The 56,816-nt window shown below is 70.4% G+C and carries 52 protein-coding genes, 2 tRNA genes and 1 riboswitch (2 of these 55 cut by a window edge); of the genes, 15 read left to right on the top strand and 39 right to left on the bottom strand.

Annotated features, from left to right (window positions below; translation table 11 throughout):
* On the bottom strand, positions 1-126 hold the beginning of the coding sequence (locus tag ASF21_RS14180; RefSeq protein ID WP_055772633.1) for a DUF485 domain-containing protein. It extends 258 nt beyond the left edge of the window; only the first 126 of its 384 coding nucleotides appear in the window; it begins with the start codon at positions 124-126; its stop codon lies off the left edge, out of view.
* Positions 127-344: 218 nt separating this feature from the next.
* On the opposite strand from ASF21_RS14180, the gene ASF21_RS14185 reads away from it, so the two are divergent.
* From ASF21_RS14185 to ASF21_RS14200, 4 genes are read left to right on the top strand one after another with little or no spacing between them, the layout of a single operon-like run.
* Positions 345-1,532: a sensor histidine kinase gene (locus tag ASF21_RS14185; protein ID WP_055772636.1), complete on the top strand. Its 1,188-nt coding sequence runs from the start codon at positions 345-347 to the stop codon at positions 1,530-1,532.
* Between the two features lie 19 nt (positions 1,533-1,551).
* Positions 1,552-2,271: a LytR/AlgR family response regulator transcription factor gene (locus ASF21_RS14190; RefSeq protein WP_055772638.1), complete on the top strand. Its 720-nt coding sequence runs from the start codon at positions 1,552-1,554 to the stop codon at positions 2,269-2,271.
* Positions 2,272-2,275: 4 nt separating this feature from the next.
* Positions 2,276-2,662 (top strand): hypothetical protein, encoded by a 387-nt coding sequence (locus tag ASF21_RS14195; protein ID WP_055772641.1) that lies wholly within the window; start codon positions 2,276-2,278, stop codon positions 2,660-2,662.
* On the top strand, positions 2,655-4,166 hold the full coding sequence (locus tag ASF21_RS14200) for a cation acetate symporter (RefSeq protein WP_055772644.1): 1,512 nt from the start codon (positions 2,655-2,657) through the stop codon (positions 4,164-4,166). Before ASF21_RS14195 ends, ASF21_RS14200 begins: the two co-directional genes overlap by 8 nt.
* 70 nt (positions 4,167-4,236) lie before the next feature.
* On the opposite strand, the gene ASF21_RS14205 is transcribed toward ASF21_RS14200, so the two are convergent.
* The 6 genes from ASF21_RS14205 to rpsB all read right to left on the bottom strand — a co-directional run bounded on the left by ASF21_RS14205 (position 4,237) and on the right by rpsB (position 9,380).
* Positions 4,237-4,815 (bottom strand): DivIVA domain-containing protein, encoded by a 579-nt coding sequence (locus tag ASF21_RS14205; RefSeq protein ID WP_055772647.1) that lies wholly within the window; start codon positions 4,813-4,815, stop codon positions 4,237-4,239.
* Between the two features lie 77 nt (positions 4,816-4,892).
* Positions 4,893-5,903: a phosphatidate cytidylyltransferase gene (locus tag ASF21_RS14210; RefSeq protein WP_082471597.1), complete on the bottom strand. Its 1,011-nt coding sequence runs from the start codon at positions 5,901-5,903 to the stop codon at positions 4,893-4,895.
* Positions 5,903-6,460 (bottom strand): ribosome recycling factor, encoded by a 558-nt coding sequence (frr, locus tag ASF21_RS14215; protein WP_055772650.1) that lies wholly within the window; start codon positions 6,458-6,460, stop codon positions 5,903-5,905. Before frr ends, ASF21_RS14210 begins: the two co-directional genes overlap by 1 nt.
* 120 nt (positions 6,461-6,580) lie before the next feature.
* Complete coding sequence (gene pyrH, locus ASF21_RS14220) at positions 6,581-7,321, bottom strand: UMP kinase (RefSeq protein ID WP_055772654.1); 741 nt, start codon at positions 7,319-7,321, stop codon at positions 6,581-6,583.
* A gap of 175 nt (positions 7,322-7,496) precedes the next feature.
* Complete coding sequence (gene tsf, locus ASF21_RS14225) at positions 7,497-8,333, bottom strand: translation elongation factor Ts (protein WP_055772657.1); 837 nt, start codon at positions 8,331-8,333, stop codon at positions 7,497-7,499.
* Between the two features lie 135 nt (positions 8,334-8,468).
* Complete coding sequence (rpsB, locus tag ASF21_RS14230) at positions 8,469-9,380, bottom strand: 30S ribosomal protein S2 (protein WP_055772660.1); 912 nt, start codon at positions 9,378-9,380, stop codon at positions 8,469-8,471.
* A 433-nt stretch (positions 9,381-9,813) separates the two neighbouring features.
* Between rpsB and ASF21_RS14235 the strand changes: the two genes are divergently transcribed.
* Positions 9,814-10,548, top strand: a complete 735-nt coding sequence (locus ASF21_RS14235; protein ID WP_082471598.1) for a murein hydrolase activator EnvC family protein — start codon at positions 9,814-9,816, stop codon at positions 10,546-10,548.
* A 12-nt stretch (positions 10,549-10,560) separates the two neighbouring features.
* Here ASF21_RS14235 and ASF21_RS14240 read toward each other — a convergent pair whose 3' ends face one another.
* From ASF21_RS14240 to ASF21_RS14270, 7 genes are all read right to left on the bottom strand, one after another.
* Positions 10,561-11,751, bottom strand: coding sequence for an acyl-CoA dehydrogenase family protein (locus ASF21_RS14240; RefSeq protein ID WP_055772839.1), 1,191 nt, complete (start codon positions 11,749-11,751; stop codon positions 10,561-10,563).
* 239 nt (positions 11,752-11,990) lie between these two features.
* Positions 11,991-12,064, bottom strand: a tRNA-Ile gene (locus tag ASF21_RS14245).
* A gap of 103 nt (positions 12,065-12,167) precedes the next feature.
* Complete coding sequence (locus ASF21_RS14250; protein ID WP_055772665.1) at positions 12,168-13,391, bottom strand: glycosyltransferase; 1,224 nt, start codon at positions 13,389-13,391, stop codon at positions 12,168-12,170.
* A 48-nt stretch (positions 13,392-13,439) separates the two neighbouring features.
* Positions 13,440-14,315 carry a DMT family transporter gene (locus tag ASF21_RS14255; protein ID WP_055772668.1) on the bottom strand — a complete coding sequence of 292 codons (876 nt, stop codon included), beginning with the start codon at positions 14,313-14,315 and terminating at the stop codon, positions 13,440-13,442.
* Positions 14,303-14,926 (bottom strand): CDP-alcohol phosphatidyltransferase family protein, encoded by a 624-nt coding sequence (locus tag ASF21_RS14260; protein ID WP_055772671.1) that lies wholly within the window; start codon positions 14,924-14,926, stop codon positions 14,303-14,305. Before ASF21_RS14260 ends, ASF21_RS14255 begins: the two co-directional genes overlap by 13 nt.
* A 124-nt stretch (positions 14,927-15,050) precedes the next feature.
* Positions 15,051-15,875 (bottom strand): phage holin family protein, encoded by an 825-nt coding sequence (locus ASF21_RS14265; protein ID WP_055772674.1) that lies wholly within the window; start codon positions 15,873-15,875, stop codon positions 15,051-15,053.
* Between the two features lie 133 nt (positions 15,876-16,008).
* The gene (locus ASF21_RS14270; protein ID WP_082471600.1) at positions 16,009-17,445 is read right to left on the bottom strand and encodes a sugar porter family MFS transporter; all 1,437 of its coding nucleotides are present in this window, start codon (positions 17,443-17,445) and stop codon (positions 16,009-16,011) included.
* Positions 17,446-17,753: 308 nt separating this feature from the next.
* Between ASF21_RS14270 and ASF21_RS14275 the strand changes: the two genes are divergently transcribed.
* On the top strand, positions 17,754-18,983 hold the full coding sequence (locus ASF21_RS14275; RefSeq protein WP_055772676.1) for a multidrug effflux MFS transporter: 1,230 nt from the start codon (positions 17,754-17,756) through the stop codon (positions 18,981-18,983).
* 171 nt (positions 18,984-19,154) lie between these two features.
* Here ASF21_RS14275 and ASF21_RS14280 read toward each other — a convergent pair whose 3' ends face one another.
* The 6 genes from ASF21_RS14280 to ASF21_RS14305 form a co-directional block, all read right to left on the bottom strand.
* Complete coding sequence (locus tag ASF21_RS14280; protein ID WP_055772679.1) at positions 19,155-20,684, bottom strand: SDR family oxidoreductase; 1,530 nt, start codon at positions 20,682-20,684, stop codon at positions 19,155-19,157.
* A gap of 140 nt (positions 20,685-20,824) precedes the next feature.
* Positions 20,825-20,897 (bottom strand) — tRNA-Asn (locus ASF21_RS14285).
* Positions 20,898-20,951: 54 nt separating this feature from the next.
* Complete coding sequence (gene dnaG, locus ASF21_RS14290) at positions 20,952-22,907, bottom strand: DNA primase (protein WP_055772682.1); 1,956 nt, start codon at positions 22,905-22,907, stop codon at positions 20,952-20,954.
* A gap of 43 nt (positions 22,908-22,950) precedes the next feature.
* Positions 22,951-24,234: a deoxyguanosinetriphosphate triphosphohydrolase gene (locus tag ASF21_RS14295; protein WP_055772685.1), complete on the bottom strand. Its 1,284-nt coding sequence runs from the start codon at positions 24,232-24,234 to the stop codon at positions 22,951-22,953.
* A gap of 62 nt (positions 24,235-24,296) precedes the next feature.
* Positions 24,297-25,538: a tRNA dihydrouridine synthase DusB gene (dusB, locus tag ASF21_RS14300; RefSeq protein ID WP_200914842.1), complete on the bottom strand. Its 1,242-nt coding sequence runs from the start codon at positions 25,536-25,538 to the stop codon at positions 24,297-24,299.
* Between the two features lie 104 nt (positions 25,539-25,642).
* Positions 25,643-27,148: a YibE/F family protein gene (locus ASF21_RS14305; RefSeq protein WP_235498997.1), complete on the bottom strand. Its 1,506-nt coding sequence runs from the start codon at positions 27,146-27,148 to the stop codon at positions 25,643-25,645.
* 213 nt (positions 27,149-27,361) lie between these two features.
* Here ASF21_RS14305 and ASF21_RS14310 point away from each other — a divergent pair, with 213 nt between their 5' ends.
* The 3 genes from ASF21_RS14310 (at position 27,362) to ASF21_RS14320 (ending at position 29,854) form a co-directional block, all read left to right on the top strand.
* Positions 27,362-28,096 carry an alpha/beta hydrolase gene (locus ASF21_RS14310; RefSeq protein WP_235498998.1) on the top strand — a complete coding sequence of 245 codons (735 nt, stop codon included), beginning with the start codon at positions 27,362-27,364 and terminating at the stop codon, positions 28,094-28,096.
* 130 nt (positions 28,097-28,226) lie between these two features.
* Positions 28,227-29,036, top strand: coding sequence for a DUF1295 domain-containing protein (locus ASF21_RS14315; protein WP_055772688.1), 810 nt, complete (start codon positions 28,227-28,229; stop codon positions 29,034-29,036).
* A 32-nt stretch (positions 29,037-29,068) separates the two neighbouring features.
* Complete coding sequence (locus ASF21_RS14320; RefSeq protein ID WP_235499000.1) at positions 29,069-29,854, top strand: lysophospholipid acyltransferase family protein; 786 nt, start codon at positions 29,069-29,071, stop codon at positions 29,852-29,854.
* Between the two features lie 8 nt (positions 29,855-29,862).
* Here ASF21_RS14320 and ASF21_RS14325 read toward each other — a convergent pair whose 3' ends face one another.
* A complete protein-coding gene (locus ASF21_RS14325; RefSeq protein WP_055772694.1) occupies positions 29,863-30,774 on the bottom strand; it encodes a GNAT family N-acetyltransferase in 912 nt (303 codons plus the stop codon).
* Positions 30,774-32,162 (bottom strand): glycine--tRNA ligase, encoded by a 1,389-nt coding sequence (locus tag ASF21_RS14330; protein WP_055772697.1) that lies wholly within the window; start codon positions 32,160-32,162, stop codon positions 30,774-30,776. The genes ASF21_RS14325 and ASF21_RS14330 overlap by 1 nt, the downstream gene beginning before the upstream one ends.
* A 289-nt stretch (positions 32,163-32,451) precedes the next feature.
* Between ASF21_RS14330 and ASF21_RS14335 the strand changes: the two genes are divergently transcribed.
* On the top strand, positions 32,452-34,077 hold the full coding sequence (locus ASF21_RS14335) for a M28 family peptidase (RefSeq protein ID WP_055772700.1): 1,626 nt from the start codon (positions 32,452-32,454) through the stop codon (positions 34,075-34,077).
* Positions 34,078-34,163: 86 nt separating this feature from the next.
* Here ASF21_RS14335 and ASF21_RS14340 read toward each other — a convergent pair whose 3' ends face one another.
* Positions 34,164-35,126: a DMT family transporter gene (locus tag ASF21_RS14340; protein ID WP_055772703.1), complete on the bottom strand. Its 963-nt coding sequence runs from the start codon at positions 35,124-35,126 to the stop codon at positions 34,164-34,166.
* 40 nt (positions 35,127-35,166) lie between these two features.
* On the opposite strand from ASF21_RS14340, the gene ASF21_RS14345 reads away from it, so the two are divergent.
* Entirely contained in the window at positions 35,167-35,394 is a 228-nt protein-coding gene (locus ASF21_RS14345) for an RNA-binding S4 domain-containing protein (RefSeq protein WP_055772707.1), read from the top strand.
* A gap of 98 nt (positions 35,395-35,492) precedes the next feature.
* Here ASF21_RS14345 and ASF21_RS14350 read toward each other — a convergent pair whose 3' ends face one another.
* Positions 35,493-36,173 carry an alpha/beta hydrolase gene (locus ASF21_RS14350; RefSeq protein ID WP_055772710.1) on the bottom strand — a complete coding sequence of 227 codons (681 nt, stop codon included), beginning with the start codon at positions 36,171-36,173 and terminating at the stop codon, positions 35,493-35,495.
* A 146-nt stretch (positions 36,174-36,319) separates the two neighbouring features.
* On the opposite strand from ASF21_RS14350, the gene ASF21_RS14355 reads away from it, so the two are divergent.
* Entirely contained in the window at positions 36,320-37,138 is an 819-nt protein-coding gene (locus ASF21_RS14355; protein ID WP_055772850.1) for an SGNH/GDSL hydrolase family protein, read from the top strand.
* A gap of 229 nt (positions 37,139-37,367) precedes the next feature.
* Here ASF21_RS14355 and ASF21_RS14360 read toward each other — a convergent pair whose 3' ends face one another.
* From ASF21_RS14360 to ASF21_RS14370, 3 genes are all read right to left on the bottom strand, one after another.
* Positions 37,368-37,610 carry a hypothetical protein gene (locus ASF21_RS14360; RefSeq protein WP_055772713.1) on the bottom strand — a complete coding sequence of 81 codons (243 nt, stop codon included), beginning with the start codon at positions 37,608-37,610 and terminating at the stop codon, positions 37,368-37,370.
* Positions 37,611-37,748: 138 nt separating this feature from the next.
* The gene (gene metX, locus ASF21_RS14365) at positions 37,749-38,888 is read right to left on the bottom strand and encodes a homoserine O-acetyltransferase MetX (protein ID WP_082471602.1); all 1,140 of its coding nucleotides are present in this window, start codon (positions 38,886-38,888) and stop codon (positions 37,749-37,751) included.
* A gap of 6 nt (positions 38,889-38,894) precedes the next feature.
* Positions 38,895-40,211, bottom strand: a complete 1,317-nt coding sequence (locus ASF21_RS14370; RefSeq protein WP_055772716.1) for a bifunctional o-acetylhomoserine/o-acetylserine sulfhydrylase — start codon at positions 40,209-40,211, stop codon at positions 38,895-38,897.
* A gap of 81 nt (positions 40,212-40,292) precedes the next feature.
* Positions 40,293-40,409, bottom strand: a riboswitch (SAM riboswitch).
* 241 nt (positions 40,410-40,650) lie between these two features.
* Between ASF21_RS14370 and ASF21_RS14375 the strand changes: the two genes are divergently transcribed.
* A complete protein-coding gene (locus ASF21_RS14375; protein ID WP_055772719.1) occupies positions 40,651-41,292 on the top strand; it encodes a VOC family protein in 642 nt (213 codons plus the stop codon).
* 88 nt (positions 41,293-41,380) lie between these two features.
* Here ASF21_RS14375 and ASF21_RS14380 read toward each other — a convergent pair whose 3' ends face one another.
* The 7 genes from ASF21_RS14380 to ASF21_RS14410 form a co-directional block, all read right to left on the bottom strand.
* The gene (locus ASF21_RS14380) at positions 41,381-41,686 is read right to left on the bottom strand and encodes a DUF1540 domain-containing protein (protein WP_055772722.1); all 306 of its coding nucleotides are present in this window, start codon (positions 41,684-41,686) and stop codon (positions 41,381-41,383) included.
* Positions 41,687-41,827: 141 nt separating this feature from the next.
* On the bottom strand, positions 41,828-42,691 hold the full coding sequence (locus ASF21_RS14385) for a CPBP family intramembrane glutamic endopeptidase (RefSeq protein WP_082471603.1): 864 nt from the start codon (positions 42,689-42,691) through the stop codon (positions 41,828-41,830).
* A 113-nt stretch (positions 42,692-42,804) separates the two neighbouring features.
* Complete coding sequence (locus tag ASF21_RS14390) at positions 42,805-44,031, bottom strand: amidohydrolase family protein (protein WP_055772724.1); 1,227 nt, start codon at positions 44,029-44,031, stop codon at positions 42,805-42,807.
* A complete protein-coding gene (locus tag ASF21_RS14395; protein WP_235499002.1) occupies positions 44,031-45,596 on the bottom strand; it encodes a formimidoylglutamate deiminase in 1,566 nt (521 codons plus the stop codon). Before ASF21_RS14395 ends, ASF21_RS14390 begins: the two co-directional genes overlap by 1 nt.
* A complete protein-coding gene (locus tag ASF21_RS14400; RefSeq protein ID WP_055772727.1) occupies positions 45,593-46,810 on the bottom strand; it encodes an allantoate amidohydrolase in 1,218 nt (405 codons plus the stop codon). Before ASF21_RS14400 ends, ASF21_RS14395 begins: the two co-directional genes overlap by 4 nt.
* A 38-nt stretch (positions 46,811-46,848) precedes the next feature.
* A complete protein-coding gene (hutU, locus tag ASF21_RS14405; protein WP_055772730.1) occupies positions 46,849-48,510 on the bottom strand; it encodes a urocanate hydratase in 1,662 nt (553 codons plus the stop codon).
* Positions 48,507-49,190 (bottom strand): IclR family transcriptional regulator, encoded by a 684-nt coding sequence (locus tag ASF21_RS14410; RefSeq protein WP_055772732.1) that lies wholly within the window; start codon positions 49,188-49,190, stop codon positions 48,507-48,509. Before ASF21_RS14410 ends, hutU begins: the two co-directional genes overlap by 4 nt.
* 98 nt (positions 49,191-49,288) lie before the next feature.
* On the opposite strand from ASF21_RS14410, the gene hutH reads away from it, so the two are divergent.
* Both hutH and ASF21_RS14420 read left to right on the top strand, forming a co-directional pair.
* Positions 49,289-50,908 (top strand): histidine ammonia-lyase, encoded by a 1,620-nt coding sequence (gene hutH / locus ASF21_RS14415; RefSeq protein WP_055772735.1) that lies wholly within the window; start codon positions 49,289-49,291, stop codon positions 50,906-50,908.
* 47 nt (positions 50,909-50,955) lie between these two features.
* Entirely contained in the window at positions 50,956-51,858 is a 903-nt protein-coding gene (locus ASF21_RS14420) for a siderophore-interacting protein (protein ID WP_082471604.1), read from the top strand.
* A gap of 76 nt (positions 51,859-51,934) precedes the next feature.
* Here the strand turns inward: ASF21_RS14420 and ASF21_RS14425 are convergent, their stop codons facing one another.
* The 5 genes from ASF21_RS14425 to ASF21_RS14445 form a co-directional block, all read right to left on the bottom strand.
* Positions 51,935-53,125, bottom strand: coding sequence for a cation:proton antiporter (locus ASF21_RS14425; protein WP_055772738.1), 1,191 nt, complete (start codon positions 53,123-53,125; stop codon positions 51,935-51,937).
* A 7-nt stretch (positions 53,126-53,132) separates the two neighbouring features.
* On the bottom strand, positions 53,133-53,615 hold the full coding sequence (locus ASF21_RS16990) for a cation:proton antiporter regulatory subunit (protein WP_055772741.1): 483 nt from the start codon (positions 53,613-53,615) through the stop codon (positions 53,133-53,135).
* Between the two features lie 9 nt (positions 53,616-53,624).
* On the bottom strand, positions 53,625-54,614 hold the full coding sequence (locus tag ASF21_RS16595; RefSeq protein ID WP_157365926.1) for a cation diffusion facilitator family transporter: 990 nt from the start codon (positions 54,612-54,614) through the stop codon (positions 53,625-53,627).
* Between the two features lie 155 nt (positions 54,615-54,769).
* The gene (locus ASF21_RS14440; RefSeq protein WP_055772744.1) at positions 54,770-55,867 is read right to left on the bottom strand and encodes an NAD(P)/FAD-dependent oxidoreductase; all 1,098 of its coding nucleotides are present in this window, start codon (positions 55,865-55,867) and stop codon (positions 54,770-54,772) included.
* Positions 55,868-55,930: 63 nt separating this feature from the next.
* Positions 55,931-56,816 carry the 3' portion of a glycine C-acetyltransferase gene (locus ASF21_RS14445; protein ID WP_055772747.1) on the bottom strand. It continues 365 nt past the right edge of the window, so only the last 886 of its 1,251 coding nucleotides appear in the window; its start codon lies off the right edge, out of view; the stop codon is at positions 55,931-55,933.

Consider the following 56,816-nt stretch of genomic DNA (forward strand, 5'->3'; position numbering starts at 1 on the left):
TGCCATGGGGAAGACGAAGCTGCGGTGGCGCTTGCGCAGTTCCTTGAACTGCTCGGTCTGCTGGACTTCGGTGAAGTCGACGGCAGCACCGGAACCGGCGTCCGGCTCTACTGGGTGCGAACCCATGGTTCCTCCTTCTCGGTCGCCCCACCGACCGCGACGGCGGCATCCTTGCCGCGCAGGGAGGCACGTCGGTGTGACACCCATCACTGTGGACGACGTCGTCGGGCCCCACCAGCGAACCGCGCGGACGCGTCGGTGAGTGAGCGGCGAGGTGCGGTGAACGGTTGCAGGGCGCGCCGAACGGTCGAGGCCGTCCGTGCCACGGACGCTACTGTGGTGCCATGTTCAGCGCCGCCGTCGACACCGCCCTGGTGTGCGCGGTCGCCGTCATCACCCTCGCCGTCGTCGCCTCGCTCGGTTTCCGCCTCTCCCGCTCCTCCCGTGACCTCGGTTCCGATGCCGACCGCGCCACGTACGCCACCCTCCACACCGCGGCACTCGCCTCCGAGCACCTGCGCGAGGGGCTGACGGCGTCCGGCGCCTCCAAGGCGAGCCGGCACCTGCGCGGCCTCCTGCGCTGCGACGTCCTGATGATGAGCGACGACGCCGGCGTGCTGGCGTGGGACGGCGGCCGCGGGCCGGCCCCGGACGTCATGCCCCTCGTCCGGCAGGTCCTCGAGAGCGGGCGGACCCAGATCTTCCGGCGGCAGCGGCTCGACGCCGCGGGACTGACCGACCTCGGGGAGCTCGTCCTGTCCCCCGTGCGGGTCGACGACCGCGTGGTCGGCACCGTCGGGGCCTTCGCCGGGGACGTCAACGCCGGACTCGTCCGGGCCACCAACGAGCTGGCCGGCTGGGTGTCCACGCAGGTGCAACTCGCCGAACTCGGCTCCTCCCGGCGCCTGCTCGCCGAGGCGGAGGTCCGTGCGCTGCGGGCGCAGATCAGCCCGCACTTCATCTACAACTCGCTCAACGCCATCGCGTCCTTCATCAACACCGACCCCCAGCGTGCCCGTGAGCTGGTGGTCGAGTTCGCCGACTTCACGCGCTACTCCTTCCGCCGCCACGGCGACTTCACCACCGTGGCCGAGGAACTGCGGAGCATCGACCGCTACCTGCTGCTGGAGCGTGCGCGGTTCGGCGACCGGCTCAAGGTGACCCTCGAGATCGGACCGGAGGTGCTGAGCACGGTCATCCCGTTCCTCAGCCTGCAGCCCCTCGTCGAGAACGCGGTGCGCCACGGGCTCGACTCCAAGGACGGCGTCGGGAACATCACCATCACGGCCCACGACGACGGGCCGTACGCGGAGGTCACCATCGAGGACGACGGTGTGGGGATCGATCCCGACCACCTGCGCTCCGTCCTCGCCGGCCACACCGAGGACGTCCACGTGGGGCTGCGGAACGTCGACTCACGGTTGCGCCAGGTGTACGGCGACGACCACGGACTGGTCATCGACACGGCACCCGGCGCGGGTACCCTCATCACCCTGCGCGTGCCGAAGTCGCAGCCGGATCACCGGGCCTGAGGCGCGTAACCTAGGACACATGGTCAATGTCATCGTCGCCGACGACGAACTCCCCGCCGTCGAGGAGCTGGCCTTCCTGCTCGGCAAGGACGCGCGGATCGGGACCATCCACCGTGCGTCGAGCGGCGCGGAGGCGCTGCGGGCGCTCGAGCAGCACAGCGTCGATGCCCTGTTCCTCGACATCCACATGCCCGCCCTCTCCGGGCTGGACATCGCCCGCGTCATCTCGCGCTTCAGCCGCCCGCCCGCCGTCGTGTTCGTCACGGCCGACGAGGACCGTGCGCTCGAGGCCTTCGAACTCCGCGCCGTCGACTATCTCCTGAAACCCGTGCGGACCGAGCGCCTCGCGGAATCCGTGCGTCGCGTCTGCGAACTGATGGAGGGTTCGACGGCCGCGCCCGAGGTCATCACCGTGGACCAGGGCGGGATCAGCCGGATGATCAGGCGCGACGACGTCCGGTACGTGCAGGCGCAGGGTGATTACGCCCGACTGCACACCTCGGAGGCGAGCTACCTGATCCGCATCCCCCTCAACGACCTCGAACGCCAGTGGGCGGACGCGGGGTTCCTCCGTACGCACCGCTCCTATCTCGTGGCGATGGACCAGGTGCGGAAGGTCAGGATCGGGGCGGGCCGGGCCAGCCTGTTCGTCGGGGATGCCGAGCTGCCCGTGAGCCGCCGCCACCTCCCCGACGTCCGGGAGAAGCTCGAGGCGACGCGTCTCCGCCCGAGCCACTGAGACGGTGACGGACGAGCAGCCGACGGTTCCCCGTCGGGTCCGCGTGACCGCCCCGCGCACCGCGGCCCGGGCCACCGGCGCCACCTTCCCCGTGGCGCGGGAGATGGCCGAGCAGTCGGAGGTGGGCCAGCTGTTCGTCGCCTCCCTCATCCGTTCGCAGCTGCGGCTCGCACTGGTGGTGGCGGGTGGGTTCCTGGTCATCCTGATCGGCATCCCCGTGCTGCTCGCCGTCTTCCCCGACATCACCGGGGCCACCATCCTGACCGTGCCGATCCCCTGGCTCCTGCTGGGCCTCGGGATCTATCCGCTCGTGATCGGGTGCGCCGTCCTCTACGTGCGCAGCGCATCCCGCAACGAGCGCCGCTTCCAGGACCTGGTGGACGATGACTGACGCGCTGGACAGCGGCAGTCTCGAGCTCAGCCCCGCCGTCGGGTACACGGCGCTCGTGCTCGTGGCCCTCAGCACGGTGCTGATCGGCATCTACGGCCTGCGGATCTCGCGCACCACGGGCGACTTCTACGTGGCCTCGCGCACCGTGCGGCCCTGGTGGAACGCCTCGGCGATCGGCGGCGAGTACCTCTCGGCGGCGAGCTTCCTCGGCGTCGCCGGCCTCATCCTCATCTCCGGCGTCGATGCGCTCTGGTTCCCCATCGGCTACACCGCCGGCTACCTGATGCTGCTCCTCTTCGTGGCCGCGCCGCTGCGACGGTCCGGCGCGTACACCATCCCCGACTTCGCCCAGGCGCGCCTGGACTCCCTCCTCGTCCGCCGGGTGACCAGCATGCTCGTGGTCGTCGTGGGGTGGCTGTACATCGTTCCGCAGCTGCACGGCGCCGCCCTGACCGTGCGCATCACCACCGGACTGCCGTCCTGGGTGGGTCCGCTCGCGGTCGTCGTCGTGGTGTGCCTGAGCGTGGTCACCGGGGGCATGCGCTCCATCACCTTCGTGCAGGCCTTCCAGTACTGGCTCAAGCTCACGGCCCTCGCCGTGCCGGTGGCCTTCATCCTCTTCCGCCTCGGCGCGGACGGCCGACCGATCACCGCGGGCGGCGGCGCCTTCACCGCGGATCTGAACACGACGGCGGACGCATCCCTCTACGGCACCATCTCGCTGGTCATCGCCCTGCTCTTCGGCACGCTCGGCCTGCCGCACGTCCTCGTCCGCTTCTACACGAACCCCGACGGTGCCTCCGCCCGCCGGACCACGGTGATCGTGCTCGGCCTGCTCTCGGTCTTCTACCTCTTCCCGACCGTCTACGGGATCCTCGGGCGCATCCACACGCCCGAGCTGGCGGCGGAGGGCGCCGCGGACGCGACGGTGCTCCTGCTCCCGGGCCGGATCTTCGACGGTGCCACCGGGGACCTCCTGTCCGCGCTGGTGACCGCCGGGGCGTTCGCCGCCTTCCTGTCGACGACCAGCGGACTCGTGGTCTCGCTCGCCGGCGTGGTGAGCCAGGAGTTCTTCCAGGGCAGCGTGCGGGGCTTCCGCAGGGCAGCCCTGCTCTCGGCGCTCATCCCGCTCGTGGTCGCACTGCTGACGGACAGCCTGGCACTGGCGGGCAGCGTGGGATCGGTGTTCGCCTTCACCGCCTCCACGATCTGCCCGCTGCTGCTGCTGGGCATCTGGTGGCGGGGCCTGACAGATGCCGGGGCGATCGCGGGGATGCTGGTCGGCGCCGTGCTCTGCGGCGGGGCGATCGCCGTCACGGCCGCCCTCGGGCCGGCAGCGGACGACCGCTGGGTCTGGCTGGGCCAGCCCGCCCTCTGGACGGTCCCGACCGCGTTCCTCACCATGGTGCTCGTCTCGAGGGCGACGGCCGGACGCAGGCCCGCGTCGGCGTCGCGCGTGCTGGCCCGCCTGCACACGCCCGAGCCACCGGCGCAGAGCGGCTGAGAACCGTCCTGGCCTCGTCGTCCCGCCGCTGCGGAGAGCTCCTGCCCACGGCGTGGGTGACCCGGAGGCGTCAGTCGATGCCCGCCATGAGCTCGACGACGCGGTCCAGGAACACGTCCACCTGGTTCTCCTCGTAGCCGTCCGCACCACGGGCCTCGCGGAACACGGCGCGGCGGACGACGTCGACGCTCAGGGGCAGATCCTGCTCGAGGTACCGCAGGAGCTCGTCGCAGAGGCGGTCGACGTCCTGGACGGCGTAGCTGGGGGCGTTCTTCCTCGCCGGGCGGCGGAAGCGTTCGCCGTGCGGACGGTGCAGCCGCCCGCGCAGGACCGCGGCGGTGCGTCCGATCTGCCGGAGCCACGCGTCCTCGCCCTGCGCGGCGATCAGCCGGTCGCGTTCCCGCCGGGCGAAGACGTCCTCGAGCCGGTCCAGCGCGGCGTCGACGGACTGGGGCTCGTAGCCGCCCGGGGTCGGGCGGAAGGACTGGCCCCGTACCTCACTGCTCGTGACGGAGCGGGAATCGGGGTCGTCGGCGTTGTAGTCGCCGCGGGCCCTCGTGAGGAAGCGGTCCACCTGGCCCGTGTCGTAGCCGACCTCCCGGCGCCCCACCCGCGCGAAGGGGGAGCTGCTCGGCCGGGCCACATCCATCGTCTGACGTCCTTTGCGCTGAAATACTCGAGACCGTGCGGGGCCTTCGCCCCCCGGGATCGGTCCGCGACCAGCGGTTACAGCAACCCCGGTATCAATGTAGCGGACAGCAGGTAGGCCACCGGGGAGGCGAAGACGATCGAGTCGAGGCGGTCCATGACTCCGCCGTGGCCCGGCAGGATGGTGCCCATGTCCTTCACGCCGAGCTCACGCTTGATCATCGATTCCGCGAGGTCGCCGGCGGTCGCGGCCGCCACGATGGCGACCGCGAGGGCGAACCCGATCCAGACGGGCTGATCGAGCAGCAGGACGGCGCAGAGCCCGCCGACCACGAGGGCGCCGCCGATCGAACCGCCGAATCCCTCCCAGGACTTCTTGGGACTGATCTTCGGGGCCATGGCGTGCTTGCCGAAGAAGGCGCCGATCAGGTACCCGAAGGTGTCGTTCGCGACGACCAGCAGGAGGAGTGTCGCGATGACGAGGTTCCCGCCGTCGACCTTCATGAGCAGCATGGCGAAGCTGAGCATGAAGGGCACCCAGAGCACGGTGAAGGTACCGGCCATCAGGCTCCTGGCGGCATCCGGCGCCGGGCTCGCCGCGCGCCACAGGAAGAGGACGACGACGGCTGCGACCGCAGCTCCGGCGAGGCCCTCGGCGCCGCCGAGATAGGCCGAGAACGGCAGGACGATCGTCCCCGCCATGGTCGGTACCAGCGGGATGTGGATCCGCCGCAGTTCGAGGGCGCGGCTGATCTCCCACACGCCCACCGCTGCGAACAGGGTGACGATCCCGACGAAGACGATCGGGAAGAAGAGGCCCACGAGGACGGGGATCAGGAGACCCGCGCCCACACCGATCGCGGCGGGAAGGTTGCGCCCGGCACGGGACGGCTTGCCCGGCTCACGGATGGGCCGGCGGCGACGGAAGAGTCCGTGGCTGGACCGACCGGCGCGAGACGGTGCCCTGGTATGGGTGGTCGGCCCCTGCGCCGGGGCCGACACCGCGCCGCCCGTGCGGCTTTCTTCTGTCCCGACGGCGGAGCGGGTCTCGTGCCCGCGATCCGCGCCGGGAGGATCGAGATCTGCCATCAGACCTCGAGCAGCTCAGCTTCCTTGCGCTTCAGCAGCTCGTCAATGAGGTCCACGCGGGCCTTCGTCGTCGCGTCGAGTTCCTTCTCGGCGCGCGAGCCCTCGTCCTCACCGGCGTCGCCGTCCTTGACGGCCTTGTCGATGCCGTCCTTCGCCTTCCGTCGGACGTTGCGGATGGAGATCTTGGCGTCCTCCGCCTTCGTCTTGACCAGCTTCACGTACTCCTTGCGGCGCTCCTGCGTGAGCTCGGGCAGGACCACGCGGATCACGTTGCCGTCGTTCGACGGGTTCGCGCCGAGGTCCGAGTCGCGCAGGGCGCGCTCGATGTCGTTCAGCGCTCCGCGGTCGAAGGGCGTGATGAGCAGGGTGCGCGCCTCGGGGTTCTGGAAGGACGCGAGCTGCTGCAGCGGGGTGGGAGCGCCGTAGTACATCACCACCACCTTGGAGAACAGGGAGGCATTGGCGCGTCCGGTGCGGACCGTCGCGAAATCGTCCTTTGCAACCTCCACGGCCTTGTCCATCTTGTCGGTGGCTTCCAGCAAGGTCTCTTCGATCACAATGTCTCCTTCGCTCCGCAGTCGGCTGCACGGCAACCGTTCCAGTGGTCAATCCTAGTTCACGGCCGTCCCGCGGCCCGGCAGGGCCGCCGGCCCCGTTGCCCTCTTCCCTCGGAACCGCTAGGCGGTGACGAGTGTCCCGAGCCTCTCGCCACGGATGGCCCGCGTCACGTTGCCCTCGCCCTCCATGCCGAACACCACCATGGTCAGGTCGTTGTCCTTGCACATCGTCATGGCCGTCTGGTCCATGACACGGATGTCCCGCCGCAGGGCCTCGTCGTAGGAGAGCGTCTCCAGCTTCTCCGCCGTCGGGTCCTTGTGGGGGTCGGCGGTGTAGACACCGTCGACGCCGCTCTTGGCCATGAGGACCTCGTCCGCGTGCACCTCGAGGGCGCGCTGGGCGGCGACCGTGTCGGTCGAGAAGTACGGGAGGCCTGCGCCCGCCCCGAAGATGACCACACGGCCCTTCTCCAGGTGGCGGATGGCGCGCCGCGGGATGTACGCCTCGGCGACCTGCCCCATGGTGATGGCGCTCTGCACGCGGGTCTCCACCCCGGCCTGCTCGAGGAAGTCCTGCAGGGCCAGGCAGTTCATGACCGTGCCGAGCATGCCCATGTAGTCCGCCCGCGAGCGGTCCATGCCGCTCTGGGACAGTTCCGCGCCGCGGAAGAAGTTGCCGCCGCCGACGACGATGGCCACCTCGACCTCGCCCACCGTCGCCGCGATCTGCTGGGCGACCGAGCGGACGGTCTCGGGGTCGACGCCGAGCTTGCCACCGCCGAAGACCTCGCCGGAGAGCTTCAGGAGTACCCGGCGCCGGCCCTCGGTACCACCCGGTCGGATGGTTGACGTGGTGTCCATGAAGTGCCTCCCGGGCGTAGAACTGGGGGCCGGTCCTGGTCGGACGGCCGGTAATGCGGGGGTGGGGATGTTGCCGGACCCGTTACAGGATACGGGGCGCCTCCCCGGGCGCAGGAAAGGGCGGCCACCTCGAAGGCGGCCGCCCTTCCCGGGATGCTGCTGCCTGCCCTGGGGGTCAGGCCCCGACGCGGAAACGTGCGAAGGCCGTGGCCTTGGCGTTCGCTTCGGTCAGGACGGCGGCGACGGACTTCTTGGCGTCCTTCGCGAAGGCCTGGTCCACCAGGACACCCTCCTTGAAGAAGCCGGTGAGGCGGCCTTCGACGATCTTGGCAAGGGCCTGCTCGGGCTTGCCCTCGGCACGGGCAGTCTCGTCGGCGATGCGCCGCTCCGACTCGACGAGTTCCGCGGGGACGTCCTCGCGGGTCAGGTAGGTCGGCGAGTACGCGGCGATGTGCACGGCGACGTCGTGCGCGGTCTGCACGGCGGCGTCACCGGAACCCTCGACGGCGAACAGGACGCCGACCTGGGCGGGGAGGTCCTTGGACGTCTTGTGCAGGTACGCGTCGACGATCTGGCCTTCGACGCGCGCGATGCGGCGGACGTCGACCTTCTCGCCGAGGAGGGCACCGGCCTCGATGACGTGCTCGGAGACGGGCTTGCCGTCGAGCTCGAAGGACAGGAGGGTCTCGACGTCCGTGGCACCGGACTCGATCGCTGCGGCGAGCACCTTGTTCGAGAAGTCGATGAAGGGGCCGGCCTTGGCGACGAAGTCGGTCTCGCAGTTGACCTCGACCATGACGCCGACGTTGCCGTCCACGCGAGCGGCCACGAGACCCTCGGCGGTGGAACGGCCCTCGCGCTTGGTGGCGCCCTTGAGTCCCTTGATACGGATCAGTTCCAGGGCCTTGTCGGCGTCGCCGTTGGCTTCGTCGAGGGCCTTCTTGACGTCCATCATGCCGGCGCCGGTGCGCTCGCGCAGGGCCTTGATGTCAGCGGCTGTGAAATTAGCCATGTGCACTCCTAGGGTGAGGTGGATCTACGAAGAGCTTGTGCGGGCCGCGGCCCGCCGTACAGGTGCCACGCGGTGAACACCTGCCGAACATGCGGAAGGGGCGTGGTTCGACCCACACCCCTTCCGCACCGTGGACTACTTGGTGTCGACGGCGGCTTCCGTCGCGGGAGCGACCGCGTCGGGAACCTCTTCCGCGATGGGCGCCTGCAGGCCGGCGGGCGCCTCGGGGGCTGCGGCCTCCGGTGCCTCGGCTGCTGCGGGCTCGGCAGCGGGTGCATCCGCAGTGCCCTGGAGCAGCTCGCGCTCCCACTCGGCCATGGGCTCGTCAGCCGTGGCTTCGCCGTTGCCGGAGCGGTTGTGGCGAGCCATCAGGCCCTCGGCCACGGCGTCCGCGATGACACGGGTCAGCAGGTTGACGGCGCGGATGGCGTCGTCGTTGCCCGGGATCGGGAAGTCGACCTCGTCGGGATCGCAGTTGGTGTCCAGGATCGCGACGACGGGGATGTTGAGCTTCTTCGCCTCGTCGATCGCGAGGTGCTCCTTCTTGGTGTCCACGACCCAGACGACCGAGGGAGCCTTGGTCAGGTTGCGGATACCGCCGAGGTTGCTCTGGAGCTTGGTGAGCTCACGCTTCAGGAGCAGGAGCTCCTTCTTGGTGTGACCCGAACCGGCGACGTCCTCGAAGTCGATCTCCTCGAGTTCCTTCATGCGCTGGATGCGCTTGGAGACCGTCTGGAAGTTGGTGAGCATGCCACCGAGCCAGCGCTGGTTGACGTAGGGCTGGCCCACGCGCATCGCCTGGTCGGCGATCGCTTCCTGCGCCTGCTTCTTCGTGCCGACGAAGAGGACGGTCCCGCCGTGGGCGACCGTGGCCTTGACGAACTCGTAGGCGCGGTCGATGTAGCCCAGCGACTGCTGGAGATCGATGATGTAGATGCCGTTGCGCTCGGTGAAGATGAAGCGCTTCATCTTCGGGTTCCAACGGCGGGTCTGGTGACCGAAGTGGACGCCGCTGTCGAGCAGCTGGCGCATGGTGACGACTGGCATGTCATGCCTTTCTTCAGCTTCGGCTCGGGCGCAGGGCGCCGCCTGAAGCTTGTTGACGGTTATCTCGGTGGTGGCCGGGGTGGACACCACGTCCTGGCACCTGTTCGTCGGGGACACACCCTCCCCCACCGGACTCAGCCGGACCGCGGGGTGGGCATTCCGCGCTCGTCGAGAGCATCGGATAGCAGGCACGCGTAGTCAGCCTGCGGTTTCCCAGGGCCCGGCGGAGCCAGAGGCATGACGGGATCGGAGCAGCAGACTGCTTGTATGAGTGTACTACAGCGGCACAGCCCTCCAGGGCGACCGACGGGCCACGGTGCGGGCAGGTATCCCCATCGCAGACCGCCCGCGACGGCCGGCGGGCCGCCCCGGCGTTGTCCACATATGGCGGCACAGCGTCGCTGTGGGCACCCCGCGCAGGAAGGCTGGTTCCATGAGCGAGGACTCCCCCGGAACCCATCCCGTGACCCGAGCCGGTACCGGTCCGAGTGAGCGCGCCCAGGACCGCCGGACGGCCGGGGGACGGCCCGCCTGGCGTGCGGGCCGGGCGCTGCCCCTCCTCCTGCTGGCGCTGGTCCCGGTCTGCTCTCCTGCGCAGCCCGTCACCTCGGCAGGTCCCTCATTCGCGTCGGTCGGGTCTACCGCCGTCCGGTTCGCGTCGGTCGGGTCGGCCGCGCGATCAGTCCCAGTGGTCGCGAACGTCGGACGGGACCCGTTCGTCGCCGCCTGGTCGTGGCCCCTCGTTCCGGTACCCGCCGTGCTGCGACCCTTCGAGAAACCTTCGCAGAACTGGAAGCCCGGACACCGGGGTGTGGACCTGTCGACGCGTGGCCTGCCGGCCGAGGTGCGCAGTCCGGCAGACGGTGTCGTGGCCTTCGCGGGGCCGGTGGTGGATCGCGGCGTCCTGACGATCGACCATGGCGATGGCCGGAGGAGCAGCTTCGAACCGGTGAACACCACCCTGGTCGCGGGTCAGGCGGTGGGCGTGGGCGAGGTGGTGGCCACGGTGGTTCTGAGCCAGTCCGCGGCGATCCCGGGTAGCACGGTCCGGAGCCACTGCGGCGGACCGTGCCTCCACTGGGGAGTCCGCGTCGAGGACGAGTACGTCGATCCGCTCGCCTTCGTCACGGACCGCCGCCCGTCCGTCCTCCTGCCGCTCGACGGCTGACCCGGCGTCGGGTCAGACGAAGGCGGCGATCCCCGTGATGGACCTGCCGACCACGAGAGTGTTGATCTCCTGCGTGCCCTCGTAGGAGTAGACGGCTTCGGCGTCGGAGAAGATCTTCGCCATCTCGTAGTCGGCCACGATCCCGTTCCCGCCGAGGATGTTCCGGCCGGCCGCGACGCTCTCGCGCATGCGGGCGGTCGTGAACGCCTTCGCCAGCGCCGACTGCTCGTCCTTCGCCTGACCCGCATCCTCTAGCTGCGACAGACGCACCATCATCCCCATCGAACTCATCGCGTTACCGAGGATCTGCACGAGTTGCTGCTGGATGAGCTGGAAACTGGCGATGGGCCGGCCGAATTGCTCGCGCTCGACGGCGTACCGGCGGGCGACGTCGAATGCGGCGAGTTGCTGGCCGACGGCCTGCCAGCCGACCGCGAGCCTCGTCACCTTGAGCACCTTGTTGGTGTCCCTGAAACTGTTCGCGCCCTTGAGGTGGAAGTCGTCGGAGATGACGACGTCGTCCAGCACGATATCCGCGTTCTCGACGATCCGCAGGGCGATCTTGTTCTCGATCTTCGTCGAGGAGAAGCCCGGTGTCTTCGTGTCGACCAGGAACCCCTTGACCTGGTTGTCCGCGACGTCGCGGGCATAGATGACCACCCAGTCGGAGAAGGTCGCGTTGCCGATCCAGCGCTTGGCGCCGTTGAGGACCCAGGAGTTCCCGTCCCGGCGTGCCGTGGTCCGGGTTCCTCCCGCGACATCGGACCCACCGAGCGGTTCCGTCAGGCCGAAGGCGCCGATCTTCTTCAGCGCGTAGATGTCGGGCAGCCACTCCTCCTGCTGCTCCTTCGACGCCAGGGCTTCGATGGATCCGGTGAACAGACCGTCGTGCACGCCGAGGAACGTGGCGATCGAGGTGTCCGCGCGGGTGAACTCGGCGTGGGTGATCCCGGCGAAGAGGTTGGAGTAGCCCTGCCGGTACACCGGGCTCACGGGATCCAGTTCGGCGATCCTCGGGATGAGCTGCTGGGGGAAGGAGCCCTGGTTCCACCACTCCACCGCGTGCGGCCGGACTTCGGCGGTCAACCAGGACCGGATCTCCTCGAGCCGGGAGCGCTCCTTGTCGGACAGCAGCTCCTCGAACGCGTAGAAGTCGCCGTCCGCATACGGCAGGTTGTTGATGTCGATCGACGTCTTGCTCATGGTATTCGCCTCACTCCGGTCGGCGGCGACCGGCACTCTCACTCGACCATGCTGTCCGCGTGGTGGGCGCGTGCTGCGCTCGAGCCCTATGTTACCCGCCAGTAACATAGGGCGCCAGTGGAGGCACATACCCCTGAGGCAAGGATCCGAGGGAGGGAAGAGGCGTCGCAACGCAGAATGCGCCACCTCCGCGGAGATGGCGCATTCGGGTCAGGGTCGCCGATCACTCCGACGATGCGTAGGGCTGCTGGGGCTTGAACCCAGGACAAACGGATTATGAGTCCGCTGCTCTAACCAGCTGAGCTACAGCCCCCTGGGGCTGTCCACCCCTGGTGGCGACCGTCGGGCCGTCTCCGGACCCCGGTCGCGGCTCCCATTGTAGACAGACGGCGGCAGCCGTCCCGGTGCGACGCCGGTCAGGATCCCGCGGCGGCGCGTTGCGCCTCGCTGGGATGGTCGCTCGACAGGGTGCCGTAGTACAGGCCCTCGAAGGTCTCGAGCGTCGTGGTGATGTCATGCCTGCGCACGAGGTCACGGCTCGCCGCCCCCATCGTCCGCTGGTCCTCGGACGACTGTTCGAGGATCTCGGTGATGCGGCGGCCCAACTCATCGGAATCACCGGGGGTGAACAGGTACCCGTTCTCACCGTCGGACACCAGATGGGGCAACGCCATCGCATTCGCGAGGAGCACGGGGGTGGAAGCGGACATCGCCTCGAGCGTGACGAGTGACTGCAGCTCGGCTGTGCCCGGCTGGCAGAAGAGCGATGCGCGGATGTAGCTCAGGCGCAGTTCGTCGTCGTCGATCAGTCCCCGGAAGGTGACGCGATCGCTGATCCCGAGGCGAGCAGCCTGCGCCTGGAGCGCGGGCTTGACCTCGCCCCCACCGACGATCTCCAACCGCACGCGGAGATGCTGCGGCGTCTTCGCGACGGCATCGATGAGGACGTCGACGTGCTTCTCCTCGGCGAGCCTGCCGACGAACAGGACCGTGGGGTCCTCGTGCGGCTGGACCGTCTCCCCCGGCTGCACCTCGTAGGCAGCGGAGTCGATGCCGTTGCTGACAGCCAGGACCTCGCGCAGGAAGGCGTGGTCGTGCATAGCCTTGGCCGCGAGGGGCGTGGGGGTGGTGACCGCGGCGGCCTTGCCCATCACCTTGCCCATGTCCTTCCACGAGTTCCTGGCGATGACCCGTTTGAGCCACGCGGGGAACGGCAGGAACGGGTTGAGGTTCTCCGGCATGAAGTGGTTCGTCGCCACCACGCGGATGCCGCGCTTCACCGCCTCGTAGAGGGTGTACTCCCCCACCATGTAGTGGCACTGGATGTGGACGACGTCGGGCTGGACCTGGTCGAACAGCAGGCTGATGTCCCGCTTGATCTCCCAGGGGTAGCAGATACGCCAGTAGTCGTGCGTCGGTACGCTGTGCGAGCGGAGACGGTGCACGGTCCAGTCGCCACCGGGTTCCGTGTAGCTCCTGCCGTTGGAGACGCCCGGTGCGAGGACATGGACGGAGTGGCCTCGACCCGTCATCCCCTTCGCGAGCCGGTACCCGAACTGCGCTGCACCGTTCACGTTGGGCGGATAGGTGTCCGCGGCGATCAGGATGGTCAGAGGCTTGTGGTCGGCCTGGTAACTCACGCGTGGATCCCCTACGTCGGTGTGCTGGTCGAAACTGGTTCTCTCGGGTCAGCGCTGGCGCTTGACCACGTCGGGGTGGTGGCGGGACAGCGCGACGACCCCAACAATAGCAACGAGGGCCGCCGCACCCATGCCCAGGGCGGTGACGGTGCGCACGTCCGGCTGCAGTTCCTCGAGGATCGTGATGCCCACGGCGATGCCGACGATGGGGTCGATCACGGTGAGTCCGGCGATGACGAGATCCGGGGGTCCGGTGGCGTAGGCGCTCTGCACGAACCAGGCTCCCAGCGCTGCGGCCGCGATGAGCGCCACCAGGCTCAGCGGCGGGACGCTGAGCAGGAAGCGCCCGTTCGGATCGAGCAGATGCCCGGCGACCAGCTTGGTGAGGACCGCGACGAAACCGAACAGCACCCCGGCGCCGAGGATGTAGGCGAAGGCGTTGAGCCGGTGCCGTCCGACGACGGCGAGCGATCCGAACATCGCGACCGCCGCCCCCAGCAGGAGCACGACGGAGAGTTCCTGCGCCGGATCGACGGAGTGGTTCTCGCGCGTCACGTTCACGGCGAGGATCACGAACAGGGCGCTGCCGGTGACGCAGGCCGTGATGGCTGCGACGGTCGGCCGGTTGATGCGGATGCCCTGGTCCCGCGAGTTGACGACGGTGGTGATCACGAGCGCGATCGCCCCGATGGGCTGCACGACCGTCAGGCTCGCGAGCGTCAGCGCGACGACATTGAGGGACGTGCCGGCACCGAGCAGGAGGAGCCCGAAGATCCAGCGCCGGTTGGTGAGCAGCCGCATGAGCCCGGAACTGCTCAGTGACAGCCCGCCGGTGTTCGCACGGACGGCGCTGCCCTGGCGCTGCGCTCCGAACGCGAGGAAGACAGCGCCCAGCAGGGCGAGCCCGATGGCTAGGAGGGGCACGACTGCTGCTCGGCCTGCTCCAGCCGGTACTTGCGGTGCGCCGCCGTGAAGTAGGCGTAGAACGCGATCAGGTGCAGGACGCAGCCTGCGGCGAGCAGCCCCTGCGCGACCACGAGGAGCCACTCCTGACCGAAACCCTCGACGTGGTGGAGCAGCAGTAGCGGCGCACCCACCAGCAGCAGTGCCGTCCGGATCTTCCCGACGGTGAGGACCGGCAGGTGCAGGGGACCGCGGAAGAGGATCAGCGCGTTGACGATGATGATGACGTCCGGGATCACGATGGTCCAGACGAGCCAGGCCGGCGCGATGCCGGCGATCACGAAGGTCACCGCGACGACGATGAGCGCTGTGCGATCCGCCACGGGATCGAGCCAGGTGCCGATCACCGACACCTGGTTCAGTCGCCGGGCCACGTAGCCGTCCACCCAGTCCGTGCCACCCATGACCACCAGGGTGATCACCGCGGCTCCGAAACGCTGCTCCGCGATGAACCAGACGAACAGGGGGACTCCGAGGAACCGCACCACCGTGATGAAGTTCGGCAGGGTCCACGCCGTCGACAGCGCCACGCCCTCGCTGCCGGGCTGTGCGCCCGCGCCGATCAATCTCATCACCCGTGCCTCCCCTCCCATTATGCACAGGAAGCGGCCCCTCCCCCGTGACGTCCGCGGACTGCAGCGGTTCGTCGGGGGTGAGGGGCCGCCGGGGTGGAGCCGGAGCGCTGGTGGGCTCTCGCTACCTGCTGAGCAGCCGGCGCAACAGGACGAGCATCGCGGCGACGGAACCCGCGAGGACGCTCAGCGGCTTCCAGCGATCCGCGAGCGTCGTGTTGTGCGCGACGTCGCGGCGCACGGCGACGGCGGCGACGCGCCCGCTACCGGACCCGCCGGATGCGGCGCCGGTGGTCGATCCACCCTTGTCCGAGCGGTGCTTCGCCCCGTTCAGGCGTGCCTTGACGTCGACGCGGGCGCCGAGTGAGTCCCTCGCGTCGGCGATGTGCGTCCGGCGTTCACCCGAGCGGCCGCGCAGTTCCTCGTAGGACGGCGCCGGCTCCTTGGGCTTGGCGTCCTTCGCCTCGTCCTTGCGGTCCTTCTCGGCCTTGTCCTCCTTCGGCTTCTTGACGTCCAGCGTGGCGGGATCGAAGCTCCGGCCCTCCTTGAGGACGCCGAGGTCGTGGCGGATTCCGCGGATCGCGTCCTCGGGGATCAGCGGAAGCTGCTTCTTGAGCCGGGAGACGCCGATCAGGGCCAGGACGCCCCCGATCACCAGGAAGAGGGCGGCGACCAGGAGAGCGGCCAACCAGGCGGGCATGACCTCGGCGAGGCCCATGATGGCGGCCACCACGAGCGCGACGGCGAAGAACAGCACGAAGACGAGCGCGACGACCAGGAAAGCGGCGGCGATCCCTGCCTTGATGCCCTTCCGCTTCATCTGCTGCAGGGCGATCGATATCTCGTCACTGACCTGCCGCGGTGTCAGGCGTGCCAGGAGCTTGATGAGACCGAAGAGCGAGAGCGAGCCCGTGGACCGCTTGCCGCGCGTACTGGCCGAGCTGTTCATAGGCCCTGCCTCCATTCGTAGGTTGTGTGCTGGACATTGGCTGAACCAAAATTACCATCGGGACGTTGCCATGGTTCCGCTTCGACGGACGCGCGGGCAAGGGGACCCCGTGCCGCCCCGATGAGGTAGTGCGTCACGAGGTGGACGCGAGCTCCGCGTTGTCCTCGAGGTCCTTTCCCGCGAACTCGGGAAGACGGGTGCGGACGAAGACGAAGGACAGCACGGCGAAGACGGTGAACGCCGCGTACATGGTCCACAGTCCGAGGTTCTCGCTCACCCACGGGAAGGTCAGGGTGACGATGAAGTTGAAGACCCAGTTGACCATCGTGGCGACTCCGAGCGCGATGGAGCGGATCCGGTTCGGGAACATCTCACCGAGCGTCACCCACATCACCGGACCCCAGGTGGCGGCGAAGAAGATCACGAAGAGGTTCGCCCCGACGAGGGCGATCGGCCCCCAGGCGCCCGGCAGCGCGATGTCCTCCCCGGTCCCCTCTGCCTGGAAGAAGGCGAGGGTTGCTGCGAGCAGGCCGATCGCCATGCCGACCGACCCGATGAGCAGGAGCTTCCTGCGCCCGATACGGTCGACGAAGAAGATGGCGACGAAGGTCATGGCGACGTTGATGACGGAGGTGATGACCGACGTCGTGAAGGAATCGCTCTCACTGAAGCCCACGGACTTCCAGAGCGTCGTGGAGTAGTAGAAGATCGCGTTGATGCCGACCAGTTGCTGGAGCGCTGCGATGGTGATGCCGACCCAGAGAATGGGTTGCAGTCCGAGGGCCGGCCCGCGCAGGTCGCGGTAGCTCGCGCGGTCCTCGCGCTGGAAGCTCTCCCGGATGGAGGTGATCTTGCCCGCAGTGTCCCGGACCCCGGCGACGCGGGAGAGCACCCGGGCGGCCTCGTCGTCGCGTCCGGCCCGGATGAGGAACTGCGGGGACTCGGGGATGATCAGTGCCAGGACCCCGTAGACGACCGCCGGGACGACGCCGACCAGCAGCATCCAGCGCCATGCCGACAGCCCCCACCAGAATTCCTCCCCCGCGCCACCGGCGGCGCTCGCGAGTGAGGCATCGGACAGCAGTGCGGCGAAGATGCCGACCGTGATCGCGAGCTGCTGCACGGAGGCGAGTCCCCCGCGCCACTTCGACGGCGCTATCTCGGCGATGTAGCCGGGGACGATCACCGAGGCGATGCCGATGGCGAGGCCGCCGACCAGGCGCCACGCCATCAGGTCCCATTCGGAGAAGGCATACGCCGACCCCACCGAATTGACCGCGAACAGGAGGGCCGCGGCGACCATGACCTTCTTGCGGCCCCAGCGGTCGGCGAGCCCTCCGGCGAACCAGGCGCCCGCCGCGCAGCCGAGGAGCGTAATGGCGACCGTGAAGCCGAGGACGCTCGCGCTCAAGCCGAAGTCGGCCTGGATGGAGTCGACCGCCCCGTTGATGACCGCGGTGTCGAAGCCGAACAGGAGTCCTCCCACGGCAGCGGCGACAGTGATGCCGATGACCCTCGCCATGTGCTTCGGTGACTGCTCCGCCTGCACTCCCGCATCGTTCTCGCTCATGGTCGTATCTCCCTGCTCGTTCGGTGTCTGATCACCCTACGTCAACCACAAGCATGCTTAGCGAACGGGTACAACGCGCCGGTGGTGCAGCACTCCCCACCAGGTTGACGACGGTCCTAGGATGGAGGGGTATTGATTCGCCCCAGCAACCATCTTCCCGTCGTCCGGGTCGTCGGTCCTGGGGCTCGAGCCGCTCCGCCGTCGTCGCCGGGCCGCCGCAGTCGTCGATCCGTCCGCGCTCCACCCGACCCGTCACCGTCACGTCCCGCGTCCCCCCGCCGGTACCGACCCTCCCGTTAGGCAGCACTGTGAGCACCACCACCCATCCCGGCGACACCCTGTCCCGGCGCGAGAAGATCATCTACGTCTTCATCCTCGGCACGTTGACGGCACTCGGTCCCTTCACGATCGACCTCTACCTCCCGGCGTTCCCCGCGCTGCAGTCGGACTTCGGCGTGCCGGAGGCCGCGGTGCAGCTGACCCTGACGGGAACGATCCTCGGCTTCGCGGGCGGACAGCTGCTCGTCGGGCCGCTCAGCGACAAGATCGGCCGCCGCCTGCCCCTCATCCTGGCCACCGCACTGCACGTCGGCGCCTCGATCGGAGCGGCGTCCTCCGAGGACATCACGATGCTCATGCTCTTCCGCGTGCTGCAGGGTGTCGGCGCTGCGGGCGGCGGCGTGGTGGCCATGGCGATGGTGCGTGACCTCTTCGGCGGCTACACCCTCGTGCGGATGCTCTCCTACATGGCGCTGGTCAACGGCATGGCGCCGATCTTCGCGCCGGTCATCGGCTCCCAGCTGCTCCTGCTGTTCCCGTGGCCGGGGATCTTCTGGTTCCTCGCGGCCTACGGCGTGCTCGTGATCGTCGCCGTCTCGCTGTTCATCATCGAGACCCTTCCGAAGGAGAGCCGGCGGCGCTCCGGACTGACGGTGGTCGAGCGCTACAGGGTCGTCCTGAGGGACAGGATCTTCATCGGCATCCTGCTCGTGGGTGGCATGAACTTCTCCGGTCTGTTCTCCTACCTGTCCGCCTCCCCCTTCCTCTTCCAGGGTCCCTACGGGCTGAACGAGCAGCAGTACGGCCTGCTCTTCGCCATCAATTCGCTGGGCATCGTCGCGGGGGTGCAGATCAGCTCCCGCATGCTGAGGCGCGTCGGCCCGCAGTGGGTGATCGCCGGGGCGACGGTCGTGCAGCTCAGCATGGGGCTGCTCATGATCGCGTTCGACCAGCTGGGACTCGGCTTCTGGGGCACCGCACTGCCGCTGTGGTTCTACATCATGGCAACGGGCTTCATCTTCCCCTGCGTGCAGGTCCTCGCGCTGATCAACAACGGCGCCCAGGCCGGGACGGCGGCGTCACTCCTCGGGGCCGTCACGTTCGGGTTGGCGGGAATCGTGTCGCCGCTCGTCGGGCTCCTCGGGGAGGGCATCGAGTCCGCGACACCGATGGCGCTGGTCATGGCCTCGTGCATCGCCACGGCGATGGTGTTCCTCTGGTCGGTCGTCCGCCCGCGGACGGTGCCCGCGCTGCACTAGGACCAGAACCGGCATCGATACCGGACCGGTGCGGGACCGGACCGGACCGGACCCGGTGCCGGTAACGGAGAACGACACAGGGCACCGGGTATCTGGCGCCCTGCACCGGCGCCCGGCACCCGTGCCTGGCACCCGTGCCCTGGACATAGGCACCGGGGAACCGGCGCCGACTCAGGCGGCGGCCTGCTCCGATGCCGTGGGCTCCGCCTCGCTGGGTAGCGCCTCCGCGGTCTTCGCGATGTTGCGGGCCATGGACGTGAAGATGAAGCCGTGGAAGGGCAGAACCGCGAGCCAGTACAGCCGACCGGAGAGGCCCTGCGGGAAGAACACGGCCCGCTGGTAATAGGCACTGCCGGAGCCGTCCGGCTCCACCCTGAACTCGAGCCAGGCACGACCCGGCACCTTCATCTCGGCGCGCAGCCTGAGCCGCTCGCCCCGCACGAGCTCCTCGACACGCCAGAAGTCCAGGGCCTCGCCGGTGAGCAATTCCTTCGCATCGCGACGCCCGCGGCGCAGGCCCACTCCACCGGCCAGTTTGTCCATCCAGCCGCGCGCTGCCCAGCCGACGGGCCAGGAGTACCAGCCGTTCTCGCCACCGATGCCCTCGACGACGCTCCACAGCTTCTGCGGGGATGCCGTGGAGCTGTAGGTCTGGACGTCGGTGAAGACGGTGTGGCCCGCCCACTGCGGGTCCGACGGCAGCGGATCGGCCTCGGTGTCGATCTGGGACGCCCCGGCCCAGCTGGTCTCCACCTCTCCCCCGCGCATCTTCCCGAGGGCGAGGTCCACGGAGCGGCGGTAGCCTGTGAGGCCGCCCTCCGGAGCGGGGATGAACTCGTCGATCCCGTGCTCGGCGGTGACGGCGTCGTGCTGCAGCGATTCGATGAGCGGCATGGCCATGGCGCGCGGGATCGGCGTGACCAGGTTGACCCAGTGGCCGGCGAGGCGCGGTGTGAGGACCGGCAGGGCCAGGATCTTCCGGCGGGGCAGGCCCGCCGCCTCCGCGTACTGGTTCATCATCTCGGCATAGGTGAGGACCTCCCTCGACCCGATGTCGAAGGTCCTGTTGAGCGCGTCCGGCAGATCGAGTGCGCCGACGAGGTAGTGGATGACGTCCCGCACCGCGATGGGTTCGATGTGGTTCAGGACCCACTTCGGGGCGGGCATGACCGGAAGGACGTCCGACAGGTGCCGGATCATCTCGAAGGAGGCCGAGCCGGAGCCGATGACGACGCCGGCCTGGAAGGCGATGGTGGGCGTTCCGGAGTCGAGGAGGATCTTCCCCACCTGCGTGCGCGACCGCATGTGGGTGGAGAGCTCCACCCCTTCGGGGTGCAGCCCGCCGAGGTACACGATCCGACGGACGCCCGCGGCTGTGGCGGCCTCGGAGACCGTCGCGGCGATGGCGGACTCCCGCTTGTCGAAGTCCCTGCCCGAACCCATCGAGTGGACGAGGTAGTACAGCGTGTCGACACCCTGCGTCACGGTGCGCATGGTCTTCTCGTCCTGCAGGTCACCCTGCACGATGTCCACGGAGCCTGCCCAGGGGACGTCCTTCAGCTTCTGCGGGGACCGGACGATGACCCGCACCCTGCGACCGTCGGCCACGAGTTTGGTGACCAGCCGGCCGCCGATGTACCCCGTGGCTCCGGTGACCAGGATGAGCTTGCCGTCTGTGCCCTGCGTGCCGTCAGTGTCCATGCGCACAGACTACGCCCGGCCCCTGACAGCTCTTCCCCCGGGACACCTCTCCCGTGGGATGAGCGCGGCCCCCGAAGCCGCTGCGGCAGGGCATGGAAAAGGCCCCCGACCGGTGTTTCCACTGGTCAGGGGCCCTGTTGCTCCTCCGACTGGACTTGAACCAGTAACCCTTCGATTAACAGTCGAATGCTCTGCCAATTGAGCTACGGAGGAATGCGCAGGTACAACTCTACATACCTGCCGGGGGGATGTGAAATCGGCCCGCGCTCACTCCTCGCGGAGGAGTCTGCGCTGCATCTCGAGCTCCATCAGGTCGCGCTGGAGCTGGTTGTAGAGCGTGGGATCCGCCGCCGGATCCATGCGCTGGAGCTGCCCGAGCTTGTCGGCCTTCTGCTGCGTAATGCGCAACTCGGTCAGCCGGTTGAGGATGTCCCGGCAGTACAGCACCATCGCCTCGGCGTCCTTCGCCGGCAGCGGCCGGACGGCGAGCTCGCTGACCAGCGGACGGAGGACATCGGGTACACCTTCCCGCACCGACTCCACCCAGCGGGACAGTTCCGTGCCCGCCGCTCCGGCCGCGATCACGGCCGTGTGCAGTGCCTCGTAGACGGGAACGCTGAAGCGGGACGTGGAGAAGCTCTCCCACTGGGTCGCGGTGAGGAGGGTGGGCTGCTGCAGGACCACCTCGAGCGCCTCGCGTTCCATCCGCGCGATGGGGTCGCGGGGATCCGGTCGCTCGTAGTAGGGCTCCTCCACATCGGTGCCGGCCTGCGAGCCCTGACCGGCCGGGGTGTTCCCCGGGCGAGCCTGCTCGCCCGGTTGCTGTCCGAACCGTCCCTGCCGGTCGCCGGACGCGGGGGCACCGGGGCCACCCGTCTCGCGCCGCGCAGCGGACGAGACCGCCCGGGCCACCTGGTCCTCTCCCACGTACTGCATGCCGAGCCAGCGGGACAGCTCGCGGGTGTAGGTCGACCTGAGGGAGACGTCGCGGATCTGCGCGACGATCGGCGCGGCGTGCCGCAGAGCCTTCACCTGCCCCTCGCCGGAGGACAGGTCGAACGCATCGAAGGAGGCCTTGATCGCGAACTCGAACAGCGGACGGCGATCCGCGATCAACGCGCGCACGGCGTCGTCACCCCGGGTCTGCCGCAGCTCGCAGGGATCCGCGCCGAAGGCCTCCACGGCCACGTAGGTCTGGGCGGTGAACCGCTGGTCCTCCTCGAAGGCGCGGAGGGCCGCCTTCTGGCCGGCGGCGTCCCCGTCGAAGGTGAACACCACCTCACCGCCCGTGCCGTCGTCGGACAGCAGCCTGCGGGCGATCTTGATGTGGTCCGTGCCGAAGGCGGTGCCGCAGGTCGCGACGGCGGTCCCGACACCTGCGAGGTGGCAGGCCATCACGTCGGTGTATCCCTCGACGACGACGAGCTGCCGATTCTTCGCGATCTCCTTCTTGGCGAGGTCGATGCCGTAGAGCACCTGCGACTTCTTGTAGAGGGAGGTCTCGGGGGTGTTGAGGTACTTGGGCCCCTGGTCGTCCTCGTAGAGCTTCCGTGCCCCGAAGCCGACGGTGTCCCCGGTGATGTCCCGGATGGGCCAGATGAGGCGGCCGCGGAAACGGTCGTAGAAGCGCCCGGCGTTGCTCGACGACGCGCTGAACATGCCGGTGAGCTTGAGTTCGTCGAGGGTGAAGCCGCGGCCCGTCAGGTGGTTCAGCAGCGAGTCCCAGCCCTGGGGTGCGTAGCCGACACCGAAGTGGGCGGCGGCCTCGCGGTCGAAGCCGCGTTCCTGCAGGAACTGGCGGGCCGTCGCCGCACCCTGGGTGAGCAGCTGCTCACGGTAGAACTCGGCGGCGACCTTGTGGGCGTCGAGGAGACGCCGGCGCTTGCCGACGTCCTCGCGGCGCGGTCCCGTCCCGCCGTCCTCGTAGTGCAGCTCGTAGCCGATCCGGGCGGCGAGCTTCTCGACGGTCTCGCTGAACGAGGTGTGGTCCTGCTTCTGCACGAAGGAGATGACGTCACCACCCTCGCCGCAGCCGAAGCAGTGGTAGGACCCCATCTGCGGCCGGACGTGGAACGAGGGCGACCGCTCGTCATGGAACGGACAGAGCCCCTTCCATGAGCCGATCCCCGCCGATTTGAGGGTCACGTACGCCTCGACGACTTCCTTGATGTCGGTGCGCTGGCGTACCTCATCGATGTCTTCACGCTTGATGAGTCCGGCCATGGCATTCAGTTTATGCCTGCCCCGCCGACACTCGGACCGGCTCCTACCAGAGGGCGGGGACGGGACCGACGATCCGCTCGTGGAGCCCGAGGGCGGAGGCATCGGTGAGTGATGCCACCTGGTCGATGACGACGCGGAGACGGGCCTCGTCATCAGGGGCCTCGCGCCAGTCCGCGGCGAACATGGGCTCGAGGTAGCGGTCGCCGTCGGCGTGGATCTGGGCGACCAGGGACGCGAGGATCTCCCGCTGCCGCTCGTACAGCGGCTGGCGATGATCCGTGGTCATGACGTAGGTGGTGGCGAGGCCCTTCATGACCGCGATCTCCATGATGGTCTCCTCGGGCACCACCATCTCCGCGTTGTAGCGCGTCAGCGGGTCAGGTCCGTAGATGGAGCGCGTGGACTGCATGGCGCTGAGGCAGAAGCGGCCGATCAGCTGGCTCGTCATGTTCTTCAGCGCGGCCATGGAGCGCCGCGTGCCGTCGGCCTCCCGCACCCACACGGGGGTCCGCTCGAGGCGGGACAGCGCGGCGTCGACGGCGGCAGGATCACTGCCGGGCAGGTACCACTGCTGCGTGTAGCCGACCACGCGGGCCCGGGCGTCCGCGCTGTCCATCCACCTCAGCTGCAGGTGCCCGGCGACGATCGCGTCCTCGACGTCGTGCACCGAGTAGGAGATGTCGTCCGCGAGATCCATCACCTGCGCCTCGACGCACGAGCGCCCCTCGGGGGCACCCGCCCGGAGCCAGTCGAAGACCGGGAGGTCGTCGTCGTACGCGCCGAACTTGGTGGTGCGCCGGCCGTCGATAACGGGGGCGGAGGCCACGGTCCAGGGGTACTTGCACGCCGCGTCGAGGCTGGCGCGGGTGAGGTTCAGGCCGGCGGGACCGCCGTCGGCCTGCAGGACCTTGGGCTCGAGCCGGGTGAGCAGGCGCAGTGTCTGGGCGTTGCCCTCGAAGCCGCCGATGCCGTGTGCGATGTCGTTCAGCGCCGACTCGCCGTTGTGGCCGAAGGGCGGGTGGCCGAGATCGTGCGCGAGGCAGGCGGTGTCCACGATGTCCGGGTCGCAGCCGAGGGTCCGCCCCAGTTCCCTGCCCACCTGCGCCACCTCGAGGGAGTGGGTGAGGCGCGTGCGGACGAAGTCGTCCGTGTCGGGCGCGACGACCTGCGTCTTCGCACCCAGCCGGCGGAGCGCGGAGGAGTGCAGCACGCGGGCCCGGTCACGTTCGAAGTCGGTGCGGTGGGAGCTCTTCGGCGGCTCCTCGACCCACCGCGCGGTGTCCGCAGCGGTGTAGCCGGTGGTGGAGGCCGGTTCGGTGAAGCTCATGATGCCTTTCTAGCGCAATGACTCGGAGGACGCCCGCGGGATCGGCGCATGGGGAGGACCGGTCAGCCGCCGGAGACGTCGAGCTCGGCGGCCGCGATGTCAGCCTGCTGCGCCGCGTTGAGCACGCGGCCCTCGAGCCAGTGCTCGGGCAGGGCGGTCCGCTTCGGCGATCCGGCACGGCCGCGCGGTCCCTCCGCGTCCTGGCCCGGATAGGGCGAGTCGTGGTCCAGTTCGGCGAGGAGGCCGCGCAGCACCTCGAGGGTGGGCACGGTGGCGAGCCTGGCCCGCAGGTCCCCGCCGACCACGTACCCCTTGAAGTACCAGGCCATGTGCTTGCGGATGTCCCGCAGGCCCATCATCTCGCTGCCGAACGTCTCGACGAGGAGTTCGGCGTGCCGGTACACCGTCTCCGCGACCTGACCGAGGCCGGGACGGTGCCGGGTGGGACTGCCCTCGAAGGCGTTCATGAGGTCCCCGAACAGCCAGGGCCTGCCCTGGCACCCGCGACCGATGACGACGCCGTCGACGCCGGTCTGCCGCACCATGCGCACGGCGTCCTCGGCGCTCCAGATGTCGCCGTTCCCGAGGACGGGGATGTCCGGAAGGGCCTCCCGCAGTTCGGCGATGGCGTTCCAGTCCGCCTGCCCCGAGTAGAACTGGGACGCGGTGCGTCCGTGCAGGGCGACGGCGGCCACGCCGCTGTCGCGGGCGATCTTCCCCGCCTCGCGGAACGTCAGGTGGTCCTCGTCGATGCCCTTGCGCATCTTGATGGTCAGCGGCACGTCACCCTTCGACGCCTCGCGGACCGCGGTCTGCACGATCCCCGTGAAGAGATCGAGCTTCCAGGGAAGCGCCGCTCCCCCGCCCTTGCGGGTGACCTTCGGGACCGGGCAGCCGAAGTTGAGGTCGATGTGGTCGGCGCGGTCCTCCTCCACGAGGAGGCGCACGGCCGCCCCGACGGTCTTCGGGTCGACGCCGTACAGCTGCACCGAGCGCACCTTCTCGTCGTCGTCGTGGGAGATGATGCGCATCGACTCGGGGCTGCGCTCGACGAGCGCCCGGGAGGTCACCATCTCGGAGACGTAGAGACCGCCGCCGTACTCGCGGCACAGCCGGCGGAACGCCTTGTTGGTGATGCCGGCCATGGGGGCGAGGATCACGGGTGTGTCCACCGTGATGTTCCCGAGGGTCAGGGGCGGGAGGTCGAGTCTCAGGGCGGCGTCTGCCGGCTCGTGCGGCGCGGCGGCCGGCTCATCCGAGGAGCGGGCACCGGAGGGGGCGGGGTGGGTGGAAACTGCAGTCACCCCTCCATTGTCGCAAGGGCCCGCAAATCCGGGATCCGGCACCGGCCGGACCTCCGGGAGCGCGGACCCCCGCTTCGCGGCCGAAGCCTTGCGCCAGCCCCGCGTCATTCCGCTCCCTCTCTCGCCTGGTCCGGTTCGTCCGCCTGACGCGTGCCGCGGGCGCGGCGTTCGCCGAGCGCCACGAGCCGTTGGCCGGGCGCGAGTGTCCCCGCGCCCTCGGCGACGGGGGCGGCAGGCATCACCCCGCCGTGATGCCGGGTGTCGTGGTCGGAGTCGCCAGCGGGGCGGGCGCCTTCGTGCCGGACGCCGTCGGGAGTGCGGCCGGTCGGGTCGTCGTCGAGCCCTCCGCCGTCACGCCCTTCGCCGCGCCCGCGGGCTGCCCTGGGCCCGACAGCTTTGACCACGAGCACCGCGATCAGGGTGGTGAGCGGGATGGCGAGCACGAGCCCGATGGACCCGACGAGGGTCCGCACCACCTCCTCGGCGAGCTCGCCGCTCGTGAGGGTGTCGAGGAGCGGGCGGTCGTAGAGGGAGACGAGGATCAGAATGGGCAGGGCTGCCCCGGCATAGGCGAAGGCAATCGTGTAGACGGTCGAGGCGATGTGGTCACGGCCGATCCGCATCGCGGAGGCGAAGAGGCGGCGGCCGGAGGTGTCCGGCGCCAGCTCGTGCAGTTCCCAGACCGAGGACGACTGCGTGATCGTGACGTCGTTGAGTACACCGAGGCCGGAGATGATGAGGCCGCACAGGATGATCGACGAGATGGACAGGTCCGCCGAGGCGTTGACCAGCGTGTAGGCGTTCTCGTCCCCGACCCCCGTGAGGTGTGCGGCATCCGTGGCCCATGCGGCGAGCAGCGCCGTCACCGCCAGCCCGAAGACGGTCCCGAGGAGCGCGGTGGAGGTCCGCGCCGAGAACCCGTGCGCGAAGTACAGGACGCCGTACATGATCGCCACCGAGCCCACGAGCCCGAGCAGCAGCGGGGGCGCCCCCTCGAGGAGGCCGGGCAGGATGAACTGCGCGAGGATCACGAGGGCTCCCACCAGGCCGACGATGGCCCGCAGCCCCCGCCAGCGGGCGACCGCGATCACGACGACGGCGTAGAGCACCGCGAGCGCGACGATGGGGACCGACCGGACGAAGTCCACGAAGACGTAGGGCGCGGCACCGCCCTGCATGACCTCGGACAGGTCCAGGTACCGGATCTCGTCACCGGCTTCGACGGCGTCCGTCCTCGCCAGTTCCGGTGTGACCTCGACCGGGATCAGGTCACCGCCGCGGGCGGGTTGCGTGTAGGCGACGGTGCAGGTGAGGGCCGTCCCGCCGGCGTCGACGGTCGGCTGGGAGGACGGGCAGTCCGCCTCGGCGACCTCGCGGACGGTGCCGCGGTCGAAGCTGACGCCGTCGGCCGTGGCGTACGGATCGGAGACGGTCAGGGAGCCGCGGTCTCCGCTCGGCCAGAGCAGCACCATCGCGACGAGGGTCAGCACGCCGATGGGCACGAGGATGGCCGCGAGCAGGAGGGTTGCGCGGCGACGGGTGGCAATCGCGGATGCGGACGGCTCCGAACTCCCCGTGGCGCTCGTGGCGTGCGGGTGGCTGTGGCCCACGGAACTCCTCCGGCTGGTCGGTACGGCTGGGCGGTGCGAGGGTTCCCGAGGCACGACGGCGTCGCGCTGCGGCCCGTACGGATTCTACGCAGGAGAACGTGCGAGGCTGGGACGGCAGCGCCGGGGAGCCCCGGGACGGTGCAGGGCTGTCCCGGATACCACCGCAGGACCGACGGCACGAGGACAACCCTCCGGGGTCTGAGAGGACGGAACGTGGCAGCGCAGGCATCACTCCCCGCGAGGGACAGGGACCCCGTGGTCTCCACCGGCGGCGCGGACTCCGACGTGCGCGGGGTTGCGCTGGTCCTCCACGGGGGCAGGGCCAGCAGCTTCGACGCGGTGCAGCCCCAGCACCTCAGTCCGCTGCGGATGCGCCCCTTCGCGGCGCGCCTCGCCGCCGACGGCGGGAGGCACGGACTCGCGGTATGGACCCTCCGCAACCGGGTACGCGGCTGGAACGGCGCCGACCGGTCCGCCCTGAAGGACGCACGCTGGGCCCTCGCGCGCATCGCGGCCGAGTATCCCTCGCTGCCGGTCTACCTCCTCGGCCACTCCATGGGCGGCCTCACCGCGCTCTACGCCGCGGACCATCCACAGGTGCGCGCCGTCGCAGCCCTGGCTCCCTGGCTCGAACCCGCCAGTCCGGTGGAACCGGTGCGGGGTCGGGACGTCCTCATCATGCACGGGGACACGGACCGGTGGACCAGCCCGACGTCCTCGCTCTCCTTCGCTCGGCGCGCGGTGGGCGTCGCCGAGGACGTCCACTACGTGCGGATGCTCGGCGCCGGCCACTTCATGTTCCGGACCGTGCCCGTCTGGCACGGCCTCAGCACCTCCTTCCTCCTCCGGCGCTTCGCCGGGGACACGGGAGCAGCCGTCGCCCCCGCCGTCCTCGGGCGCTCGGACCTGCTGTACCGATCCTCCGACCCCCTCGGCGTGACGGCGTGACCGCCCGACCCCCCGGTAGGACCGCCTGACCGCGTGACAACGGCTTCGCTTCCCCGGCTGCCCCTGCCACCCCGCGACCACCCCCGCGACAACCCCGCGACAACCTCGCCACGACCCGTCGAAGGTGCCCATGACCGTCTTCCCCCTGTCCGCGTTCCTCGTCGGCCTGCTGCTCTCGATCGCGGGGGTCGCCGTGCTGATGGCCCTGACCTTCGCCGTGGCCACGGTGCAGAGGCGGCACTCGGTCATCGACGTGACCTGGGGCCTCGGCTTCGTGGTCGTGGCGGTCATCACCTTCCTGGCCTCTGCCGGCGAGGGAGACGACGGCCGGCGCGTCCTCATGCTCGTCCTCGTCGCCGCCTGGGGCCTCCGGCTGGCCGGGTTCATCGCCTGGCGGGCCCGCGGCGGCGAGGAGGATCCGCGCTACGAGGAGATGCTTGCAGATCCCCCCGGCTCGGCAGCCGTCCTCGCGCTGCGGAAGGTCTACCTGCCCCAGGCCGGGGTCATGCTCTTCGTCTCGCTGCCCATCCAGGTCGCCATGGTCAGCACCGGCGCCCTCGGGCCGCTGGCATGGATCGGAGCGGCCGTCTGGGCGGTGGGACTGTTCTTCGAGAGCGTCGGCGACCAGCAGCTCGCGTCCTTCAAGAACGATCCTGCCCGCCGGGGGACGGTGCTCGACACCGGGCTCTGGCGCTACACACGCCATCCCAACTATTTCGGCGACGCCATGGTGTGGACCGGCCTGTTCCTCGTCACGGCCGACTCCTGGCCGGGGGTCCTGACCGTCCTGTCCCCCGCCCTGATGTACTGGGCCCTCGCCAACAAGACCGGGAAACCGCTGACGGAGAAGCGCATGTCCGCCCGGCCGGGGTACAAAGAGTACATCGAGAGCACGAGCGGGTTCTTCCCGCTCCCGCCGAAGGCCGGAAGAGGGATCTGAGCATGGGATGGAAGCCGCGGCAGAGTGACCGCATGTACCGGGCAGTGGTGTACGCGGGCAAGTCCGTCTTCACGGCGCTCCGCCTGCCCGTCAGGGTCACGGGAACCGAGAACCTGCCCGCCTCGGACCCGCTGAACGGGCGTTCGCGCCGCGCGGTCCCGGGTCACGGCGCCGTCGTCGCCATCACGCACTTCGGCTACCTCGACTTCGCGTTCGCCGAGCTGGTCCTCTGGAACCATGCACGCATACAGGCGCGGTACATGATCTCCAGGCGCGCCGCCGAGCACTGGTTCGTCAGCCCCGTCGTCCACGGGCTCGGGCACGTCGTCACCGACCGCACGGCCGGGGCGGAGGCGTACGACGACGCCCTGGCGAAGCTGCGCGCCGGTGAGTACGTCGCGATCCTGCCGGAGGCCGGCGTCTCCCGGAGCTACACCGTCCGGGCCCTGAAGACCGGCCCTGTGCGGCTCGCCGCGGAGGCGGGCGTACCCGTGATCCCGATCAGTGTCTGGGGCGCGCACCGACTGCTGACCCGCGGGCACGGCTTCTCCCTGAAACGTGCGTGGCGGTCGCCGATCCGCCTGCACATCGGCCCCGCCATCCACCATTCGCCCGACGTCGACGTGGCCGAGGAGACCGAGCGGCTGCGGCGGGAACTGCAGGCCGGCATCGAGACTTGCATCGCCGACTTCCCGGTCACGCCCGCAGCGGGCGCCTGGTGGATGCCCGCGCACCTCGGTGGCGGCGCGATGACCGAGGCCGAGCGCGACGCCGCCGATGTCGCCGACAAGAAGGCCGGGAGGCACAGCCGGGGCTGACGCCCCGGTCAGGCGGTCGCGATGACCAGCGTCTCGGGTCCGGCGAGCTGCGCTGCGCCTGTGGCGAGCAGGGGCTCGACGACGGCGACGAGGGCCTCCATGGCGTCGTCGACCTCCAGCTGGATGGGGTACTGGTGCACCAGCATCGCGATCATCGTGGCCACCGCAGCCTGCTGCTCCGCGGGCGGGAGCGAGGTGTCGTAGCCGAGCAGCACGTCCGCGGGGTCGTCCGTGCGCGCCTGCGTGTAGCTGACCGCGAAGGTCGCGATCGCGCCGCCGTCGGCCTTCGGCCGGTCGCGGAGCACGATCGCCCCGCCGGCGCCGCTGGCATCACCGAGGAAGAGCAGCTGGGCCCTGCCGAGGCTGAGCTCGGCGCGGTCCCAGACGTGGACGGACTCGTAGAAGGCCGCGAGCGCCCGCGTGAGTTCCACCGATCCGGTCGCCGCCTCCTCCAGTTGGGGACCCGCGGCGTCGTCGAGCGCTGGGGCGGCGAGGGCACCGGGCCCGATGACGACGAGCCGCGAGCGCTGCAGCGCGCCGAACCCGGTGGCCTGCGCGAACGCGGACCCGGTCGTCCCCGGCGTCACCTTCGACCGGAGGGCCGTGATGCCCGACGGCGACGCCGCGGCTTCGTGCTGGAGCATCGTGAGGAGCGTGGAGCCGACGCCCGCGCGCCGGTGGTCCGCCGCGACTTCGATGTAGCACCAGAGCCTGTCGGGGTGCAGTGCCGCACCGTAGACGCAGCCGGCCGCGACGGGCACGCCCTGGTCCACCACGGTGATGCAGCGGTTCCACGGCTCCTCCGCCGGCGGCCTGAAGGACCCCCGGAACTGCTCCGACGTCGCGGATTCGGGGCCACCCCAGAACTGGATGAGCTCGAGGTCGTCGCCCTCCTGCCAGGCGCGGTACTCGAGGGCCATCAGGCTCCGATCAGTCGTGCGGCGAGGTATCCCTGCACCTGGTCGAGGGACACGCGCTCCTGCGCCATGCTGTCCCGCTCGCGGATGGTGACGGCCTGGTCCTCGAGCGTGTCGAAGTCCACGGTGATGCAGAACGGGGTCCCGATCTCGTCCTGGCGCCGGTAGCGGCGGCCGATGGCCCCGGCGTCGTCGAAGTCGATGTTCCAGCCCTTGCGGAGCTGCGCGGCCAGGTCCTTCGCCTTCGGGGACAGGTCCTCGTTGCGGCTGAGCGGCAGCACGGCCGCCTTGACCGGCGCGAGGCGGGGGTCGAGCTTCAGGACGGTGCGCTTGTCCACCCCGCCCTTGGCGTTGGGCGCCTCGTCCTCCGTGTAGGCGTCCACGAGGAATGCCATGAAGGAGCGGGTGAGGCCGGCCGCGGGCTCGATCACGAACGGCGTGTAGCGCTCGTTGGTGGCCTGGTTGAAGTAGCCGAGGTCGGTACCCGCGTGCTTCGAGTGCGTCGAGAGGTCGAAGTCGGTGCGGTTCGCGATGCCCTCGAGTTCTCCCCATTCGGAGCCCTGGAAACCGAAGCGGTACTCGATGTCCGTGGTGCCCTTGGAGTAGTGGCTCAGCTTCTCGAGGGGGTGTTCGAAGAGGCGCAGGTTGTCCGCCCTGATGCCGAGGTCGGTGTACCAGGCGAAGCGCTGGTCGATCCAGTACCGGTGCCACTCCTCGTCCGTCCCGGGCTCGACGAAGAACTCCATCTCCATCTGCTCGAACTCCCGGGTGCGGAAGATGAAGTTGCCCGGCGTGATCTCGTTACGGAAGCTCTTGCCGATCTGGCCGATGCCGAAGGGCGGCTTCTTGCGCGCCGTCGTGAGGACATTGTTGAAGTTCACGAAGATGCCCTGGGCGGTCTCGGGGCGCAGGTAGTGCATGCCCTCCTCCGACGCGACCGGTCCGAGGAAGGTCTTCAGCAGTCCGGAGAACTCCTGCGGTTCGGTCCACTGGCCCTTGGTCCCGCAGTTGGCGCAGGTGACGTCCTTGAGGCCGTTCTCGGGCGCGCGGCCCTTCTTCTCCTCGTACTCCTCCTCGAGGTGGTCCGCCCGGTAGCGCTTGTGGCAGGAGAGGCACTCCACGAGGGGATCGCTGAAGACGTCCACGTGGCCGGAGGCCTCCCAGACCTGCCGGGGCAGGATCACCGCGGAATCGAGGCCGACGACGTCCTCCCGGCCGCGCACCATCGTCTGCCACCACTGCCGCTTGATGTTCTCCTTGAACTCGGCCCCGAGGGGTCCGTAGTCCCAGGCCGAGCGGGAACCGCCGTAGATCTCACCCGACTGGAAGACGAAGCCGCGCCGCTTGGCGAGCGAGATGATGGGGTCGAGGGCTGACTTGGCTGCTGCCATGGGATCTTCTCCGGTTTTCTGCAGGCCGCTGGGTGCGGTCCGCGGGTGGGGGGCGCGTGGTGCAGGCTGGTCCGCTCCCGTCGCAGGGGCGTCAGAGCTACCCGGCAAGCCTACCGGGTCGGGCCGTGGCGTCGGCGGTGGTGGCAGGCTCTGCGCCCGGTCGTGGAGGGGCAGGGGGAACCCCCTTGACGTGACGGCGGAAGCTTCCTAGGTTGAGCACACTCCGACGTGTGATCCACGTCACCCCCGCGTCCGGACAGTCCGGACCGCTCGCACCCAAAGGACACCCATGCCCCGTTCCTTCGTACGCCCGCGCGCCCGCATCGGACGCTCGGCGCTGGCCCTCGCCGGCAGCCTCGCCCTCGTGGCGAGCGGCAGCTTCGCGGCCAACGCCGCGCCGACGTTCGACAACAGCACCAACAACTCCTCCAAGAAGCTCCGGGCGGCGGTGACGGTCGAGAAGGTGGTGGGGCACCTCACGGCCCTCGACGCCATCGCCGAGGCCAACGGCAACACCCGCGCCTCGGGCACCGAGGGCTATTCGGCGTCCGTCGACTACATCGTGGGCAAGCTCACGGCAGCGGGCTACTCGCCGACCGTCCAGTCCTTCCTCTTCCCGTTCTTCGCCGAGTTGAGCCCCGCCGTGCTGGAGCAGTCCACGCCCGACGACGTCACCTACGGCGCCGAGGACGTGGCCACGATGACGTTCTCAGGTGCCGGGGACGTCTCCGGCGAGATCCGCACGGTGGACACCACGGGAACCGCGAGCGCGGCCGGCACCAGTGGCTGCGAGACCACGGACTTCGCCGGCTTCACGGCCGGCTCGATCGCACTGGTGCAGCGCGGCGGCTGCACCTTCGCCATCAAGGCCGCCAATGCCGAGGCCGCGGGCGCGACGGCGGTCATCATCTTCAACACCGGCGTGGGCGGCAACACCGCCGCGGTCGCCGGCACGCTGGGGGCACCCGACCTCGTGGGCATCCCCGTCGTCGGAGCCAGTTTCGCCGCCGGCAACGACCTCCTGGGCGAGGGCGCCACCGGCCGTGTCGCCGTCGACACCATCTCCGAGAACCGGGAGACCTACAACGTCATCGCCGAGACCGGCACCGGGGATCCTGACAACGTGGTCATGGTCGGAGCGCACCTCGACAGCGTGCTCGCCGGACCCGGGATCAACGACAACGGGACGGGCAGCGCCGGGATCCTCGCCGTGGCAGAGGGCATGGCCAAGGTCAAGACGGCCAACAAGGTCCGCTTCGCGTGGTGGGGTGCCGAGGAGGAGGGCCTGCTGGGCGCCGAGTACTACGTGGCCGACCTCGTGGAGAAGGATGAGCTCGATCGCGTGGGCCTCTACCTGAACTTCGACATGATCGGCTCGCCGAACTTCGGCCGCTTCGTGTACGACGGCGACAACTCCGCCTTCCCGGTGGGTCCCGACGCGGCGGCCGGTCCTGAGGGATCGGGCCGGATCGAGCAGGACTTCCACGACTACTTCGCATCGGTGGGCCTGGCCTCGGGTGAGACCGCGTTCAGCGGCAGGAGCGACTACGGACCCTTCATCGCGGAGGGCGTCCCCGCGGGTGGCCTCTTCACCGGAGCCGAGGGCATCAAGACCCCCGAGCAGGCCGCCCTGTTCGGTGGAGTGGCCGGCGCGCCCTACGACGCCTGCTACCACGCGGCCTGCGACGACACGAACAACCTCAGCATCGAGGCCCTCGACCAGCTGAGCGACGCCATCGCTCACCTGACCGTGACCTACGCGTCGAGCACGTTCGCCGTGAATGGTGCCGGCACTCCCGTGAAGGGCAAGGGCAAGAAGGACCGCTTCGACGGCAACCCCCTCGGCGGCGGCACGGAGAGTGGCGGCGGGCTCCACCCGGAGCACGACCACGACCACGAGGTCGCGGACCGCTAGCACGACCAGCACGACCAGCACGACCAGCAGGGGCTGCTCCCGACGGGGCAGCCCCTGCTGCGTGCGGCGGGGTCAGGGGACCGGGCTCAGGGAGTGACGCGGCGCGGCCAGGGCAGCGTGGTCAGGATGATGGCGCCGAGCGTCAGCAGGGTCCCGGCCACGGTCGCGAAGGCCACGATGGTCCCGGGCGCCGGGACCACGAGGTCGAGCAGGAGCGAGCCGACGAGCTGCCCGCCGATCATGCACAGACCGGTGAGGAGGACGCCGAGGCTCCGCACCAGCAGTGCGCCGAGGGCGATGAAAATGCACCCCATGGGTCCGCCGAGGTAGTACCACCACTCGGAGGGCAGGGGGTTCCCCGGTCCGGCGATCACGAGCTTGACCAGCCAGGCCGCCAGCAGGACCGCCGTCCCGGCGATGAAGTTCATGAGGGTCGCGGCGAGGGGCGTGCCGTAGTGCAGGGACGCCGTGCCGTTCATGGCCTGCTGGAAGCTGAGCAGCACGCCTCCGGCGACGGGCAGCAGGACGGGCAGGAGCCAGCTGGAGACCTCGCCGGCTCCCCCGAACCGCGGCGAGACGGCCCAGACGACGGAGAGGACGGTCAGGACGACGCCGATGACGCGCATGGCGGTGACGGCCCGCTTCCCACCCGGCCCGATCCCGGCCCGGTCCACCAGGAGTCCGCTCAGCGACTGGCCCATCACGGCGGCCACGGTGAACAGGGCGACGCCGATCAAGCCGATGGTCAGGGACTGCGTGAAGACGAAGAACGCACCGATCGCACCGGCGGCGATGTAGAAGGGCGGGAACCGGCGCTCACGCACCGAGGGGAGGATCTGCAGCGCACCGGCGCGTGCGGACGGCAGCGCCAGGGTGATGACGATCATCACCACCAGGCCCGTGCCGAAACTGATCAGGGCGGCGGCGATACCGTCCCCCAGGGCGGTACCGAGCGCACCGTTGATCCGGCCCTGGACGGGTACCGCGAGTCCCGCGGCGAGGGCGAGCGGAAAGCTGACGGAGGGAGGGAGCAAAGGCGCGTCGGACACCCGTACAGCCTAGTCCGGCGGCATCCGGCATGATGGACGCATGACCGACGACTCCAGCACAGAACTGCCCATCCGGGATGACATGATCCGCCTGGGGCAGCTGCTGAAGCTCGCCTCCCTCGCGGAGGACGGCGTGGAGGCGAAGACCCTCATCGACAACGGGCTGGTGCACGTGAACGGGGAGATCGAGGAACGGCGCGGACGCCAGCTCCACCCGGGTGACACCATCAGCGTCAACGGCGAGACGGTGCGGCTCACCCGCGGCTGACGGTTCCCCGACGCGGGTGGTCCGCACCGCGCGGCTTCGGCGCATCCGTCGCCGCCGGGTCGTCCACGGTGGTCCTCCCGCCGCGTCCGGATCCGGCGTCAGCGCTTCCCGAGCACCGTCATCGCGAGGAACTCGCGGACATGGGCCAGCTCCTGCACGTTGATGCTGTGGAACATGTTCGAGTAGAGGATCTTCGTCAGTTTCGTGTGGGTGGTCAGCCAGGCGTGGGTGACCTCGATCATCTCCGCAGTGATGACCTGGTCCTCCTGGTCCCGCCCCCAGAAGAACGGCGTGGGGGTCGCAGCGGCGTCCTCGTCCCGGAAGAACGCATGACCCTCCGAGGGGACGGTGAAGCCGGAGAGCCCGACGACGCAGGTGAAGTCCGCGGGTCGGTGCCGCAGGAGCGAGGTCGCCACCGCCATCCCCTGCGAGAACCCGAGGATGCTGACGCTGGTATGCACGTCGCGTACGGTGTCGAGCCACTCCGAGACAGCACCGACACCAGCGACAACGCGCTCCACGGAGTAGTCGGCATCACGGGCCAGGGGGAACCACGAGTAGCCGGGGCCCACGGCCAGCGGCGCCCGGACGGAGGCCACGGTGAACTCACCGGGCAGGTGGTCCGTCAGGCCCATGAGGTCCTCCTCGTCGGCCATGTAGCCGTGGAACAGGACGAGCAGGGGCGTACCTGCGCGCTCGGACTCGGGCCTGGACCAGAGGACCACCGGCTCCCAAGAGCGTGGCTCGGGCGCGGCGGTGCCGGAGGCGGATTCAGTCATGCCGTCCATCCTGTCACGGGGCGATGACTCCCTGCACTCCGGATGGCTGGTGTCCGGCGGCCGGCAGCGGTCACAATGGTGCGGTGAGTGCAGCGAACACCGGGGGTCCCCCGCAGAGCAACGCCCAGCCCATCCCGAACGGCCCGATGATCGACCCCACCCTCAACTCCGAGCCGCACCCGTGGCATCGCTACGTGGCACTCGGTGACTCCTTCACCGAGGGGATCGGCGATCCGAACCCGGCCAGCGTCGGCGGTAACCGCGGCTGGGCGGACCGCGTCGCCGAGGAACTGGCGCGCGGCCAGTCGAACTTCGCCTACGCGAACCTCGCCGTGCGCGGGCGCCTCCTCCAGCAGATCGTCGACCAGCAGGTCGACGCCGCGATCACCCTGCGTCCCGACCTCGTCACCATCTCGGCAGGCGGCAACGACCTGCTGCGTCCGGGCGGCGATCCCGATCTGCTCGCGGCCAAGCTCGACGACGTCGTCGGGACCCTCGCCGGTTCGGGGACGACCGTGGTGCTGTTCACGGGGCCGGACGTGCGCGAGACCGTCCTCGGGAGCATCCGCTCCAAGACCGCGATCTACAACGAGAACCTGCGCACCATCGCGACGCGGCACGAGGCGGTCATCGCGGACATGTGGGCGCTCCGGCAGCTGCTCGATCCGCAGATGTGGTCCACGGACAGGCTGCACTTCTCGCCGCTCGGCCACCACACCATCGCCGCGATGGTCCTCGACACCCTCGCGGTGAGGCACACCCTCGAGCCGCTGCAGCCCAAGGAGCTGCCGGCTCGCACCTGGCGGGCCGCACGCGCGGAGGACCTCGTGTGGGCACGCGAGTACTTCGTGCCGTGGGTCCTGCGCCGCCTGCGGCACCAGTCCTCGGGAGACGGCGTCACCGCCAAGCGGCTCGAACCGGCACCGATCTTCGGACCGGGCATGCCACCGGGCGCCGCGGACTAGCTCGCCGTCCGCCGCGGCACGCGGGGCCGTCCGCCGCCCCTCGCTCGTCGGCCCGGGGACCAGTGTTCCCGGCGTCCCGGAGGCGAGCCGTCCCGCGTCCCGGACGCGACCCTTCACCGCGTCCCAGGGACGACCCTTCCCAGCGTCCCGGAGACGACGATGACCGGTCGGCGGGCAGCCGACCGGTCATCACCGGTGTCTTGAGGGCGCCGAGGGCGACGCCCTGGAGTCAGCTCTCGAGCGCGACCTCGCCGTTGGCGACCGCGTCCGCGCAGGCGCTGAGATCGGGCCCCGGCTTGAAGTCGACGAACTGCGGCTTGAGCTTCTCGAAGAGGAACTCGTAGACCTCGTCGCGGGACTTGCCGTCCATGGTCTCCGCCGCCTCCTTCACCGCGCCCTGCAGCGCCCGGTCGGCGTCGAGCAGGATCTTGTCGCGTGCTTCCTGGTTCCAGCCAATGGTGCTCAGTTCCATGAACAGCTCCTCTTCATCCGTCGGTGTGGTGCGCGCGGGACAGGGTCCCGGGCTTGCCTGCCGGCAATCGATAAGCAGGCTTAGCTCCCAGCCTAGGGGCAGGCCCGGAGAAACCCAACAGCAGCCGCCGCGAAACTTCTACTTCGCGTAGAAGGCATCGCGCAACTGCGCGTCGAGCTGGTGGATCTCCGTGAGGAAGGCATCGTGGCCCACCGGTGAGGTGATCGTGTGGACGGGCACCTCCCCGGGCAGCCCCGCCGCCAGGCGATGGGACTGCCCGGGGACGTACAGCCGGTCGGAGCCGACCGCCGCGACGAAGAACTGTGCCGGCGCGGCAGCGAGGGCGGCGTCGAGGCTCCCCCGGGCGCGGCCGGCGTCGTGGCTCATGAGCGCCTCCGTCAGGATCACGTAGCTGTTGGCATCGAACCGGTCCACCAGCTTCTCGGCCTGGTGGTCGAGGTAACTCTCCACCTGGTACCGCCCACGGTCGGCGGGCACCACCGCACCGAGGGGTTGCTCGGCATCCTGCTCGCTCCGGCCGAAGCGTGTCTCGAACTCCCCTTCCGAGCGGTAGGTGATGTGGGCGATGCGGCGCGCCAGCCCGAGGCCCGCATCCGGATGCGGACCGTCGTAGTAGTCGCCGCCGCGGTAGGCGGGATCCAGGCGGATCGCCTGCAGCTGCGCCTGGGCGAACGCTATCTGTTCGGCCGAACTGGCGGCTGTGCAGGCGATGACGGCGCATCGCTCCACGCGGTCCGGGTACATCAGGGCCCACTCGAGGGCACGCGCGCCTCCCATGGATCCGCCGAGGACCGAGTGCCAGCGGTGGATGCCGAGCTGGTCGGCGAGCAACGCCTCCGCCCGAACCCCGTCCCGGATGGTGACGAACGGGAAACGGGAGCCCCAGGGGGCACCGTCGGGCGCCAGGCTGGCCGGCCCCGTCGAGCCGTAGCAGCCGCCCACCATGTTGATCGACACCACGAAGAAGCGGTCCGTGTCCACCGTCCGCCCGGGGCCCACGAGCGCGTCCCACCAGCCCTCCTCCTCCGACGCACCGCGTGCGACGTGCGAGCTGCCCGTGAGGGCGTGCTGCACCAGCACCGCGTTCGATGCCTCCGCATCCAGCTCCCCCCACGTCTCGAAGGCGAGCTGCACGTCCGGCAGCGCGCCCCCGGTCTCGAGGGCCAGGGGGCCGATCGGGGCGACGCGCAGGAACCCGTCCCCCGAGGGGCCGGCGTCGTTCCCCTGGTGCAGCGGAGCGGGAGGGTAGGTGGTCACGAAGGGTCAGGCTCCTTTGGCCGCTCGGAAGCCGGCGTCGAGGTCGGCGAGGATGTCGGTGATGTTCTCGAGTCCCACGGACAGGCGGACGAGGCCCGGCCGGACGCCCGCCGTGAGCTGCGCCTCCGCGCCGAGCTGGCTGTGGGTGGTGGATGCGGGGTGGATGACGAGCGACCGCACATCCCCCACGTTCGCCACGTGCGAGTGCAGTTCGAGACCGTCGACGAAGCGCTTGCCCGCCTCGAGCCCCCCGGCGATGTCGAAGCTCACGATCGCCCCCGTGCCGATGCGCCCGTACTTCCGGCCGCGCTCGTACCAGGGGCTGGACGGCAGGCCCGCGTAGGAGACCCGCTCGACGTCGTCGTGCGCCTCCAGCCACTCGGCGACGGCCTGGGCGTTCTGCACATGCCGCTCCACCCTGAGGCTGAGCGTCTCGAGGCCCTGCGCGATCAGGAAGGCGTTGAACGGAGAGACCGCGGCGCCGAGATCGCGCAGGAGCTGCACCCGTGCCTTGAGGATGTAGGCGAGGTTGGCGCCGAGCGGGCTTCCGACACCGAGGTCACGCGCGTAGACGAGTCCGTGGTAGCTCTCGTCCGGCGTGTTGAAGCCGGGGAACCGCTCCGGGTACCGGGCGAAGTCGAAGTTCCCGGAGTCCACGATCACGCCCGCGATCGCGGTGCCGTGCCCGCCCAGGTATTTCGTGGCCGAGTGGACCACGATATCCGCGCCCCACTCGATGGGCCGGATGAGATACGGGGTGGAGAGCGTGTTGTCCACGATCAGCGGGAGCCCGTGCTCGTGGGCGACACCGCTGATGCCCTCCAGATCGAGGACGTCCTGGCGGGGATTGGAGACCACTTCGCCGAAGAAGAGCTTGGTGTTCGGGCGGACCGCCGCACGCCACTGCTCGAGATCGTCCGGGTCCTCCACGAACGTGGTCTCGATCCCGAATTTCTTCAGTGTGTGCCTGAACAGGTTGTACGTACCCCCGTAGAGGCTCGGGCTGGCGACGATGTGGTCCCCCGCCTCGGCGATGTTCAGCACCGCGAAGGTCCCGGCGGCCTGGCCCGAGGCGAGGAGCAGCGCACCGACGCCACCCTCCAGGCTCGCGATCCGGGTCTCCACGGCCTCCTGCGTCGGATTGCCGATCCGGGTGTAGATGGGCGCGAGCTCGGTCAGCGAGAACCGGTTCGCCGCACTCTCGGCGCTCGGGAACACGAACGAGGAGGTCTGGTAGATGGGGAGGGCCCGGGACCCCGTGGCTGCGTCCGGCACCTGGCCGGCGTGGATCTGGCGTGTCTCGAAAGACCAATCGTTGGACATGGTGCTCCCTGTCGGTAGGGGCCCTGCGATCTCCGATGCTCCCGCCGACAGTTCCGGCTCCGGGAGACCGGGCCCCGCAGGAGCCCGCGCTTGAACGACGCCGAACCGGCGCCGGACCTGGTCCTCACCCGGGGCACCCCACCGCGGTTGGAGGGTTGCCGGCCAGCAAGCCGGGGCTTCGTGCTGGCACTCATGACCTGCACCCATGAAAACGTATGGGAGCGTGTCCGGCAACCCGTGTGACCCTCCGTGAAGCCGGCACGGAACGTCGCCCCAGGTGCCCCTCCGGTTCCCGGCGGTGCCTCGCGCCGGCATCCGACCCACCGGCTCTGTGCTCCGCCGCCGCCTCGGACGGCGCTCCGGCAGGGCCGGTGGGCGCTGTCCACGGGTAAGGCGGCCCTAAGTCGAGAGGTGCATCACTTAGTGCCAAAATAACCGCATGCGCCTGGACCACGTCTCTTATGCCTGTGAACCCGATGGACTTGCCGCGACCGCCGACCGGATCTCGGCCCGGCTCGGCATGGAGCCCGTGAAGGGCGGTGTGCACCCGCGTTTCGGCACCCGCAACATGATCTTCCCGCTGGCCAACAGCCAGTACCTCGAGGTCGTGGAGGTGCTGAACCACCCTGCGTCGGACAAGGCGCCCTTCGGCCAGGCCGTCCGCGCCCGCTCCGAGGCCGGCGGAGGCTGGATGGGCTGGTGCGTCGCTGTCGACGACCTGGGCCCGTTCGAGGAACGCCTCGGCCGCAGCGCCGTCCCAGGGAACCGCAAGTTCCCGGACGGCCAGGAACTGACCTGGCAGCAGATCGGCATCAAGGGCCTCATCGCGGACCCGCAGGTCCCCTACCTCCTCCGCTGGGACGAGGGCACCGAGGAACTCCACCCGTCCAAGGCACGCCCGGCGTCGGTCAAGCTCGACTGCCTGACCATCGCGGGGTCCTCCGAGCGCGTCACCGAGTGGCTCGGCACTGCGGTCGAGGAGACGCTCGACGGCGTCCAGGTGCAGTGGATCGCTCCGAACGGCACCCCCGGCATCATGTCCGTGACCTTCGAGACCGGCGAGGGACGCGTCGAGATCTGAGAGCTCGCGACGAGGCGAACACGGAGAAGGACCGGACTGTCGTCCGGTCCTTCTCCGTGTGGCGGCCGTTGTCGACCGCCTCAGCCGGTCAGGCGTGCGTGTAGGTGAGGCAGTCAGCGGCCTCGGCACCCGGACCCACTTTCACGGCCGGCGCGCTGCAGAGGAGATCGTGGTTGAAGCTGCACTCGGAGCGCTGGCAGGCGCCGACGTGCGCGAGCATCTTCGGCAGCCCGCCGCTGATGGACGTGTCGATGAACGTGGCACACGAGGCGTGCTCCTCGCTGCCCGACACCGTGATGGCGACGGCGGTGCAGCCGTCGTGGTTGAAGGAGCAGTTGCGGACACTGCACTCGGAGACACTGGTGACACTGGGGGCACTGGGGGCGCTGCTCATGATTCCTCCTGGCTGGTCCGGTGGGGTCCCTGTCGGAGCCGCCGTTGTCTGTGCCGGATGAAGTGAGCATAAACCCGTAATTAGCGGATAATTTAGTCATGATTCGTGCGCGCAAATGAACAAAGGGAAGCCTTTCTTTATTCAACCGCCAATTCCGATGGCCGGTCCGATGAGCGCGAATCCGACGAAACCGGTGATGTCGATGAGCGCGTGCGCGATCACCAGCGGCATGATACGGCGCGTGCGCGTGTAGAACCAGCCGAACAGCAGACCCATCAGGACGTTGCCGATGAACGGGCCGAAACCCTGGTACAGGTGATAGCTGCCGCGCAGGAGGGCACTGCTGACGACGATGGCGGGCGTCGACCATCCGAGCTCACGCAACCGGATGAACAGATACCCCACCACGATCACCTCCTCCAGCACGGCGTGCCGCACCGCGGACAGGACGAGCACCGGGATGGTCCACCAGTAGGCGTCCAGCGCCGCCGGGACGAGCGCGGTGGTGATGCCGAGCGCCCTCCCCCCGGCGTAGACGCCGAGCGTCCCGACGCCGATGATGCCCGCGAGCCCGACGCCGAAACCCACCGTCCGGAGCGGTTTCTCGAACGTGAACCCGAGCCGGCGGAAGGCGGAGACCCCGTGACCGCCGAGGAGGTAGAGGACCAGGGCCACCGGGACCAGCGCGAAGGCGATGTTCAGGAGCTGGTACGTGAGATCGAAGTACTGGCGCTCGTTGAGCACCGGATTCAGTGTGGTGGTCTGGGCGGCGAGCGGTCCGCGGGTGAGCTTCTCCGCGAGGTTGACGATCGCGTAGACGCCGGACTGCCCGAGCGAGAGTCCGAGGACGATGAGCAGCTCCACCCTGATGCGGCGCCGAGGAGCGGAGGCCGGCCCCGACGTGGGCTCGGGCGTGCCGCCGGTCCCGGATGCACGTGGTCCGGACCGGGACGTGGACGGGGACCCGGGCTGCAGGTGTGCGGAGGAGGGAGGATCCGGATGCATGGCGTCATCCTCCCAGCGCCGGCTGGGGATTCCCAACCCGCCGTCGAGCACTCTGCGTGCCGGACGGTCCGGACGGTCCGGACGGTCCGGACGGTCCGGACGGCCCGGACGGGCTAGCGGACGCGCGTGCCCGCCTTCCACACCGCATGCACGAGCGGCATCCCCGGCCGGTAGGCCAGGTGAGCCGCCGACGGCGCGTTCAGCAGTTGCAGGTCGGCCCTGTGTCCCACCGCGAGAGAGCCGACCGCCCGGCGTCCGTCGGCGTCGTCGCCCGCGTGCCGGCGCAGGGCGAGGGCTCCGCCGTAGGTCGCGGCGCGCACGGCCTCGTGGACGGTGAGGCCCATCTGCAGGACGGCCGTGGCGACGCAGAAGCCCATGGAGCTGGTGTAGGACGTCCCGGGGTTGCAGTTGCTCGCGAGCGCGATCTGGACTCCGGCGTCGAGGAGCCGGCGCGCGGGCGGGAAGGGTTGCCGGGTCGAGAGGTCGCAGGCGGGCAGGCACGTCGCGACGGTGCCGGGTCGTCCATGCCCGGCGTTCCAGGGGCCGGCGTTCGAGGTGCCGGCGTCCCAGGTGCCGGCGAGCGCGTCGACATCGCCGTCGGCCAGGTGGTTGACGTGGTCCACGCTGGCGGCGCCGAACTCGACGGCCAGGGCCACCCCGTGGCCGGGGCCCAGCTGGTTGCCGTGCACGCGCAGGCCGAGTCCGGCCGCGGCGCAGGCGGCGAGGACGCGGCGGGACTGGTCGGCCGTGAAGGCACCGGTCTCGCAGAAGACGTCCGCCCAGCGGACGAAGGGGCGGACGGCGTCGAGCATCGGTCCGCAGACGAGGTCCGTGTACGCGTCCGCGTCCCACCCGCGCGGGACGAGGTGCGCGCCGAGGAAGGTGACCTCGTCGACGACGCCGGCGGCGATGCGCGCGCTGCGGGCCTCGTGCCCGACATCGAGCCCGTACCCCGTCTTCGTCTCGACGTAGGTGGTCCCGCCCGAGGCGGCCTCGGCGACCCGGGCCAGCAGGAGGCGCGTGAGGTCGTAGTCCCCCGCGGCGCGCGTCGCCTCGACCGTGACGGCGATGCCGCCCGCGGCATAGGACTCCCCCGCCATCCGGGCCTCGAACTCGGCGGTGCGATCGCCGGCGAAGACGAGGTGCGTATGACTGTCCACCCAGCCGGGCAGGCCCGCGCGGCCACCGGCGTCGTAGGCCGTGTCCGCCGCGGGTGCTGCCGAGGCCGGGCCGATCCAGCTGATCCGCTCCCCCTCGAGGACCACGGCGGCATCTTGCAGGACGGCGTGCCCGGCGTCCTGCGTCGTCAGCTCGCCGATGTGCGTGATGAGGATGGACATCAGTGCCGCTCCCGGGGGTGGATGTAGCTGGATGCGGAGGTCTGACCGTCGGCGGCCACCGCGGCGTCCAGCCGGTCGATCGCTGCGACGAGCGACCCGGCGGGATCCCCGAGGGTGACGTGGGTACCGTTCCGGGCGGTGAGCACCCCGCCGACGACGACGCCCGTCACGTCCTGCGCCGTCGCCGTGTAGGCGAGCTGGTCCCACGAGGACCCGGCGGTACGGGCGGTGTGCGGATCGATGGCCATGAGGTCGGCGACGGACCCGGCACCGATGCCGGCGCTCCGGCGACCCTGCGCCCGGGCGCCGCCCGACGAGGCGATGCCGTGCAGGGTCTCCGGGTCGAAGTGGCCGCGCCGCCCGGTGCGGAGCCGCTCGCCGTATTCGAGCGCGCGCATCTCCAGCCAGGGGTCGACGACGGCGTGCTGGTCGGTGCCGAGCGCCAGGACCGCTCCCGCCGCGCGGAGCGGACCCGCCGGCCCAAGCCCGTCGGCGAGGTCCGCCTCGGTGGTGGGACAGAGCACGACACCGGCGCCCGCACCGCCGAGCAGGGCGATGTCCTCCTCGCCGAGATGGGTGGCGTGGACCACCGAGAGGCGCCGGTCCACGAGTCCGTGCCGCTGCAGCAGACCGGCGGGCGTCAGTCCGGTCGCGCGGAGGCAGTCCTCGTTCTCTGCGGGCTGCTCGGAGAGATGCACGTGGAGGGGCAGATCGGCCGGCAGCCGGTCCGCGATCACCGCGAGGTCCCGCTCCGGCACGGCCCGCACCGAGTGCAGGGCCGCCCCGACCGACACGTGGTGGTCCGGGTACAGCCCGGCGACGGTGGCCCGCAGCGCGTCCAGCCGCTCGAGCCACCGCTCTGCGCTCCCGTCCGAGAACCGGCGCTGCCCGTCCTCGAGCGGCTGCCCGAAACCGCCGGCGAGGTAGCACGTGTCGAGCAGGGTCAGCCGGATGCCGGCGCGCACGGCGGCTCGGGCGAGGGCGAGTTCCATCGCGTGGGGTTCGCCGGTCGCGTGGCCGTACGGCGTCCCGTCGGGAAGGTGGTGGATGTAGTGGAACTCGGCGACGCTCGTCCAGCCCGCGGCGACCATCTCGGCGTAGGCGGCGGTGGCGAGGTCCTCGTACAGTGCCGGCGTGAGGGCCCGTGCTACCCGGTACATCGTCTCCCGCCACGTCCAGAACGTCCCGCCGCGGTCGTGCGTCCGACCGCGCAGCGCCCGGTGGAAGGCGTGGGAGTGTCCGTTCGCGGCGGCGGGGAAGGCCACGCCGTGGAGGACGACGTCGCCCTCCTGCGCGGGGTGGCCCGGGCGGACGCCGGCCACGTACCCGTCGGCGTCGACCTCGATCCGCACGGCCTCGACCACGCCCTCCGTGCCGAGCCACGCGGACTCACACCAGACCGCCCGGACGGCACGGGACGCAGGATCGGCCGGGCCGCCGGTCAGTGCGTGACCGGCGGGACCCGCCGGGACTGCGAGGCCGCCGGGTCCTGCCGGGCGAACGAGGGCGGGGCCCGCCGGGCGAGCAGGGACGGCGCGCCCGATGCGGTGTGCGGCTCGGATCACAGCAGGTCTTCGAGCACGTCCGCGAGCGCGGTGGCGCCGGCGTCGGCGTCGTCGCGCTCCACGAACTCCTCCGGCGAGTGGCTGATGCCCGTGGGATTGCGGACGAAGAGCATGGCCGTCGGCGCGATGCTGCCGAGGATCCCGGCGTCGTGCCCCGCGCCCGTGGGCAGGGTCGGCGTGCCCGGGAAGGAACGCCCGAGTGCGTTGTGCAGTGTCCGCTGCAGGGCGCCGTCGAAGTGGACGGTGCTGCTGCGCGACTCCTCCGTGAGCGTGGCACGGCAGCCCTCGAAGGCGCAGATCTTCTGGGCCTGGCCGTGGATCTTCTCGATGAGCTGTGCGGTGACGGCGTCCTCCTCGTGGCGGACGTCGAGCCAGAGGTCCACGCGGGACGCGATGACGTTCGTTCCGCCGGGGACGGGCTGCAGCCGGCCGACGGTGGCCCGCGCCCCCTCCTGCTCGGCCGCGATCCTCCTGGCCGCGAGGACCACCTGCGCGGCGGCGACCATCGGGTCGGCACGGTCCGCCATGAGGGTGGTGCCGGCGTGGTTCCCCTGCCCGGTGATTGAGAGGCGCCAGCGACCGTGGCCCAGCATCGTGGAGCCGATGGCGACGGCGGAGTCGAGGTCGATCAGCCCGCGGCCCTGCTCCACGTGCAGCTCCACGAAGTCGCCGATCCGGCGGGCGGCCTCCTCGTCGCGGCCGAGGTGTGCGACGTCGATCCCGGCGGAACGCGCGGCGTCGGCGAAGGTGGTGCCGTCGGTGTCGGTGAGCGAGCGCACGTGGTCCGGGTCGAGGGAGCCGGTGAGCAGCCGGGAGCCGAGGCAGGACACCCCGAAGCGGGACCCCTCCTCCTCGGGGAACACCGTCACGGCCAGCGACCGGTGCGTCTGCACCCCGCGCTCGCGCAGGAGGTCCACGGCAGCGAGGGCCGAGGCGACACCGAGCGGCCCGTCGAACGCACCACCGCCGGGTACGGAGTCGAGGTGGCTGCCGGTGACCAGCGCGCCGTCGCGGCTGCCCGTGGCATCCCACCAACCCCACAGGATGCCGTTGCGGTCCGTCTCCACCGCGAGCCCGCGGGCCGTCGCCTCAGCGGCGAACCATTCGCGCAGCGACAGCTCGGCGGAGGTGAAGACCCCGCGGGAGTAGCCGCCGCGGGACGTGTCGCGGCCGACGTCGCTGATGGAGTCGAGGACGGTGGAGACGGTCTGCACGAGGGTGCCTTCCTGCGGTGGGGCGGGTGGTGTCCTGCTCAGGATTCCATGGGGATGCGCACGCCACGCTGGGAGGCGATCTCGCGTGCCCTCTCGTATCCCGCATCGACGTGGCGGATGACGCCCATGCCGGGATCGTTGGTGAGCAGGCGCTCGAGCTTCTGGGCGGCGAGCTCGGTGCCGTCGGCCACGGACACCTGGCCCGCATGGATGGACCGGCCGATCCCGACGCCGCCGCCGTGGTGGATGGACACCCAGGTGGCTCCGGAGGACGTGGTGAGCAGGGCGTTGAGCAGGGGCCAGTCGGCGACGGCGTCCGACCCGTCCGCCATGGCCTCCGTCTCGCGGTAGGGGGAGGCGACGGAGCCGGAATCGAGGTGGTCGCGGCCGATGACGATCGGCGCGGACACCCTGCCCTCCGCGACCAGGCGGTTGAAGAGCAGCCCGGCCTTCGCGCGGTCCCCGTACCCGAGCCAGCAGATCCGGGCGGGCAGGCCCTCGAACTCGACGTGCTCGGCGGCGGCGTCGAGCCAGCGGTGCAGGTGCACGTTGTCGGGGAACAGCTCCTTCAGGGCGGCATCGGTGACCGCGATGTCCGCCGGGTCCCCGGAGAGGGCCACCCAGCGGAACGGACCGAGCCCTTCGCAGAACAGCGGCCTGATGTAGGCGGGCACGAAGCCGGGGAAGGCGAAGGCGCGGCCGTAGCCGCCCTTCCGGGCCTCGTCGCGGATGGAGTTGCCGTAGTCGAATACTTCGGCGCCGGCGTCCTGGAAGCCCACCATCGCCTCGACCTGCAGGGCCATGGACACCTGGGCCTTCTTCGTGAAGCCGTCGGGGTCCGCCGCGGATTCACGCTCCCACTCGTCGGGGGCGATGCCTTCCGGCAGGTAGCTGAGCGGATCGTGCGCGGAGGTCTGGTCCGTGACGATGTCGACGTCGAACCCGCGCCGGAGCAGTTCGGGGAACACGGCGGCCGCATTCCCCACGACACCGACCGACAGAGCGCGCTTCTCACGCTTCGCGGCGAGGACCTGCGCGACGGCGTCGTCGAGCGTGTCCACCACGGTGTCCAGGTAGCGCTTGGCGACGCGGCGGCGGAGGCGCGCCTCGCTGACGTCGACGATCAGGACTGCCCCGCCGTTCAGGGTGACGGCGAGCGGCTGCGCACCACCCATGCCGCCGCACCCGCCCGTGAGCGTCAGGGTGCCGGCGAGGGTGCCGCCGAAGCGCTTGCGGGCGATCGCGGCGAAGGTCTCGTACGTGCCCTGCAGGATGCCCTGCGTGCCGATGTAGATCCAGGAGCCGGCCGTCATCTGCCCGTACATCATGAGGCCCTCGGCCTCCAGGCGGCGGAACTCCGGCCAGGTGGCCCAGTCCCCCACGAGGTTCGAGTTGGCGAGCAGGACGCGCGGAGCCCAGGGGTTCGTGCGGAAGACGCCGACGGGCTTGCCGGACTGCACGAGGAGCGTCTCGTCGTCGTCGAGCGTCTCGAGGGTGCGCACGATCGCGTCGTACGCCTCCCAGCTGCGCGCAGCCCTGCCCGTGCCGCCGTAGACGACCAGGTCCTCGGGGCGCTCGGCGACCTCGGGGTCGAGGTTGTTCATGAGCATGCGGAGCGGTGCCTCGGTCTGCCAGCTCTTCGCGGTGAGCTGCGTTCCGCGTGCCGCACGGATGGAGCGGGCGGGATCGTGGGTGGTCATGCGGGTTCTCCTGTCAGGTCGTGCCCGAGCGGGCCGGCCGGGATGTGGGCGAGCAGGTCCTCGGCCTCACGGGCGACGAGTGCGCCGAGGCGGCGAGCCTCCGTGGCGGTGATGCGGTAGCTGGGGACGACGACGCTGATCGCCGCGACCACGCGTCCGCCCGGGGACACCGGCGCGGCGACGGCCGTCACATCGGCCTCCACGCCGTCGCGCACGACGACGAAGCCGTCCGGCCCGGCTGCGCCCGCCAGGACCGCGCCGACAGCCGTGCCGTCCAGCGGGATGCTGCGCCCCACCCAGCTGGCGTGGCGCACCGAATGCGTCCCCTCGCGCATGGCGAGGTACACGCCCTGCCCGTCGTGCGACGGGACGCTCAGGTAGGCGGACTCCCCCGTCTGCCCCACCAGCCGTTCGAGGGCGGGCTCGGCGAGGGAGACGAGGGATTCCTGCCCGAGCGCCTGAGCCCCGAGCTGGACCACGCGGAGCCCGGGGCGGTAGGAGCCGTCGCCGTCCCGCCGGACGAAACCCGTGCTCTCGAGGGTGCGCAGGAGCCGCAGGGCGGTCGACGCCGAGAGCCCGGTCCCGCGCGCGGCGTCGGCGAGCGTGATCGATCCCGCCTCGCAGACAGCGCCGAGCAGCACCAGTGCCCGCTCCACCGTGCGGGTGGACGATTCCGCCATGCCGCCTCCTTGCTTTCGAACCGGTCCTGTATTTCACTTATTGAAACGTCCTTTTCACCAGATGGCAATAGCGGTCCGACCGCAGAACCGAGGTTCCCGTGCAGCATCCCGTGATCGTGGGGACCGGCCCCCTCTCGCCCGTCGACGTCGTCGCGGTGGCCCGTTCCGGCGCGACCGTCGAGCTCCATCCCGACGCATCGGCCGCCATGGCCGCCTCCCGTGCCGTCGTCGACGCCCTGGTCGACGACGGGACCCCCCACTACGGCGTCTCCACCGGCTTCGGCGCCCTCGCCACGAAGCACATCCCGCTCGAGCAGCGCACCCAGCTGCAGCGCAGCCTCATCCGGAGCCACGCGGCATCCTCCGGCACGGAGGTGGACCGCGAAGTGGTGCGCGGGCTCATGCTCAACCGGCTCTCGACCCTCGCGACCGGCCGCACCGGTGTGCGTCCCGTCGTCGCCACCACCTATGCGGCCCTCCTCAACGCCGGCATCACCCCCGTCATCGGCGAGTACGGCTCACTGGGCTGCTCCGGCGACCTCGCGCCGCTCTCGCACGTGGCTCTCGCGCTCATGGGCGAGGGCGACGTGCGGGATGCGCGGGGACGGCTCGTCCCCGCCGCCGAGGCCCTCGCCACCGCGGGCATCATGCCCGTCGAACTGCGCGAGAAGGAGGGGCTGGCCCTCATCAACGGCACGGACGGGATGCTGGGGATGCTGGTCCTCGCGGCGTCCGACCTGCACCTGCTGCTGGCGACGGCGGACCTCGCCGCCGCGATGAGCGTCGAGGGACTGCTCGGGACGGACGCCGTCTTCGCCGAGGACCTGCATGCCCTGCGCCCACACCCGGGCCAGGTGGCCTCGGCCGCCGGCATCCGCGCCCTCCTGGACGGCTCACCGCTCATCGCCGAGCAGCTCACGTCGGCGACGGGGCGGCACCGCTTCACGCGCGTCCAGGACGCCTACTCGCTGCGGTGCGCACCCCAGGTGCACGGCGCCGCGCGGGCCACGCTGGCGCACGCGGAATCGGTCGCCGCGATCGAGCTCGGCTCGGCCATCGACAACCCGGTGATCACGCCCGACGGCCGGATCGAGTCGAACGGCAACTTCCACGGCGCTCCCGTGGGATACGTGCTGGACTTCCTCGCGATCGCCGTCGCCGACGTCGCCTCGATGAGCGAACGGCGCACCGACCGCTTCCTCGACCGCGCCCGCAGCCACGGGCTGAACCCCTTCCTCGCCCACGATCCCGGCGTCGATTCCGGGCACATGATCGCCCAGTACACCCAGGCCGGCATCGTGTCCGAGCTCAAGCGCCTCGCCCAGCCAGCCTCCGTCGACTCCATCCCCTCCTCGGCCATGCAGGAGGACCACGTGTCCATGGGCTGGGCGGCCGGGCTGAAGCTCCGCCGGGCGATCGACGGCCTCACCCGCGTGCTCGCCATCGAGATCCTCACGGCTGCGCGCGGCCTGGACATGCGGGACGGCGGACTGCAGGGCTGGACGGACCCGTCCACCGGCGCCGACGCTCCCGGAAGCTCCCCCACCCTCCGCAGTTCGGCTCCCATCAGCGCCGTGCGGTCACGGCTCCGGCAGGACGTCCCGGGGCCGGGGACCGATCGCTATCTCGCCCCCGAGATCGAGGCGGCACGGCTCCTCGTCGCGGACGGCTCGCTCCTCGCGGCAGCGCAGGCGGAACTCCCAGCGTCCGCCGGGTAAGGCTTGTTAGGGTGGGCTAAGTCCCACCGAGAAAGAAGTCCCGCCCCATGCCCTCATCCTCCCCCGCTCCCACCTCGGCGTCTCCCGACCCTGCCGGTCCCACCGATCCCGCACCGCAGGCCCTGGCGCCCCGCAAGCCCCCGAGGCCGCAAGCCGTCCTCACCGTGGTCGGGACGCAGTGGCTGAGCCCCCACCTGGTGCGGGTGGTGGCGGGCGGACCGGGCTTCGCGGACCTCCAGGAGTGCGACGCGACGGACAAGTACGCCAAGCTGCTGTTCGCGAGGCCCGAGCTGGGACTCGTCCCGCCGTACGACCTCGCGGCACTGAAGCAGGAGCTCCCCTCCGGCGACCGGCCGGTGAAGCGCACCTACACGATCCGCTGGCTCGACCACGGCACGCAGCGGCTCGCGATCGACTTCGTGGTGCACGGTGACGCAGGCATCGCCGGCCCCTGGGCGGCAGCGGCCGTCCCCGGCGACACGCTCGTGCTCATGGGGCCGTCCGGGAAGTGGTCTCCGGACCCGACCGCGGACTGGCACCTCTTCGTCGGCGACGACTCCGCCCTCCCCGCGATCGCGGCGGGCATCGACGCCCTGCCGGACACCGCCGTCGGGCACGCCTACCTCGAAGTGGACAGCGACGCGGAGATCATCCCGCTCGACGCACCGGACGGACTCGCCGTGCACTGGCTGCTGCGCGACGGCAGGGCCGCCGGGACGACGACGCTCCTCGCGGACGCCGTCGCCGCCGGTGCGTGGCCCGAGGGCCGGGTCGACGCCTTCGTCCACGGCGAGCGCGGTGCCATGAAGGCCCTGCGGGACGTGCTGTTCAAGGGTCGGGGGCTCGAGAAGAAGCAGGTGTCCCTCTCCGGCTACTGGGCGTACGGGCGCGAGGAGGACGCCTTCCAGGCGGAGAAGCTCGAGCCGATCGGCCGCATCCTGGAGGACTGACGCCGGGGGCGGATGTCCGCGGGCGTCGGGAGGTGACGGCCCGCGGCCTGACGCCGGGGGCGGATGTCCGCGGGCGTCAGACCGTCACGGGCCGCGGCCTGCGCTTCGGCGCCCGGTCGAGCAGTTCCATCGCCGGCTCGGCGAGGCGGGCCAGCACCGGGCCGAGGACGGCCATCAGCAGGACGTAGGTGGTGGCGAGAGCCGCCAGTTCGGGGATCACGGCCCCCGACGCGACGGCGAGCCCGGCGATGACGATCGAGAACTCGCCCCGCGCCACCAGCGCCGTCCCCGCGCGCGCACGGCCGAGCCGCCCGATCCCCTGCCGCTTGGCAGCCCACCACCCGGTGGCGATCTTGGTGGCCGAGGTGACCAGCGCCAGACCCAGGGCGAAGCCGAGGACGGGCGGGATCGAGGCCGGATCGGTGTTCAGGCCGAACACCACGAAGAAGATCGCGGCGAAGAGATCGCGCAGGGGTTCGAGGATCCGGGCGGCGTTCTCCGCCGTCGCCCCCGAGATGGCGATGCCGAGGAGGAACGCGCCGACGGCGGCCGAGACCTGCAGCGCCGAGGCCAGGCCGGCGACCAGGAGCGCGGCACCGATCAGCGTCAGGAGGAACACCTCGCGGTCCGTGCTGTCCACCACTGCGGAGACCACGTTGCCCCAGCGGAGGGCGATCACGAGCACCAGCGTGACGACGAGGAGCGAGATACCGACCGTGCCGAGTCCGCCCGCGAAGCTGAGTCCCGCCAGCACGGCGGTGAGGACCGGCAGGTAGATGGCCATGGCAAGGTCCTCGAAGACGAGGATCGCCAGCACGGTGGGGGTCTCGCGGTTGCCGAGCCGGCCGAGGTCGCTGATGACCTTCGCCGCGATGCCGGACGAGGAGATGTAGGTGACGCCGCCCATCACCAGGGCGGCGACCGGACCCCACCCGAGGATCACCGCGACGAGCGCACCGGGCGTGAAGTTCAGCAGGAAGTCGACGATCCCGGCGAGCCAGGACTGCCGGAGGCCGGTGACCAGCTCCTTCGCGGTGTACTCGAGCCCGAGCATCAGCAGGAGCAGGACCACGCCGATCTCGCTGGCGACCTCGCTGAACTCGATGACACCCTCGAGCTCGATGAACCCACCCTGCCCGAAGAAGAGGCCGCCGATCAGGTACAGCGGGATGGGCGAGAGTCCGATCCGGCCGGCGAGCCGCCCGAGGATACCGAGGAACAGGAGAATGGCGCCGAGTTCGATCAGGGTCAGGGCGGTGGTGTGCACGGGCCGCTCAGCCGTTGCGCAGGATGTCCGCCGCGGCGTCGAGGCCCTCGGAGGTTCCCACCACCACCAGCAGATCGCCGGCGGCCAGGGTGAAGTCGGGCGTGGGGGATGCCTGGACCTGCCCCGAGCGCAGCACCGCCACGAGGGACGCTCCGGAGCGCGAGCGCATCCGGGTATCCGCGAGCGGATGTCCGTCGAAGGGCGAACCGCGCTCGATGAGGAACTGCCGGGTGGAGACGCCCGGCAGGTCCCGGTGCTCCTCCGTCAGTTGCGCGACGAGCTGCCGCGAACCCAGGAGGTTGCCGATGGTGGCGGCCTCGTCCGGCGTCAGCGGGATCGAGGCGACGCAGGCGTCGGGGTCGTTGGCCTTGGAGATGATGAGGTCGAGATCGCCGTCGCGCTGGGCGACGATGCCCACCCTGCGCCCGGAGCCGGTGACGATCTCGCGCCGCACTCCGATGCCGGGAAGACGTGTTTCGATGACGTTCATGCGCCCATCCTAGACCTGCCCACCCCCGTCGCCGGACGCCGGGGTGCGGGCGGAGCCGCCGTTCGCCGAGGGCGTCACCCCGGCCTCGGGGACGTAGAGATCCGGTTCGAGATAGATGGCCGTGGCGATCGGCACCGCCGCCCGGATGCGCCGTTCGGCGTCGTTGATCTCGGCGGCGATCTGCGCTCCGCTCTCCTGGCTCCCGACCGTGATCTTCGCGGCGACGAGCAGCTCGTCGGGGCCCAGGTGGAGGGTCTTCAGGTGGATGATGTGCGTGGCTCCGTCGTTGCCGATGGCCTCCTCGATCTTCGCGACGTCCGACGCCGACGCGGATTCGCCGAGCAGCAGGCTCTTGGTCTCGACGGCGAGGACGGCGGCGATGGCCACGAGCAGGAGGCCGATCATCGCCGTGCCCGCGGCATCCCAGAGGCCGTTGTCCGTGAGGAGGGTCATGGAGACGCCGAACAGCGCGAACAGCAGTCCGATGAGCGCGCCGAAGTCCTCCAGCAGGATGACGGGCAGCTCGGGAGCCTTGGCCGTCCGGACGAAGCGCACCCAGCCCATGTCCCCCCGGGTGTGGTTGGACTCCCGGATGGCGGTGCGGAGGGAGAACGACTCCGCGACGATCGCCCCGATGAGCACCGCGAGCGGCACCCACCAGAAGGAGCCCTCGATCGGGTGCGGGTCCTGGTACTTGTGGTAGGCCTCGTAGAGCGCGAACAGCCCGCCGACGCTGAACAGCACGATCGAGACGATGAAGGCGTAGATGTAGCGTTCGCGTCCGAATCCGAACGGATGCTCGGCACTCGCCTGGCGCTTCGACCGCTTGCCGCCCACGAGCAGCAGCACCTGGTTGCCGGAGTCCGCCACCGAGTGGATGCCCTCGGCGAGCATCGACGACGATCGCGTGAGGGCGAACGCGAGGAACTTGAGGGCGGCGATGGTGAGATTCGCCGTGAGGGCCGCGATGATCGCCTTGTTGCCTCCGCCTGCCGACATGCTGCACGTCCGTTCTCCGTGCCGCCCGCGGCGGCGCCTGTGTTCCCGGCATCATGCCGGTGTCGAGGACCCACACTACGGAACGGACGCCGCTTCCGGATCCCCGGGCCCGGCGGTGCCCGTCCCTTGCGCGGGGCGCGGACATCAGCTGGGGGTCATGCCGGGCGGAGTGCCTCCGCCGCAGCCCTGATCCGGACCGGATCGGCGCCGAGATCCTCGGGGTCCGCCCCGGTGAGCAGGATGGTCGCGAGCTCGGCGATGCCGGAGGAGGTCTGGAAACCGTAGCCGCCCTGGCCGGCGAGCCAGAAGAAGCCGGGATGTGCTGCGTCGAACCCGACGACCGGCAGGCCGGACGCGCACTGCGTCCGCAACCCGGTCCAGGCCCGTACGACACCGGTGATGCCGAGATCGGTGACGGTTGCCAGGTGGTCGATGAGACGCTCGACGTCGCCCGGGTGGGGTTGCGCGTCACCCGGCTCGGCAGGCTCCGCCTCGCACGGGGAGATCAGGATCCCCTCGGCGTCGGGCCGGTAGTAGAAGGCGTCATCGGCTGCCGCCACCATGGGTGTCCCGACGGGTGGCGCATGGGTGGCCGCCACGATCGCGGCGGTCCGCCGGAGGGGAACGAGGCCCTGCGGCGCGACACCGCAGACATTGGCGAGACCGTCGGCCCAGGCGCCTGCGGCGTTCACGACGACCTCCGCGCTGATGGGTCGGTAGCCCGCCCGGACGCTCCAGCCGGCGCCGTCGTAGTGCGCCGAGGTGACCTCGGCACCGGTGAGGATGATGACGCCGTCGTCGCCCGCACGGCGGCGGTGGTAGTCGAGGAGCAGATCGGTGTCGGTGCCGACGCAGTCCGTGTCGATGGCGGCTGCGGTGAAGGCGTCCGGGCGGAGCTGTGGGCACAGCGCCAGGGCCTCGGCGTGCGGGACGCGCCGCATCGACCCGTTCATGGCGGCGTCGACCTCGTCCTCGGTACCGATCAGGAGGAAGGCTCGCGGCACCGTCAGTGGCAGGCCGGTGGAGGACTGCACGCCGTCCAGCAGGTCGAGCGTGCGGCGCGTCAGGTCCTGGACGGGTCCGGGTCCGTAGCTGGGGATGAGCTGACGGGCCGAGCGCGACGACGTGTGGTAGCCGAGCGTGCCCTCCGCCTCGACCAGCACCACGCTGGAGAACGGGGCGAGGGCCGAGGCCAGGGAGAGGCCGGCGATCCCGCCGCCGACGATCAGGACGTCACACTCGAGGGAGCTCATGCCGTCATCTTAGGTGGGCGCTCCCCCGAACGGCCGCCGGGGCTCCCGGAGTGTGGAGGAGGACTAGGCGCCGCCGACGTGTGCGCCCGGAGCACCGGCGGCCTCGGCCCCCGCGCCTTCCCCCGCGACGTCGTCGCGCGCCGCGACGAAGGCCTGCACGCAGGCCTCGATGTCCTCGTCGGTGTGGGCGGCGGAGAGCTGCACGCGGATGCGCGCTGCACCCTTGGGCACCACGGGGTAGCTGAAGGCCGTCACGAAGACGCCGTGCGCGAGCATCGCGTCGGCGGTGCGCGCCGCGAGGACGGCGTCACCGAACATCACCGGGATGATGGCGTGTTCGCCCTCGAGCAGGTCGAACCCCTCCTCCGTCATCCGACGCCGGAACAGCGCCGCGTTGGCGGTGAGTGTTCCGCGGAGCTCCCCGCTGTTCTGCACGAGGTCGAGCGCCGTGAGGGTCGCGGCGACGATCGACGGCGCGAGGGAGTTCGAGAAGAGGTACGGGCGGGCGCGCTGCCGCAGCAGGGCGACGATCTCGGCCCTGGCCGCCACGTACCCGCCGGATGCGCCACCGAGCGCCTTGCCGAAGGTCCCGGTGAAGATGTCGACACGGCTCGCCACGCCCGCGTGCTCCGGTGTCCCCGCCCCGGTGGAGCCCATGAAGCCGACCGCGTGCGAGTCGTCCACCATGACCATCGCGTCGTAGCGCTCGGCGAGGTCGCAGATCGCCTCGAGCGGCGCGAGGTAGCCGTCCATGGAGAAGACGCCGTCCGTCACGACGAGACGGCGCCGCGCCCCGGCGGCCTCCTGGAGCTTCGCCTCGAGGTCGGCCATGTCGCGGTTGGCGTAGCGGAAGCGCTGCGCCTTCGAGAGCCGGATGCCGTCGATGATGGACGCGTGGTTCAGGGAGTCCGAGATGACGGCGTCCTCAGCGCCGAGCAGCGATTCGAAG

The organism is Arthrobacter sp. Leaf234, from assembly GCF_001422665.1.
Taxonomy (GTDB): Bacteria; Actinomycetota; Actinomycetes; order Actinomycetales; family Micrococcaceae; genus Arthrobacter_D.

Bases quoted from the DNA above. Each gene is read 5' to 3' on its own strand.
- ASF21_RS14185 (WP_055772636.1), top strand. From the start codon at position 345: ATGTTCAGCGCCGCCGTCGACACCGCCCTGGTGTGCGCGGTCGCCGTC.
- ASF21_RS14190 (WP_055772638.1), top strand. From the start codon at position 1,552: ATGGTCAATGTCATCGTCGCCGACGACGAACTCCCCGCCGTCGAGGAG.
- ASF21_RS14200 (WP_055772644.1), top strand. From the start codon at position 2,655: ATGACTGACGCGCTGGACAGCGGCAGTCTCGAGCTCAGCCCCGCCGTC.
- ASF21_RS14205 (WP_055772647.1), bottom strand. From the start codon at position 4,815: ATGGATGTGGCCCGGCCGAGCAGCTCCCCCTTCGCGCGGGTGGGGCGC.
- ASF21_RS14210 (WP_082471597.1), bottom strand. From the start codon at position 5,903: ATGGCAGATCTCGATCCTCCCGGCGCGGATCGCGGGCACGAGACCCGC.
- pyrH (WP_055772654.1), bottom strand. From the start codon at position 7,321: ATGGACACCACGTCAACCATCCGACCGGGTGGTACCGAGGGCCGGCGC.
- tsf (WP_055772657.1), bottom strand. From the start codon at position 8,333: ATGGCTAATTTCACAGCCGCTGACATCAAGGCCCTGCGCGAGCGCACC.
- rpsB (WP_055772660.1), bottom strand. From the start codon at position 9,380: ATGCCAGTCGTCACCATGCGCCAGCTGCTCGACAGCGGCGTCCACTTC.
- ASF21_RS14235 (WP_082471598.1), top strand. From the start codon at position 9,814: ATGAGCGAGGACTCCCCCGGAACCCATCCCGTGACCCGAGCCGGTACC.
- ASF21_RS14240 (WP_055772839.1), bottom strand. From the start codon at position 11,751: ATGAGCAAGACGTCGATCGACATCAACAACCTGCCGTATGCGGACGGC.
- ASF21_RS14260 (WP_055772671.1), bottom strand. From the start codon at position 14,926: ATGAGATTGATCGGCGCGGGCGCACAGCCCGGCAGCGAGGGCGTGGCG.
- ASF21_RS14265 (WP_055772674.1), bottom strand. From the start codon at position 15,875: ATGAACAGCTCGGCCAGTACGCGCGGCAAGCGGTCCACGGGCTCGCTC.
- ASF21_RS14270 (WP_082471600.1), bottom strand. From the start codon at position 17,445: ATGAGCGAGAACGATGCGGGAGTGCAGGCGGAGCAGTCACCGAAGCAC.
- ASF21_RS14280 (WP_055772679.1), bottom strand. From the start codon at position 20,684: ATGGACACTGACGGCACGCAGGGCACAGACGGCAAGCTCATCCTGGTC.
- dnaG (WP_055772682.1), bottom strand. From the start codon at position 22,907: ATGGCCGGACTCATCAAGCGTGAAGACATCGATGAGGTACGCCAGCGC.
- ASF21_RS14295 (WP_055772685.1), bottom strand. From the start codon at position 24,234: ATGAGCTTCACCGAACCGGCCTCCACCACCGGCTACACCGCTGCGGAC.
- ASF21_RS14315 (WP_055772688.1), top strand. From the start codon at position 28,227: ATGACCGTCTTCCCCCTGTCCGCGTTCCTCGTCGGCCTGCTGCTCTCG.
- ASF21_RS14320 (WP_235499000.1), top strand. From the start codon at position 29,069: ATGTACCGGGCAGTGGTGTACGCGGGCAAGTCCGTCTTCACGGCGCTC.
- ASF21_RS14325 (WP_055772694.1), bottom strand. From the start codon at position 30,774: ATGGCCCTCGAGTACCGCGCCTGGCAGGAGGGCGACGACCTCGAGCTC.
- ASF21_RS14330 (WP_055772697.1), bottom strand. From the start codon at position 32,162: ATGGCAGCAGCCAAGTCAGCCCTCGACCCCATCATCTCGCTCGCCAAG.
- ASF21_RS14335 (WP_055772700.1), top strand. From the start codon at position 32,452: ATGCCCCGTTCCTTCGTACGCCCGCGCGCCCGCATCGGACGCTCGGCG.
- ASF21_RS14345 (WP_055772707.1), top strand. From the start codon at position 35,167: ATGACCGACGACTCCAGCACAGAACTGCCCATCCGGGATGACATGATC.
- ASF21_RS14350 (WP_055772710.1), bottom strand. From the start codon at position 36,173: ATGACTGAATCCGCCTCCGGCACCGCCGCGCCCGAGCCACGCTCTTGG.
- ASF21_RS14355 (WP_055772850.1), top strand. From the start codon at position 36,320: ATGATCGACCCCACCCTCAACTCCGAGCCGCACCCGTGGCATCGCTAC.
- ASF21_RS14360 (WP_055772713.1), bottom strand. From the start codon at position 37,610: ATGGAACTGAGCACCATTGGCTGGAACCAGGAAGCACGCGACAAGATC.
- ASF21_RS14370 (WP_055772716.1), bottom strand. From the start codon at position 40,211: ATGTCCAACGATTGGTCTTTCGAGACACGCCAGATCCACGCCGGCCAG.
- ASF21_RS14375 (WP_055772719.1), top strand. From the start codon at position 40,651: ATGCGCCTGGACCACGTCTCTTATGCCTGTGAACCCGATGGACTTGCC.
- ASF21_RS14380 (WP_055772722.1), bottom strand. From the start codon at position 41,686: ATGAGCAGCGCCCCCAGTGCCCCCAGTGTCACCAGTGTCTCCGAGTGC.
- ASF21_RS14385 (WP_082471603.1), bottom strand. From the start codon at position 42,691: ATGCATCCGGATCCTCCCTCCTCCGCACACCTGCAGCCCGGGTCCCCG.
- ASF21_RS14390 (WP_055772724.1), bottom strand. From the start codon at position 44,031: ATGTCCATCCTCATCACGCACATCGGCGAGCTGACGACGCAGGACGCC.
- hutU (WP_055772730.1), bottom strand. From the start codon at position 48,510: ATGACCACCCACGATCCCGCCCGCTCCATCCGTGCGGCACGCGGAACG.
- ASF21_RS14410 (WP_055772732.1), bottom strand. From the start codon at position 49,190: ATGGCGGAATCGTCCACCCGCACGGTGGAGCGGGCACTGGTGCTGCTC.
- ASF21_RS14420 (WP_082471604.1), top strand. From the start codon at position 50,956: ATGCCCTCATCCTCCCCCGCTCCCACCTCGGCGTCTCCCGACCCTGCC.
- ASF21_RS16990 (WP_055772741.1), bottom strand. From the start codon at position 53,615: ATGAACGTCATCGAAACACGTCTTCCCGGCATCGGAGTGCGGCGCGAG.
- ASF21_RS16595 (WP_157365926.1), bottom strand. From the start codon at position 54,614: ATGTCGGCAGGCGGAGGCAACAAGGCGATCATCGCGGCCCTCACGGCG.
- ASF21_RS14440 (WP_055772744.1), bottom strand. From the start codon at position 55,867: ATGAGCTCCCTCGAGTGTGACGTCCTGATCGTCGGCGGCGGGATCGCC.